We start from the raw sequence: 56,416 nt of genomic DNA, 5'->3' as shown, positions 1-56,416 counted from the left end.
AGCGTGTCGGCAAGCTCGTAGACTTCCGGCAGATAGGACGAGATCAGGATGATGCCGGCGCCCTTGGACAACAACGTCGAGAAAAGGCGGTAGATCTCGGCCTTGGTGCCGACATCGACGCCCACCGTGGGCTCGTCGAAGATGAACAGCTTGGCGCCATGCGCCAGCCATTTGCCGATGACTATCTTCTGCTGGTTGCCGCCCGACAGGCTGGAGGCGAGCGCATTGCGCGTCGGCGTCTTGATGCGCAGGTCGGCGATCTGCCGATCGGCTTCCACCTTCTCCTTGGCACCGGAGATCAGCAGGTTGCTCGAGATGCGCTTGTAGATCGGCAGGTTGAGGTTCATGCCGACCGGCAGGTTGAGGCACAGGCCCTGGTCGCGGCGGCTTTCCGGCGCCAGCGCCATGCCGAGCCTTATAGCATCGTGCTCGGAATTGACCTGGACCTCCTTGCCTTGCCAAAAAATCTGGCCGGCAGACTTTTTGTGGCGGCCGTAGAGCGTGGTGACGAACTCGCTGCGGCCGGCGCCGATCAGGCCGTAGAGGCCGATGATCTCGCCGGCGCGAACGGTCACCGAGACGTTCTCGAAGCCTTTGCCCGAGAGGTTCCTCGTCTCGACGATCGTGGCGCCGGGGGTGAAATGCTCCTTGTGGTAGATCTGCTCGATCGAGCGGTTGATCATCAGCTTGACCAGCTCGGGCTCATCGGTCTCGGCGATGTTGCGGGTGCCGACCAAAGTGCCGTCGCGCAGCACGGAGACACGGTCGGCGAGCTCGAACACTTCCTCCATGCGGTGGCTGATATAGATGATGGTGACGCCTTCGCCCTTCAGCCGGCGGATCAGCTTGAAGAGCTGGTCGGCTTCCTTGCGGGTGAGGTAGGCGGTCGGTTCGTCGAAGATCAGGAATTTCGTGCCGCGCACGGTGGCGCGGGCGGCGGCGATCAGCTGCTGCTGGCCGATGGTGAGGTCGCCGAGCACGACATGCGCCGGCAGGTCGAAGCCCAGCCCGTCGATGATCTTCTGCGCTTCCTTGACCATGGCGCGCTGCTGCAGCAGGCCGAAGCGGGACTCTTCCTCGCCGAGGAACATGTTGGCGGCCACGGTGAGGTGGCGGCACAGCACCACCTCCTGGTGGACGGCGTTGATGCCCAGCGCCATCGCCTCGTACGGGGTGGCCAAAGCCGCCGGCTTGCCTTCCCAGATGACCTCGCCCGAGGTGCGCGGCATGACGCCGGTCAGAAGCTTGATGAGGGTCGACTTGCCGGCGCCGTTCTCGCCGACGATGGCGTGGATCTCGCCCGCCTTGAAGGCAAGGTGCACGGGCTTCAGCGCATGCGTGCCGGGATAGCGCTTTTCCAGCCCGTTGAGCTCGAGGATCGTCCTGCCCGGCTGCAGCGTTGGGGCGGGGTGCAGGTCCTGCGCCGTCGACGTCATGACAATCCTCCCAGATTGGTCTCAACCATTGGGTACGCAGCGATGCGTCTGACGCGCATCTTGGAGTCGGAGCCTAAATCAGCCCGGCGAATTTCGAAATCGCCTGATGGATGTTTCCGAGGCGCGAGGCCCCGGAAACGATTGTCGCGACGCCGCTCAGTTGAGCTTCGGGTTGAGCAGCGCGTCGATCTTGGGATCCTTCATATTGTCCTTGGTGACGAGGTTGGCGCCGGTATCGACATTGGCCTCCACCTTTTCGCCCTTCGAGGCGGCCAAGGCGGTCTTGATGCCGTCATAGCCCATCCGGTACGGGTCCTGGACGACGAGGCCGGAGATGACGCCGTCATTCAGGAACTTGATCAGCTTCTCGTCGCTGTCGAAGCCGATCAGCGCCACCTTGCCGCCGAGATTGTTCTCGGCGATCGCCTGGCCGACGCCCTGCGCCATGATCAGGTTGGAGGCGAAGATGCCCTTGAGGTCCGGATTGGCGGTGATCAGGTCGGTCGCGATGTTGAGGCCGGTGGTGGCCTGGCCGTCGGCGTATTTGTCGGCGACGAGCTGGAGGCCCGGATACTTGGCCTTGATCTGTTCGATGAAGCCCTGCTTGCGCTGCTCGAGCGAACCGGCGCCGGGAAGAGCCGTGATCAGCGCGACCTTGCCTTCGACCTTGCCGCCATTGGCGGCGCCGATCGCGGCGGCCAGACCGTCAGCGGCGACGCGGCCGCCCTGGACGTTGTCTGTAGTGAGGAAGGAGGTGAAAGCCTTGGAGTCGGCGCCGGAGTCGATGCCGATGACCTTGACCTTGGAAGCCGCCTCGTCGATCGGCTTGCCGAGCGCCTTGAACTCGGTCGGCGAGATGACGATGGCCGCCGGATTGCTGGCGACGGCGTTTTCGAGGATCGAGATCTGGCCGTTGACGTCGGTTTCGGCCTGGGCGCCGAGCTCCGGCACGTTGATGCCGAGATCCTTGCCGGCCTTGCGGGCGCCGGCCAGAACGATCTGCCAGTAGAAGGAGGTCGTATCCTTGACGATGATCGGAATGGTCACATCCGCCGCCGAAGCGGGCGCGGAATGCATCACGCCGGCAAGCATCGATGCGGCGGCCAGGGCCACGAAAGCACGGCGGTTGAGAAGGCTGGTCACGAATTTCATTAGGTTCCTCCCTAAAGTCGCCTGGTGAAGGTTTCGGAAGCTCCATCTGGATAGGCGCGGCCCAAACAGAACTTTATCAATAAAAAACAGATGCCGCTTTTTGATAGAGCATCGCCATGGCCGATGCAAGCGGTGTCTGTTGCCGTTTGTGTGATGCGGGATGAGCTTTGGCCGGCTCCTCCCCGGCAGCACATGGGCGCTTCCGTTCCTCCTTGACGATATGGAACGATAATTTCACCAAACTGTCAATATGGAATATTCATTCCATCATGAGGTTGCGCGGTCGTGAAGGCCGGCGTCCTTGCAGTTGGCAGCGCTTCCGCGGCGATAAAGGTCGTCGGGCTAAAGCGTCGCGCCGAGATGCCAGGGCACGAATTCGTTGTCGCCGTAGCCGAACGCTTCGCTCTTGGTCTTGTGGCCGGACGCCGTATCGATGATCAGTTCGAAGATCTCGCGGCCCATGCCGGCAATGGTCTTCTCGCCCGAGGCGATGACGCCGCAATTGACGTCCATGTCCTCTTCCATCTGGTGGTACATGGTCGAGTTGGTGGCGACCTTGATCGATGGCGTCGGGCGGCAGCCAAAGCAGGAACCGCGGCCTGTGGTGAAGACGATGATATTGGCGCCGCCGGCGACCTGGCCGGTGGCCGAGACCGGGTCGTAGCCGGGCGTGTCCATGAACACCAGGCCGTGGCCCGAAACCTTCTCGGCATAGCCGAAGACGCCGTTGAGCGGCGTCTGGCCGCCCTTGGCGACCGCGCCCAGCGACTTCTCGAGGATCGTGGTCAGGCCGCCGCGCTTGTTGCCGGGCGAGGGGTTGTTGTCGATCGAGGCGCCGTGCTTGGCGGTGTGCTCCTCCCACCATTTCACGAAGCCGTCGAGCTTGGCGGCGATCTCGGGCGAGGCGGCGCGATAGGCAAGCAGATGCTCGGCGCCGTAGATCTCGGTCGTTTCCGACAGGATGCCGATGCCGCCGCAGCCGGCCAGGATGTCGACAGCGGCGCCCAACGCCGGGTTAGCGGTGATGCCCGACATGCCGTCCGAGCCGCCGCATTGCAGGCCGACGACGATCTCGCTGACCGGGATGGGCTCGCGCTTGAGGTGGCCGACTTCCTCGGCGATCTCGGTGAGCACGCCCATCGCCTTCTCGACCGATTTGCGCGAGCCACCGGCCTCCTGGATGTTGAAATGACGTTTTCCCGCCGCCACGCCCTTCTGGCCGTAAAGGGTGAGCTGGTTGACCTCGCAGCCGAGCCCCACCATCATCACGCCGCCGAAATTCGGATGGCGCGCATAGCCGGCGAGCGTGCGGTGCAGAACCATCATGCCGTCACCGGTGCCGCTCATGCCGCAGCCTTGGCCATGGACGATCGGCACGAAGCCGTCGATGCCGGGATATTTCGGCAGAATCGTGCGGTTGGCTTCGTCGGCAATGGCGTGGCAGACGGTGGCCGAACAATTGACGCTGGCGACGATGCCGATGAAGTTGCGCGTGCCTGCGCGGCCGTCGGCGCGGCGGTAGCCCATGAAGGTGCGCTTGCGGTCTGCCTCGGTGGCGTGCTCGGCCTCGCTTGGCGGCACCACCGGCAGGCGGCCGCTCTCAAAGACCAGATTGTGTGAATGGACGTGCTCGCCGGCCGCGATGGCTTGCGTGGCGCGGCCGATCGCCTGCGCGTATTTCACCACCGCTTCGCCCGCGGCGATCGGCCTGATCGCCACCTTGTGGCCGGGCTCGATCGCCGCGACCGCCTCGGCACCGCCTGGCAATGCGGTGCCGATCTCGATGCGGCCATTGGCAACGGCGACGTTGTCGGAGGGGGAGAGGAGGATGATGTTTGCACTGGTCACGGGCGGCTGTCCTGGGTGATTCCTGGGAGGCGGGCGGATTGACTTGCGCCCGTTTAAAGGTAATGTCTTTTATCGGGAAAAAACATTTTTGCGTCAATTGTTTTTTCGCTGCGGGTAGCGCGCGCCTTATAGACGCCCGCGCCTGCCCGTTTGGCAAGCCGGCGAAAAACGTTCCGCTTTTCGGAGGCTTGCGCTAGGAAGACCCATCATATCGCGTTTCCGGCCAGCCGCCGCAAGCGTTGGGGGATACGGGGCATGTCGAAGAGCAACAACGTCTACAAGGACGCTTTCAACCGCTGCCTGCGGCTGCTCGACGAAACCAAGAGCCTGCCTTCGGAACCGGAACTCGGCACGCTGCTCGGCGTCAGCCGCACCACCGTGCGCAGCATCCTTGCCCGCATGGAAGAAACCGGGCTGATCGCCTGGAACAAGCGTAACAAGACGGTGCTCAGGGCGCCGCGGCCGGAGGATTTCTTTCCCGAGGAGGAGACCGACTCGCTGGCCGAGATCATCGAGCGCTCCTTCATGCGGCGTCTGCTTGCCGAGGGCGCTGAGGCCGGCATGCAGATCAACGAGCTCGAGCTGGCGCGCGAGATCGGCGTCGGCACCACCAGCGTGCGGGAATTCCTGATCCGTTTCTCGCGCTTCGGGCTGATCGAGAAGCGGCGCAACAGCCACTGGGTGCTGAAGGGTTTCACGCGAGCCTTCGCGCTGGAGCTGACCGAGATCCGCGAGATGTTCGAATTGCGCTCGGCGGCGGCTTTCGCCGCGCTGCCGGAAGACAGCGCGGTCTGGGTCGACCTCGACATGCTGGAGGTCCAACACCGCCAGCTCGCCAGCGAAATCGCCACCCGTTTCAACGAATTCTCCGAGCTCGACGAGCGCTTCCACCGGCTCATCCACCGCGCCTCGCACAACCGCTTCATCGTCGACTTCTACGACGTCATCGCGATGATCTTCCACTACCACTATCAGTGGAACAAGGCCGAGGAACGCCAGCGCAACGAGGTCGCGGTGCAGGAGCATCTCGCCTATATCGCGGCGCTCAAATCGCGCGATCCCGGCAAGGTGGACGCCGCCTGCCGCAAGCACCTGAAGTCGGCGCGCCTGACGCTGCTGAGCTCGATTCCCGAAGGACGGCAGGCGCAACTTGCCTGACAGGCGGATTTGCGCGTTTGACCGATATCGCGCCGCGTTGCCGCAGCGCGGTTTTGCCGATTTTCCGGCCGCATCGTCCATGTTAGGGTCGATCAAGTTTCCGGGAGAGGCTTTGCGTTGGATATAAGGCTGAAACGATGGAGCATGCCCGCCGCGTTCGTCGCGGCGCTGCTTCTATTGCTTCAGTCCTCCCTCGGTGCGTTCGCCTTCGGCGCGCCTTCGCAGCTCGACGCCTTCGGCAACGTCATCTGCACGCATGAAGGCGCTGTAAAGCTCCCCGGCGGCGATCAACACCAGCAACACATGCCGGCCTGCTGCTCGCTCGGCTGCAACATGGTTTCGCCGGCGCATCTGCCGCCGCCGGAAGCAGGCGCGCTGGCCGGAACCCAGCTTTTCGAGGCGGTCGCCTTCCAGCTTCCGGCCTTCCAGCACCAGGATTTCGCCCGCGACCGCTCTCCGGCCAATCCGCGCGCGCCGCCGGCAACGGCCTGATCCGCGGAACTTTTCGCGGGCGCATTCATCCAAAGATCAGACTGCTCGCGGCCGCAAAGCGGCGCGATCCTCATATCCATGGAGCAACCATGTCCAATCTTCTTCCCAAGCCGCAAGCCTTCGCGCTTCGTGGCGCGCCGCTACCCAGCCTGCAACGTCTCAGCCTTGCATTGTGCGTTCTTCTTCTCCTGCTTGCCTGCATTCCAGCGGCCATCGCGCACGAATTCAAGGTCGGCGATCTCGAGATCGAGCACCCCTGGTCGCGGGCGACGCCGCCCGGCGCCAAGGTGGCCGGCGGCTACTTCACCGTGATCAACAAGGGCAGCGCGCCGGACCGGCTGCTGTCGATTTCCTCCGACATCTCCGCCAAGGCCGAGTTGCATGAGATGGGCGTCAAGGACGGCGTCATGACCATGCGGCCGGTCGAGGGCGGGCTGGAGATCCCGGCCGGCGGCAAGGTCGCTCTGAAGCCGGGCGCCTATCATTTGATGTTCACCGGCCTGAAGCGGCAGCCGAAGCAGGGCGAGAAATTTCCGGCGACGCTGACCTTCGAGAAGGCCGGCAGCGTCAAGGTCGAGTTCGCCGTCGAAGGCATGGGCGAGATGGGCAGCGACGATATGGACATGGATCACGCCGAGTAATCCGCCAATTCGAAACAAGAGGGACAATTCCATGATGAAATATCTTTTGGCGGCGGGCATGCTTTGCGCGCTCGGGACCAATGCCGCGCTCGCCCACATCACGCTCGAAACACAGGAAGCGACTGTCGGCTCCACCTACAAGGCCGTGTTGCGCGTGCCGCATGGCTGCGAGGGCAAGGCGACGACCGCCGTGCGCGTGCAGATCCCCGAAGGCGTCATCGCGGTGAAGCCGATGCCCAAGCCCGGCTGGACGCTGCAGACCAAGAAGGGCAAGTATGAGAAATCCTACCAGCTCTACGGCGAGACGCTGACCACCGGCGTCAAGGAAGTCGACTGGAGCGGCGGCAACCTGCCCGACGAGTTCTACGACGAGTTCGTCTTCCGCGCCTCGCTGGCGGCCGATCTGCCGGCCGGCCAAATGCTCTATTTCCCGGTGGTGCAGGAGTGCGGCGACGCCACCGATCGCTGGATCGAGATCCCGGCGGCAGGCCAGGATGAGGACGCCGTGGAAACTCCGGCGCCCGGCATCAAATTGCTGCCGAAGAAATGATCTTTGTTGGCGCGCTCCATCGGGGCGCGCCACCATCTCCTGTTACGACGGCATGAACGCAGCACAGTCTTCCTCGACGATCCGCCCGCATACCGGCCCGCTTGCCTGGCTGGCGGCAGTGCTCGTGGCGATGGCGGTCTTGGCCATGCCCGGCCGCGCTTTCGCGCATGCGGCGCTGGTCGCGACCGATCCGGCCGACGGCACGGTGCTCACGCAAAGTCCGGCGCAATTTTCGCTCACCTTCAGCGAGCCCGTCTCGCCGCTGGTTCTGACGCTTGTGCGGCCGGACGGCTCGCAACTTGCGCTGACATCCTTCCGTCTCAAGGACCAGACGGTCGAGATCGACAATCCCGAAACGCTCAAATCCGGCACGCATGTGCTGAGCTGGCGGGTGGTGTCGGTCGATGGCCATCCGGTCGCCGGTTCGGCGCTGTTTTCCATTGGCGCGCCAAGCGCCGCGCCGGTGGCGGGCGAAGCCGTCGACTGGACGCTGCGCGCGGCGATCTGGGCGGCCAGGCTGCTTCTTTATGCCGGCCTCTTTCTCGGCGTCGGCGGCGCATTCGCGCTCGCCTGGCTGGCCGAGGACCGGCGCTGCGGCCAGCGCTTTGTCGCCGCGGCACTGCTTCTCGGTCTCGTCGGCGCGCCGTTGTCGCTCGGCCTGCAGGGGCTGGATGGGCTTGGCGCGCCGCTTGCCCGGTTTGCGGCGCCGACGGTCTGGAAGACCGCGCTGGAGACGAGCTACGTCTGGACGGTGCTGATCGGCCTGATCGCGCTTGGTCTCGCGCTGCTGTCGCTTGCCGGGCCGTCAGGTCTTCGCAAGCTGTCGGCAAGCGCAGCACTGCTCGGTGTCGGCGGCGCGCTTGCCGCCAGCGGTCACGCCAGCGCCGCCGAACCGCAATGGCTGACGCGGCCGCTTGTGTTCCTGCACGGGGCCGCAATCGCCTTCTGGGCCGGTTCGCTGGCGCCGCTCGGTCTGGCATTGCGGCGGGAGCCGGCGGAAGCAAAAGTCTTTCTGCGCCGCTTCTCCCGCGCGATCCTGCCGGTCGTCATCGCGCTTGCCGCAAGCGGCACCGTGCTGGCGATCATCCAGGTTGAGCAGCCGGCAGCGTTGATCAACACATCCTATGGCCGGCTGCTGCTCTTGAAGCTGGCTCTGCTACTTTTCCTGTTCACGCTTGCCGCGGTCAATCGCTGGACGTTGACCGCGCCCGCCGAGGCAGGCGACACGGAAGTGCAGCGACGGCTGGTTCGCTCGATCGGTATCGAGGTGGCCATCGTGCTCGCCATCTTCGGCGTCGCTGCCGGCTGGCGCTTCACCCCGCCGCCGCGCGCGCTGGCGATCGCCGCCGCGCGGCCGGTGTCGATCCACATCCACACGCTGAAGGCGATGGCCGATTTGAGCATCACGCCCGGACATGCCGGCGAGGTCGCGGCTTCGATGGTGATCATGACCGGCGATTTCGGCCCGCTCGACGCCAAGGAGGTGACGCTGGTGCTGTCGAAGCCGGATTCCGGCATCGAGCCGATCAAGCGGCCGGCGACCAAGCCGGGCGACGGCACCTGGCGCGTCGACAATCTCCTCATTCCAATTCCCGGGCGCTGGAATGCCCGGCTCGACATCCTCGTTTCGGATTTTGATTTGGTGAAGGTCGAGGCTCCGATCGAAATCCGTGGCGAATGAGATTCCGGCGATGCCGGCCCCAATCCGATCTGCCGCCGCCTGACACAATTCGGCGAGACGGTTGACGCCGTCGCCTCGGCCCGTCATTCATCTGGGAAAGGCGTTCTCCAGAATGCCACCTTCAACAAAAGATCCGAAGCAGGGAAGAAACGATGGAAAAAGCCGAAATCGGCCTGATCGGCCTTGGCACGATGGGTTCCAACCTCGCGCTCAACATCGCCGAGCACGGCCACCGCATCGCCGTCTTCAACCGCACCAGGGCGCGCACCGACGCGTTCGTCGAGAGCGCCGGTTCGCTGAGGGACATGGTCGTTCCCTGCTACAGCCTGGAGGAGCTTGCCGCCGCCATCCGCCCGCCGCGTCCGATCATCATCATGGTGCTGGCCGGCAAGCCGGTCGACGAGCAGATCGCGGCGCTGCGCGGCGTGCTCTCCAACAACGACATCGTCATCGATGCCGGCAACGCCAATTTCCGCGACACGATGCGCCGCTTCTCGGAACTGTCCGGCTCGGGCCTGACCTTCATCGGCATGGGCGTTTCGGGCGGCGAGGAAGGCGCGCGCCATGGCCCGTCGATCATGGTCGGCGGCACCGAAGAGTCCTGGAAGCGGGTCGAGAAGGTGCTGACGGCCATCTCGGCCAAGTTCAAGGACGAGCCTTGCGCCGCCTGGCTCGGCACTGACGGCGCCGGCCATTTCGTCAAGACCATCCACAACGGCATCGAATATGCCGACATGCAGATGATCGCCGAGATCTACGGCATATTGCGCGACGGGCTCGGCATGGCGCCCCAGGAGATCGGCAAGGTCTTCGAGGAATGGAACAAGGGCCGGCTCAACTCCTACCTGATCGAGATCACCGCCAAAGTGCTGGCCGCCGACGACCCGAAGACCGGCAAGCCGGTGGTCGACATCATCCTCGACCGCGCCGGGCAGAAGGGCACCGGTAAATGGTCGGTGATCGAGGCGCAGCAGCTCGGCATTCCGGCGACGGCGATCGAGGCGGCGGTCGCGGCGCGCGTGCTTTCCTCGATCAAGGACGAGCGGCAGGCGGCGGAAAAGGCCTACGGCAATATCGGTGTCGAGAAGATCGCCGGCGACAAGGCCGCGCTGCTCAAGGACCTGGAGCTGGCCTTGTTCGCCGGCAAGATCGCGGCTTATGCGCAGGGTTTTGCCGTGATGAGCGGTGCCTCGAAGGAATTCAACTGGAACCTGCCGATGCCGACCATCGCCAAGATCTGGCGCGCCGGCTGCATCATCCGCTCGCAGATGCTGGACACGATGGCCGAAGCCTTCGGCTCGGGGAGCGCTTCCACCAACCTCCTGATGGCGCCGGCCTTCATCGCCATGATGAAGGAAGCGCATCCGTCGCTGAGGCGCATCGTGGCGCGCGCCTCCGAGGCCGGCTCGCCGGTGCCGGCGCTGTCCTCGGCGCTCGCCTATTTCGACAGCTACCGCCAGGGACGCGGCACCTCGAACCTCATCCAGGCGCAGCGCGATTTCTTCGGCGCGCATGGTTTTGAGCGCATCGGGGAAGAGGGGGCGTTTCACGGACCCTGGGGGAGTGGCGCCGCTTAGGTTCGGCTCAGACGGCTCTCCCGTCGTCATCCACGGGCGAAGCAAGGAGCGAAGCGACGCGGCGCAGACCTGAGGATCCATGCCGTGACGTCCGCCATGGAATGCAGCGGTCCAGAAAAGCGCTCCGATAGCGCCTTGTCTGCATCGCTGCAGCTCTCGGAATTCACGGAATGGATCCTCGGGTCTGCGCGTCCGCTTCGCTCCCGCTCCGCCCGTGGATGACGAAGCTGAGAACCAGAGCTAACCCCGATAGGGCAGAACCTCGCTCGGCGTGCTGAGCGACTGCAACGAACCTGGGTCGGCGCCGCCGATCCAGCCGAGCACGGCCCGGGCAAGCTCGGAGCCTGCCAGCCGGAAGTTCTCGTTGACGACGAGCAGCTCGCGCCGGAACAGATGCAGCAGTTCCGAGGACTGTTTCGACACAACGTCGACGTCGCGGCCGAGCTTCAGCCCGGCGTCCTCGATGCCGGCGACGATGGCGAGCGTCGCGGCGGCGGCGCTGCTGACGAAACCGTCCGGCCGGTCCTTGCGCCGCATCAACTGCGCGGTCCGCGTCCTGATCTGCTCGATCGACTGGTCGATGGAGACGGTGTTGAACGGCACTTCGCTGGCGCCCACTTCGCTCAGCGCATCGGCAAAGCCGTTCACCGTATGGCCGTAATAGGTGAGGCCGAGCGGCGGGGTGACAAGCGCCAGCCGGCTACGGCCCCTGCCGGCGAGATAGCGCACGGCTTCGCCGGCGAAGGCGTAATTGTCGAAGTCGTGATAGGGATGCACCAGGCCCATGTCGGTGCGGCCGTGCGTGGCGAAGGGAATGCCGCGCTCCAGCATGTAGCGCGCCCGCGGATCGTTGGGCTGGGTGCGCGAGATGATGACGCCGTCGGCTGAACCCGTCTCGACCAGATAGCGCACCGGGTCGAGCGGATCCTGCGAGCGCGAATAGGGCGTGACGATCAAGTGGTAAGGCGTGTCGGCGATCACCTCGGTGACGCCGTAGATGATGTCCGAGACGAAGCTCATCAGCTCGTGCTCGGTGTTCAGGACGAGCGAGATGACGTTGGTCTTGCCGGTCCTCAAGCGTACGCCGGCGCGGTTCGGACGATAGCCGATCTGCTTGGCGACGAGCTGGACGCGGCGCCTGGTCTCGGCGCCAATCTCGGGCGCATCCTTCAGCGCGCGCGAGACCGTCGTGACGCCAAGCCCGGTCATGAAGGCAAGCGTCTTCAGCGTCGGCCGCTCCTTGCCCGACGCATCATCGTCGCCCTTCTTCGGTACCCGTCTATCCATTCGTCCCGCCCGTCAGCCGCATAGCAGCCGCAGGGTCGGCCGGCAATCGTGCGGCGTTGACAATTGCGCGACCCTTGGCCTGCGGCCTGGTTCAATATACTGAAACGTTACAGATTGCCAATCTTCGTGATTAACCGGCACGGTCGCGAACTTTGCGGTCCGGGCGTGGAGGTGGACCGAAAACCCCTGGAATCACAAGGAAATATCGGTTTTGGGCCAGTTTCGGCGGAGATCAGCCGCTTTGACATTGACATTGCCCCCTTGAGAGAAAGATTTTGTTCATGTCTCGAAAAAATCTCGACCGGCTTCAAAGCGAGGGGTTGCCTATGCGGATCATTTGCCGTATCGAAAATCTGTAACGTTTCAGATTCTGGGAGGAAGCCGAAATGCGATACAAATTTCTGACCGCTGCGTTTGCCGCGACGGTTGCGCTCAACTTCGCCGGTCCGGCGGCCGCGACCGACCTGGAAGTCACCCATTGGTGGACTTCCGGCGGCGAGGCGGCGGCGGTGGCCGAGCTTGCCAAGGCATTCGACGCGACGGGCAATCACTGGGTCGACGGCGCCATCGCCGGCTCCGGCGGCACGGCGCGGCCGATCATGATCAGCCGCATCACCGGTGGCGATCCGATGGGCGCCACCCAGTTCAACCACGGCCGCCAGGCCGAGGAACTGGTGCAGGCCGGGCTGATGCGCGACCTCACCGACATCGCCACCAAGGGCAAGTGGACGGAAGTCGTGCGGCCGAAGAGCCTGCTCGATAGCTGCACCATCGACGGCAAGATCTACTGCGTGCCCGTCAATATCCACTCCTGGCAGTGGCTGTGGCTGTCGAACGAAGCCTTCCAGAAGGCCGGCGTGCCGCTGCCGAAGGACTGGAACGAATTCGTGGCCGCCGCTCCGGCGCTGGAGAAGGCCGGCATCATTCCGCTTGCCGTCGGCGGACAAGCCTGGCAGGCCTCGGGTGCCTTCGACGTGCTGATGGCCGCTGTCGGCGGCACGGACACGTTCCTCAAGGTCTACAAGGACAAGGACGCCACCTTCGCGGCCGGCCCTGAGATCGCCAAGGTGTTCAAGGCGGCGGACGATGCCCGCAAGATGGCCAAGAACACCAATGTGCAGGACTGGAACCAGGCGACCAATCTGGTCATCACCGGAAAGGCCGGCGGCCAGATCATGGGTGACTGGGCGCAGGGCGAATTCCAGGTCGCCGGCAAGACCGCCGGCAAGGACTATACCTGCCTGCCCGGCCTTGGCCTGAACGAAGTCATCGCCACCGGCGGCGACGCCTTCTACTTCCCGCTGCTCAAGGATGCCGACAAGGCCAAGGCGCAGGAAGTCCTGGCCGAGACACTGCTCGATCCGAAGACCCAGGTCGCCTTCAATCTCAAGAAGGGTTCTCTGCCGGTGCGTGGCGACGTCGACCTCGACACGGCCAATGACTGCATGAAGAAGGGTCTCGCCATCCTTGCCAAGGGCGCCGTCATTCCGTGGACGGACCAGCTGCTTTCGCAGGACACCCAGAAACAGAAGGAAGACCTGTTCTCCGAGTTCTTCGCCAAGCCCGACATGACCGTGGAAGAGGCGCAGAAGCGCTTCGCCGAGATCATCGGTTCGGCGGACTGACGACCGGCGCCCCCGCCGGCTCCCGGCCCCAGCCTATCGGGGGTCGGGAGCGTGACGCCCTCATTGTCCCAGCCCGGCTGCCGAGATGAGCAACAGCGAACGCCCGAGTAAGCTTTTCCGCAACCTGAACGCCAAGGTCGCATCGATTCCGATGGTTCTCACCGCGCTGGTGGTGTTCGTCGGCGGCACGGCGTGGACGGTGCTCTATTCCTTCACCAATTCGAAGCTGTTGCCGCGGCTCAACTTCGTCGGGCTCGACCAGTATCACCGGCTCTGGTCGACATCGCGCTGGCTGGTATCGATCGAGAACCTTTTGATCTACGGCGTCATCTCGCTGGTGTTCTCGCTGGTCATCGGCTTCCTGCTCGCAGCCCTTCTCGACCAGAAGATCCGCTTCGAAGACACGTTCCGCACCATCTTCCTCTATCCCTTCGCGCTGTCCTTCATCGTCACCGGGCTGGTGTGGCAATGGCTGCTCAACCCGGATTTCGGCGTGCAGCGCGTCGTGCGCGACCTCGGCTGGACGAGCTTCAGCTTCGACCCGCTCTACAATTCCAGCATCGTCATCTACGGCATCTCGATCGCCGCGCTCTGGCAGGGCACGGGGCTCATCATGTGCCTGATGCTCGCCGGCCTGCGCGGCATCGACGAGGACATCTGGAAGGCGGCGAGGGTGGACGGCATACCGACGTGGAAGACCTATCTCTTCGTCGTCATCCCGATGATGCGGCCGGTCTTCATCACCACGCTGGTGATCATCGCGGCCGGTATCGTCAAGGTCTATGACCTGGTCGTGGCGCAGACCAGCGGCGGCCCCGGCATCGCCTCCGAAGTGCCGGCCAAATATGTCTACGACTACATGTTCTTTGCCCAGAATCTCGGCCAGGGTTTCGCCGCCTCGACCATGATGCTGCTGTCGGTGATAATCGTCATCGTGCCATGGGCCTATCTCGAATTCGGAGGCCGCAAGCATGGTTGACGTCGCCTCCCTGTCCAGCGGCGCCGAGGCGCTCAGGCGCGATGCCTCCGGCCCGAGCGGGCCGAAGCCGCGGCACGTGCTGTCGCGCCGCAACATCTTCCTCTACGGCACGCTGATCGTCGTGGCGCTCTATTACCTGCTGCCGCTCTACGTCATGGTCGTCACGTCGCTGAAGGGCATGCCGGAAATCCGCCTCGGCAACATCTTCTCGCCGCCGATGGAGATCACCTTCGAACCCTGGGTCAAAGCCTGGGCCACCGCCTGCACCGGACTCAACTGCGACGGGCTCTCGCGCGGCTTCTGGAATTCGGTGCGCATCACAGTGCCGTCGGTGTTGCTCTCGATCGCGATCGCCTCGGTGAACGGCTATGCCCTGGCCAACTGGCGCTTCAAGGGCGCCGACACCTTCTTCATCATCCTGATCGTCGGCGCCTTCATCCCCTATCAGGTGATGATCTATCCGATCGTCATCATCCTGCGCGAGATCGGCATCTACGGCACGTTGACCGGGCTGGTGATCGTGCATTCGATCTTCGGCATGCCGATCCTGACGCTCTTGTTCCGCAACTACTTCACCTCGATGCCGGAGGAGCTGTTCCGCGCCGCGCGCGTCGACGGCGCCGGCTTCTGGGGCATCTATCTGCGCATCATGCTGCCGATGTCGCTGCCGATCTTCGTCGTCGCCATCATCCTGCAGGTGACCGGCATCTGGAACGACTTCCTGTTCGGCGTCGTCTACACGCGCCCCGACACCTACCCGATGACGGTGCAGCTCAACAACATCGTCAACTCGGTCCAGGGGGTGAAGGAATACAACGTCAACATGGCCGCAACCATCCTGACCGGGCTGGTTCCGCTCATCGTCTACTTCATTTCCGGCAAGCTCTTCGTGCGCGGCATTGCCGCCGGCGCGGTGAAAGGATGATGATGGAAGCTGAAATCGCCAGCCCCAGCGTTTCGATCCAGGACCTGTCGCTCAATTTCGGCGCCGTCTCGGTGCTGCAGACGCTCAACCTGGATGTCGCCGACGGCGAGTTCATCGTGCTGCTCGGTCCGTCCGGCTGCGGCAAGTCGACCTTGCTCAACTGCATCGCCGGGCTGCTCGACATTTCGGACGGGCGCATCTTCATCAAGGGCAAGAATGTCACCTGGGAGGAACCGAAGGACCGCGGCATCGGCATGGTGTTCCAGTCCTACGCGCTCTATCCGCAGATGACGGTGGAGAGGAACCTTTCCTTCGGCCTGCGCGTCGCCGGCGTGGCGAAGGACGAGATCGCCAAACGCATCGCCCGCGCCGCCGAGATCCTGCAGATCGAGCCGCTGCTGCAAAGGAAGCCCTCGGCGCTGTCCGGCGGCCAGCGCCAGCGCGTGGCGATCGGGCGCGCATTGGTGCGCGACGTCGATGTCTTCCTGTTCGACGAGCCGCTCTCCAACCTCGACGCCAAGCTGCGCTCGGAGCTGCGCGTCGAGATCAAGCTTCTGCATCGCAAGCTCGAGAACACCATGATCTACGTCACCCACGACCAGATCGAGGCGATGACGCTGGCCGACCGTATCGCGGTGATGAAGGGCGGGGTGATCCAGCAACTCGACGCGCCACAGACGATCTACAACCGCCCCGTCAACCGCTTTGTCGCCGGTTTCCTCGGCTCGCCGGCGATGAATTTCATCGACGGCAGGCTGGAGAAAGACAGCGGCGACTGGCACTTTGCCGTCGAGGATTTGCGCATCCCGCTGGCAACCTATGGCTTCGAGAAGGAGCCGACGCCGGGTCCAGCCGTGTTCGGCATCCGGCCCGAGCATGTCGCCTTCAATAGCGGCACGGGCTGGCCGTTCACCGCGACGGCCAATGTCGAGGTCGTCGAGCCGATGGGTTCCGACACGCTGGTGTGGCTGAAGCTCGGTCAACAGAACTTCACCGTGCGCGTCACCTCCGAACGCACGCCGAAAAACGGGGATACGGTCGGCATCGGCTTCGATCCGCTGCGCGCCTCGCTGTTCGACGCTCAAACCGGCAACCGAATTTAACCTCCCAGGACCAACAGAACGGACAGGACAGATGAACTGGTCATTCCAACTCTACAGCGCCCGCAATTTCCAGCCATGGAACGGCGTGGTGAAGATGCTCGGCGAGCTCGGCTACAGCCAAGTCGAGGGCTTTGGCGGCGTCTATGACGACCCGAAGGCCTTCCGCGCCGAGCTCGACAAGAACGGGCTTGCGATGCCGACCGGGCATTTCTCGATCGACGCGCTGGAAAACGATTTCGACGGCGTGCGCAAGATCGCCGACGCGCTCGGCATCACGCTGCTGGTCTGCCCCTATCTGATGCCCGACCAGCGCCCGTCCGACGCCGCCGGCTGGCGCGGCTTCGGCGAACGTCTCGCCAAGGTCGGCGAGACCGCGAAGAAGCTCGGCTACGGCTTTGCCTGGCACAACCACGATTTCGAGTTCAAGGCGCTCGCCGACGGCTCGCTGCCCCAGGATCATATCCTGTCCGCCGCGCCCGACATCGGCTGGGAAATGGATGTCGCCTGGGTGATCCGCGGCGGCGCCGATCCGCTGCCCTGGATCGAAAAGCACGGCAAGCGCATCAGCGCCGTGCATGTCAAGGATATGGCCAAGCCGGGCGAGGGGCTGGACGAGGACGGCTGGTCCGATGTCGGTCACGGCACGATCGACTGGGCGGGCCTGTTCAAGACATTGCGCGCCAAGAGCGCGGCGCAGTACTTCATCATGGAGCAGGACAACCCCAACGACATCGAGCGCTATGCCCGTCGCTCGATCGCGGCAGCCAAGAGCTGGCAGGAGTAATCGAAATGGCAGACAAACTTGGCGTCGGCGTCATCGGCTGCGGCAACATCTCGAAGGCGTATTTCTCGTTGGCGCCGCTGTTCCGCGGCATCAAGATGCGCGCCTGCGCGGATATCAACATGGACGCGGCGAAGGCGCGGGCAAAGGAGTTCAAGCTGCGCGCCGAGACGGTCGACGACCTCCTCAAGGACGACGAGATCGACATCATCGTCAACCTGACGATTCCGGCCGTGCACTATGAAGTGTCGAAAGCGGTGCTCGACGCCGGCAAGCACGTCTATTCGGAAAAACCCTTCGTGCTGTCGATTAAGGAAGGGCTCGATCTCAAAAACCGAGCCGAGAAGAAAGGCCTGCGCATCGGCTCGGCGCCGGACACGTTCCTCGGCGGCGCGCACCAGCTGGTGCGCGAGCTGATCGACAGCGGCAAGCTCGGCGCCATCACCAGCGGCACCTGCCATGTGATGGGCCACGGCATGGAGCACTGGCACCCCAATCCGGACTTCTTCTTCCAGCCGGGCGCCGGTCCGGTGCTGGACATCGGGCCGTATTATGTCACCAACCTGGTCCAGCTGATCGGGCCGGTGAAGCAGGTGGCGGCCTTCGCAACGACGCCGGCCAAGGAGCGTACGATCTCGTCGAAGCCGCGTGCGGGCGAAAAGATCCCGGTGAACACGCCGACCACCATCCATGCGCTGCTTGAATTCGCAAACGGCGCGGTGATCACGCTCAACACTTCCTGGGACGTCTGGAGCCATGGCCACGCGCCGATGGAGCTCTACGGCGAATTGGGCACCGTCTTCGTGCCGGACCCCAATTTCTTCGGCGGCGAGGTGCGCTTCACCGACTCGGCCAAGCCGGTGAAGAAACTGCCGAAATGGAACCATCCGTTCGGCATACCGAACGAGATGCATGGCCATGGCATGATGGCCAATTACCGCACCGCCGGCCTTGCCGACATGGCGGTGGCGATCGCCGAAGGGCGGCCGCATCGCTGCTCGATGGAACTGGCGCTGCATGCCGTCGACGTGATGACCGGCATCCTGCGTTCCGGCGAAAACGGCAAATATGTCGCCATGCAGACGAGCTGCGAGCGGCCGGCCGCACTCGGCGTCAAGGACGCGAAGGCGCTGCTGGCGAAGAAAAACTAGGTGGCAACCCCTCTCCCCGTTTCGGCGCGGAGAGGGTAATGATCAGGGGCAAGCATCGATTCAATTCACACCAGAGCATGATGTCGTCCGAAAACCGCTCCACGCTCTTCGGCATCATGCTCCAGCGGCGACCGCCGCGCCGTTCCGACCCCGAGGATTGCCATGCCCTATGTCGCCGCCGAGAACCGCTACGAGAAAATGATCTATAACCGCTGCGGGCGGTCCGGCCTGAAGCTGCCGGCGATCTCGCTCGGGCTGTGGCACAATTTCGGCAACGACACGCCGCACAAGACCAAGCAGGCGCTCGTGCGCAAGGCTTTCGATCTCGGCATCACGCATTTCGACCTCGCCAACAATTACGGCCCGCCGCCCGGCTCGGCGGAAACCGCGTTCGGCGAGATCCTGCGCACCGATTTTGCCCCTTACCGCGACGAGCTGATCATCTCGACCAAGGCCGGCTACGAGATGTGGGCCGGCCCCTACGGCGAATGGGGCAGCCGCAAATATGTGCTGGCCAGCCTCGACCAGAGCCTCAAGCGCATGGGGCTCGACTATGTCGACATCTTCTATTCGCACCGTTTCGATCCCGAGACGCCGATCGAAGAAACGATGGGCGCGCTCGACCATGCGGTGCGCTCGGGCAAGGCGCTCTATGCCGGCATCTCCTCCTACAATTCGCAGCGCACGCGGGAAGCGGCCGATATCCTTCGGCGGCTCGGCACGCCATGCCTCATCCACCAGCCGAGCTATTCCATGCTCAACCGCTGGGTCGAGGAGGACGGGCTGCTCGACACGCTGGAGGGGCTCGGCATCGGCTCGATCGTGTTCTCGCCGCTGGCGCAGGGCATGCTGACCGACAAATATCTCGGCGGCATTCCCGAAGGCAGCCGCGCCAGCCAGGGCAAGTCGCTCAAGCCAGCCTTCATTAACGACAAGTCGATCGCCAACATCAAGGCACTCAACGCTATTGCCGCCCGCCGCGGCCAGACGCTGGCGCAGATGGCGCTGGCCTGGGTGCTGCGCAAGGGTCGCGTGACCACGGCGCTGATCGGCGCCAGCCGGCCGGAACAGGTCGAGGATTGCGTCGGCGCGCTCAAGGCGCTCGAGTTCTCCGATGCCGAGCTCGCGGAGATCGACACTTACGCGCGCGAGTCCGACATCAATCTTTGGGCGGCTTCGGCCGAACGCAAGGGGCCGCCGCGCAAGTAGCGATTAGCCGCGCACCATCTCTGTCCCCGCGCCTTGGAAACGACACGCTGCGGAAACAGTGGCAAAATCACTCGTTCGTCGCTATCTCAGGGGAATTGAAGTCGTTCGCATGCGAGATTTCGCGCGAGCGTCGGTTGGGCGAACAAGATGACGGCAAGAGATGCGCTGACCAAGAACCAGCTCTGCGTGCTCGAGAAGCTCGAGGCGTCGAGCGGGCCGCTCAGCGCCTATACGCTGCTCGACCAGCTGCGCGAGCGCGGTTTCCGCGCCCCGTTGCAGGTCTATCGCGCGCTCGACACGCTGGTGAAGTCCGGTTTCGTGCACCGGCTGGAAAGCCTCAACTCCTTCGTCGCCTGCGCCGAGCCGCATGACCACAGCCATTCGATGACCGCCTTCGCCATCTGCGACAATTGCGGCCAGGTGACCGAGATGTCCGACCACGACGTCGACCATCGGCTGGACGAATGGGTGCGCTCGACAGGCTTTGCCGCCAAGAAGGCCGTGATCGAGTTTCGCGGTGTTTGCGCCAAGTGTAGGGCCGAGGCTGCCTGAAATATCTGGGCGGCTAAAGAATCGCTGCCCTGCTCCAGCTCTTTGTTCTTGCGCGATTCCGGACGGAAAACCGCTGCGCACTTTTCCTGGAATTGCTCTAGCGCGCCGTCGACCAGGCGAACCAGATCGCCACCAGCGCCAGCATGGCGGAGAGAACCTTGCGTGCGATGCTTTCGTGGCGCGGATCGTTGAGGAATGGTTCCAAGGTTCCCGCCAAAATCACGATGATCGCATGGATGGCGGTCGCAATGGCGACATAGATGGTCGTCAGCAATGCGGTCTGGGCCAGTGCCGGCCGGTCGGCCTCGACGAATGTCGGAAGCACCGCGATGTAGAAGATCGCTGCTTTCGGGTTAAGCAGGTTGGTGACAAGTCCGCGCCTGAAATACTTGCCGTCCGGCACGCTCTTGGCCGATACCACATCCGTGCCGGCCGTCCAGCCTTCCCAGGCCAGATAGAGAAGAAACAGCGTGCCCGCCCAGCGAAGACCTTCGTAGAGCAGCCTGGAAGCCTGGATCAGCTCGGCGACACCGAAGGCGGCGATGCCACCGATGACGGCGAGCCCCAGCGCAATGCCGGCGACCGTGGCGAAGCCGGCGCGACGGCCGTCATTGGCCGAAACCAGCGCCAGATAGGTCATGTTCGGCCCGGGCGTCAGCTCGATCAGCAGGGCTGCCAGCGCAAAGGAGAGCAATGTGGCCGTCGAGAGCGGCAGCATCTCGCTCACATCAGTGCGCCTCGTCCCAGTTGTTCGCCGCGCGCGCATCGACATGCAGCGGCACCGACATCGAGACCGCCGGCATCGGCGCGTTCTCCATAACCTTGCGCACCACGGGAATCGTCGCTTCGACCTCCGCTTCCACCGTCTCGAAGATCAGTTCGTCATGCACCTGCAACAGCATGCGGGCCGACAGCTTCGCCTTGTCCAGCGCTTCTTCCATATGCACCATGGCGCGGCGGATGATGTCGGCGGCGGTGCCCTGCAGCCTGGCGTTGATCGAGGCGCGCTCGTTGAAGGCGCGGATCGACGGGTTGGACGACCTTATCTCCGGATAGTGGATGCGGCGGCCGAAGATGGTTTCGACGAAGCCGTGCTCGCGCGCATAGGCCTTGGTTTCCTCGATATAGTCGCGGATGCCCGGGAAACGCTCGAAATAGCGCTTGATGTAGGCGCTCGCCTCGTCGCGCGGGATCGACAGCTGGTTGGCGAGGCCGAAGGCCGAGATGCCGTAGATGATGCCGAAATTGATCGCCTTGGCGCGGCGGCGCACTTCCGACGGCATGCCCTCGACCGGCACGTTGAACATCTCCGACGCGGTGATGGCATGGATGTCGGCGCCGTCGGCGAAAGCCTGCTTGAGCTGCGGGATCTCGGCGACATGGGCGAGCACGCGCAACTCGATCTGGCTGTAATCGGCCGAGACCAGCTTGTGGCCCTTTTCGGCGATGAAGGCGGTCCTGATCTTGCGGCCTTCGGCCGTGCGCACCGGAATGTTCTGCAGATTGGGATCGGAGGACGACAGCCGCCCGGTCGTGGTCGCGGCGAGCGCGTATGAGGTGTGGACGCGTTTGGTGCTTGGATTGATGAAGCCCGGCAGCGCGTCGGTATAGGTCGATTTCAGCTTGGTCAGCTGGCGCCAGTCGACGATCTTGCGCGGCAGCTCGTGGCCTTCGGCGGCGAGGTCTTCCAACAGCTGCGCCGAGGTCGACCATTGGCCGGTCTTGGTCTTCGAGCCGCCCGGCAGGCCCATCTTGCCGAACAATATGTCGCCGAGCTGCTTCGGCGAGCCGATGTTGATGCGCTCGCCGACGAGCCCGTAGATCTCTTCCTCGGCGCGGGCAGCGCCCTGCGCCAATTCGCCCGAAAGTCGCGACAGGATCTGGCGATCGACCGAAATGCCGCGCTGCTCCATGCGGGCCAGCACGGGCACCAGCGGCCGTTCCAGCCGTTCGTAGACGGAAACCAGCCCCTTGGCCGCGAGCCTCGGCTTCAGCACCTGCCACAGCTGCAGCGCCAGGTCGGCTTGCTCGGCAGCATATTTCGTCGCACGCTCGATATCGACCTGGTCGAAGCCGATGGCGTTCTTGCCCGAACCGGCGAGTTCCTTTTTCACCGCCGGCGCGTGGCCGAGCCACTTTTCCGAAAGCGAGGCGAGATCGTGGCCGCCGGAGGTGCCGGCGTCGAGCACGTAGGAGATCAGCATCGTGTCGTCGAACGGCCCGACCTCGATGCCGTGCCGGCTCATCACGACGATGTCGTATTTCATATCCTGCACGATTTTCAGGACCGAACGGTCCTCGAGCAGCGGCTTGAGCAGCGCCAGCGCCTCGCGGACCGGGATCTGGTTCTCCAGCATGCCGCCACCGAGCAGGTCGCCGTTGCCGCTCTTGTGGGCGAGCGGCACATAGGCTGCGCGGCCCGGCGCGATCGCGATCGAAAGGCCGATGAGGTCGGCCTGCATCGGGTCGGACGAGGAGGTCTCGGCGTCCAAAGCAACGACGCCGGCGTCGCGGGCTTCGGCAATCCAGGCCTTGAGCGCCGCCGCATCGCGGATGGCGCCATAGGCCGAGGGGTCGATCTTGCGCGAGGTCGCCTGTTCCAGCCGCAGCGCCGAGAGGAGCGATGGGGTATCGCCCTGCGGCGGCGCGTCCTCGCCCCTTATGGCAGGTTTCGCGGCGCCGTTCGATTCAGGTGCCGGCTGTCTCGGCGGTGCGCCGGCGCCGACATCGGGACCATGCGCGGTATCGGCGCGCTCGACGGTGACGGCGGAAGCCTGGACATCGCCGATCTCGGTCGCGGTCGCCTCGGCGACGCGTCGCGTCAGGGTGGTGAATTCCATCGTCTTCAGGAAGCCGATCAGCCTGGGCCCGTCCGGATCATGCAGGACCAGGTCGTCAAGCCCTTCCTTCATCGGCACGTCGTTCTTCAGCGTCACCAGCTCGCGCGAGATGCGCGCCTTGTCGGCATTGGCGATGATGGTCTCGCGCCGCTTGTCCTGCTTGATCTCGCCGGCACGCGCCAGGAGCCCGTCGAGGTCGCCGAACTGTTCCAGCAATTGCGCCGCGGTCTTCGGGCCGATGCCGGGCACGCCCGGTACATTATCGACCGAGTCGCCGGTCAGGGCCTGCAGGTCGATCATCTTCTCGGGCGGCACGCCCCATTTCTCGATCACCTCGGGAATGCCGATCTGGCGGTCCTTCATCGGGTCGTACATGCCGACCGTCGGACCAACCAGTTGCATCAAATCCTTGTCCGACGAGATGATGGTGGCGTCGGCGCCGGCTTCACGAGCGAGCCGGGAATAGGTGGCGATGATGTCGTCGGCCTCGAAGCCTTCCATCTCGATGCAGGGCAGGTTGAAGGCCACGGTCGCCTGGCGGATCAAGCCGAATTGCGGGATCAGGTCTTCCGGCGGCGCCGAACGGTTCGCCTTGTACTCGGGATAGAGCTCGCTGCGGAAGGTTTTCGAGGAATAGTCGAAGATGACGGCGAAATGCGTCGGCACCACACCCACATTGGTGTTGCGGGCGTCCTGCACCAGCTTCCAAACCATGTTGCAGAAGCCGAGCACGGCGTTGGTCGGCAGGCCGTCGGATTTGCGGTTGAGCGGCGGCAGCGCATGATAGGCGCGAAAAATGTAGCCGGAGCCGTCGACGAGGAAGAGGTGATCGCCTTTTTTCATGCCGGCAGGGATAGCGCGGCAGGGCCTCGCGGTCCATGCCAAAGGCGGAGGAACCCACCGGTTCGGGCAACACCCCTGACAGATCCTGTCCGGCAAGACGCGTCGCGCGGAAACGGATTCAGGAGACGCGCTTTGGGTCATTTTTCTTCGTGCATGTCGTTTTCCCAAAACCGCTTCACACTTTTGGGCGACATGCACGGAATCCGCCGCTCACGGGCATGTTACAAAAGTGTAATTTTCATGCCCTTGAATCGCCATGTTCAAAGACCCAAATACACGTCATCGGCAGTTTTCGCCGAAGTCCGGAGTAAGGCCCGTCCCCCGCCTATCCCGGGCAAACTGCGGCAGCCTATCCCCCCTCTCCGGGCTGCCGCATCGTTTCGAGTAGAGACCGCCGTGGTTCCCCCTCCACCACGGCGGTCTTCTTTTATGTTCCGGCAGGCATTCCCGCGCTTGGTCCAACGATCGCGGCTTTTCGTTTCCGGCGCGGACCTTTAGGGTCGGCCCGAAAAATCGAAAGGCCCGCCAATGTCCAGAATCGCCCCTGTCCTCGACCGTCTCGACCAGAATCTCGACCAGAGCCTGGAGCGGCTGTTCGGCCTGCTCGGCATCAAGTCGATTTCCACCGACCCGGCCTTTGCCGCCGACTGCCGCAAGGGCGCGGAATGGCTGGTCGCCGAGCTGAAGTTGATCGGCTTCGATGCCAGTATCCGCGACACGCCCGGACATCCGATGGTGGTGGCGCATCACGAGGGACCGGCAGGCTCCCCGCATGTGCTGTTCTACGGCCACTACGACGTCCAGCCGGTCGATCCGATCGAATTGTGGGAAACCGATCCGTTCGCGCCCTCGATCAAGGAGACCGAGCCTGGACGCAAGGTGATCACCGGCCGCGGCTCGGCCGACGACAAGGGACAGCTGATGACCTTCGTCGAGGCATGCCGCGCCTGGAAGCAGGTGCATGGCAACCTGCCGTGCCGCGTCACCATCCTGTTCGAGGGCGAGGAGGAATCCGGCTCGCCGTCGCTGAAGCCGTTCCTGGAAGCCAACGCCGCCGAGCTGAAGGCGGATTTCGCGCTGGTCTGCGACACCAGCATGTGGAACCGCGAGACGCCGTCGATCTGCGTGTCGCTGCGCGGCATGGTGGGCGAGGAGGTCACCGTCAAGGCGGCCAACCGCGACCTGCATTCGGGCCTGTATGGCGGTCCCGCCGCCAATCCGATCCGCGTCCTGGCCAAGGTGCTGGCCGATGTTCACGATAAGGACGGCCACGTCACGATTCCAGGCTTCTATGACGGGGTCGAGGAGACGCCTTCGCAGGTGCTGAAGTCCTGGGAAGGGCTCGGCGAGACGGCCGAGACCTTCCTCCGACCGGTCGGTCTCTCCATTCCGGCCGGCGAAAAGGGCCGCTCGGTGCTCGAGCTCACCTGGGCGCGGCCGACGGCGGAATTCAACGGTATCATCGGCGGCTACACCGGCAAGGGTTTCAAGACGGTGATCGCGGCGGAAGCGTCGGCCAAAGTATCGTTCCGGCTCGTCCACAAGCAGGATCCGAAGAAAATCCGCGCCGCCTTCCAGGCCTTCGTGCGCGAACGCATCCCCGGCGACTGCTCGGTCGAATTCCACCCGCATGGCGGCTCGCCGGCGATCCAGCTTTCCTACGACTCGCCGTTCCTGGCCAAGGCCAAGGACGCCCTGTCCGACGAATGGGAAAAGCAGGCGATCACCACCGGCGGCGGCGGCTCGATTCCCGTGGTCGGCGATTTCCAGACCTATCTCGGCATGGAATCGCTGCTGGTCGGCTTCGGCCTCGACGACGACCGCATCCACTCGCCGAACGAGAAATACGAGCTGACCTCCTTCCACAAGGGGCAGCGGTCCTGGGCGCGAATCCTCGATGCGCTGACACGCTAAACGACAAGTTTTGGTTGATTTTTCACCGGATCGCGGCAAGGACGGGCTTTCTAGTTTTTATACAGCGTCCTTTGCCGCATCCCAAGAGATGCGCGGCGCTGCAGATCGCGATCCGGAGAAGAGAATGACCGCAGACATCCGTTTCCATAAAAACGATTTGCCCGACCTCACCCGCTACAATGTCGGGGCGGTCGCCATCGACACGGAAACGCTGGGGCTCAACCCGCATCGCGACCGGCTCTGCGTGGTGCAGATCTCGCCGGGCGACGGCAGCGCCGACGTCATCCAGATCGCGCCTGGCCAGAAGAAGGCGCCGAACCTCGTCAGCCTGCTCAGGAACCGCGCGATCACCAAGCTGTTCCACTACGGCCGCTTCGACATCGCCGTGCTCTACAATGCCTTCGGCGTCATGGCGGAGCCGGTGTTCTGCACCAAGATCGCCTCGCGGCTGACCCGTACCTATACCGACCGCCACGGGCTGAAGGATCTGTGCAACGAGCTGCTCGGCATCGGCCTGTCCAAGGCGCAGCAATCCTCGGACTGGGCGACGGAAACGCTCTCGCCCGAACAGCTCGAATATGCCGCTTCCGACGTGCTCTACCTGCATCGCCTGCGCGAGGTGCTGGCGGCGCGCCTGGCGCGCGAAAACCGCACCAAGGAGGCGGACGCCTGCTTCCGTTTCCTGCCGACGCGCGCCAAGCTGGACCTGATGGGCTGGGCCGAGGAAGACATCTTCGCGCACAGCTGACGGAACCCGGCGCGTCCGGATACGTTCATGCCGGCCTATGGAGGGCCGGTTCGTGGAGGAAGTGAGATGGCAGAGCGCAAACCGATAGAAAGCGCGCCGAAGGACGGCTCGAAGGTCACCATCCTGTGGAAGGACGGCGACGGCGTCGTCAACGAATCCATCGGCCAGTATCGCGACGGCGGCTGGTGGGTCTACACCGACAGCGACACGCAAAAGAAGGTCGACCCGACGAGCTGGCGTCCGGCATCCGAGGACGACGACCAGTAGGCGACCGCCGCCTGCGAGCTTCAAGGCGGGTCTCGACCGAAACAAGGGGACGCAATGAGGCAGAACACGCTCTATCTCATCATCGGGGCGCTGATCGCGGTGATCATCGCGCTCGGCATCTATGTCTATCGCGAGCAGACCAAGCCGAAAGGCGTCGAGCTCAAGATCGACGACAAGGGTATTTCGATCCAGCAGAATTGACCACGGTGGCCGGCCGGGACGAGCCGGCGCCGTGAGGGGCTAGACTGACTTTGCGAGACGACATTGCGCCGGGGGGATTTCGGCCGGAAATACAGGGGCTGCGCGGGCTTGCCGTGGCCTTTGTGGTGATCTTCCACATCTGGCCGACAGCGCTTCCCGGCGGTTATGTCGGGGTCGACATCTTCTTCGTTATCTCCGGCTTCCTTATCACCGGGCTGCTCACGCGCATGGCGCTCAGCGACGGCGGCATCTCGCTTGTCGGCTTTTACACGCGCCGGGTCAGGCGGTTGCTGCCGGCGGCGATCGTCGCGCTCTTCGTCACGCTCGCGGGAACGCTGCTGTTCGTATCGGACGCCTGGTGGGAAGAAACCGCCAAGCAGGTGATCGCAAGCGCACTCTACGTGCAGAACTGGCGGCTTGCCGAGCAGGCCGTTGACTATCTCGGCGCCGAGGATGCGCTGAGCCCGGTGCAGCATTTCTGGTCGCTGTCGATCGAGGAGCAGTTCTACATCGTCTGGCCAGTGCTGATGATCGCCGCGCTGTGGTGGGCCAGGCGTCGCGGGTATTCACCGGTGCAAATGCTCACCTTCGTGCTCGGCGCGATCCTGGCGGGCTCGCTCGCGGCTTCCGTCGCTCTCACCCGATCCGATCCGGCATGGGCCTATTTCGTCACCCACACGCGGGTCTGGGAACTGGCCCTTGGCGGCCTGCTGGCGCTGACCCTCGACAGGTTCCAGCCGAGCGGGCGTGCCCGGACGGGGATGGCTGTCGCCGGCATGCTGGCGATGCTTGCGTCGGCGATCCTGTTTACGAGGTCGACCGATTTTCCAGGCTTCAAGGCACTGCTGCCGACGCTCGGCGCGGCCTTGGTCATTGCCGCCGGCAGCATACGCATCGGCCGCTTCCGTGGCCTCGACATCGCCGCGCTGCGCTATATCGGCGATCGCTCCTATTCGATTTATCTGTGGCATTGGCCGCTGATCATTTTCTATGCGGCGCAGCGCGGCGCGATCGGCCTTCTCGATGGCGTTGCGCTGATCATCGCCACCCTGGCCGTTTCCGGCATCTCCTATCGCTTGGTCGAACAGCCCTATCGCCATTCGCGCTCGTCCCTGGCGTGGCGACCGCTGATCGACGGCACGGTTGCGGTGGGGTTGTGCGTGGCGGTGGCGGGCGGACTTGTCTATGCGATCGACCGGCAGCCCATCGATATCAGCCTGATCGGAACGCCGAATTATCCAGGGCCCGCGGCCTTGCTGGCGAACGCCGTCGTCCCCGAGGGCGTCAAGCCGCTACCTCCCTTGAGCAAGATCGGCAGCGACTTGCCCGTCATTTACAGGTTGAAATGTCATCAGGAGCGGAAGGGCATCGACGCGACCGGTTGCAAGCTCGGGGACCCGACCGGGACGAGGACCATCGTCGTGATGGGCGATTCCCACGCGGCGCAATGGGTGCCGGCAGTCGACAAAATCGCCAAAGACAGAAGATGGAAGCTCGTCGCCTTCACCAAGGCGGCATGCCCGGTAACCCGGGTCACTATCCTTAACGACGGCAGGCCGTATGAAGAGTGCGCGCTATGGCGGGAGAAGGTTCTCGCCGAAATTGGAAAATTGAAGCCCGATTTCGTTATCACCAGCCAGAGCAATTATACCAGCGTTGCGCAGGACGCGATGATCGAGGGGTTGCGCAGCGTCTGGAGCGAGCTGACCGGGCAGGGCATGCGCGTCGTCGCGATCCGCAACACACCTTTCAGCCTGTTCGATCCGCGCAATTGCCTGGGGACAGATCCCGGCAAATGCGTCAACCCGCGCAGCGAGGTCGAACGGGAAAACATCTATGCGCTCGCCGCCCGGTCCGTGGCGGGGGTGAGCGTGGTCGACATGAACGATGCGCTATGCGGCAAGGAGAGCTGCCCGGCAGTGGTCGGCAACATCGTCGTCTTGCGCGACAACCATCATCTGACGGCAACCTACGCCCTGGCGCTGGCTCCCTATCTGGCCAAGGCAGCGGGACTTTGAGCAACCACTCGCAATGATACGGCACCCTGCAGGCGGTCGACCCGATTGCGAAAGCTAGCGCGAGACGTGATTCAGAAAATCGTAAGGGTTTTCAAAAGGCTGCATAAACCCTGCTTTAACCCGCCTTTAAACCGCCGCATCTAGTCTTCAACCCGAACGCCATCGGCACCGGGGCAGCAAGCAAGAGCGTATGGCGAACCGCAGAGACAGTCGCATCGAACCGAGCTTCGAGGGATCGCCGCGCGCGAAATCCTCCGAAGGCTTTTCGGTCAGCGAGGAGGATCGCGTCGTGCCGGGCAGCCGTAAATCCGCTTCCAAGGGCAAATCCGCCAAGGCGAAATCGCGCGGCCGCGGCCGTGGTCGAAGCGAAAGCCGGCGCGGGCTGCTCGGCATCGCTACCCGCCTGGTCTACTGGTGCTTCGTGCTGTGCATCTGGGGCGGCATCGCGGCGGCCGGCGTCGTCGTCTACTACGGCGCCAAGATGCCGGCGGCGACCACATGGTCGGTTCCCGACCGCGCGCCCAACATCAAGATCGTCTCGGTCGATGGCAACCTGATCGCCAATCGCGGCGCGTCGGGCGGCGAGGCCGTCGGCCTGCACGAGATGTCGCCCTATATCCCGGAGGCCGTCGTCGCCATCGAGGACCGCCGCTTCTATTCGCATTTCGGCATCGACCCGATCGGCCTGTCGCGCGCCATGGTCACCAACCTTCTAGGCGGGCATTTCTCGCAGGGCGGCTCGACGCTGACGCAGCAGCTGGCGAAGAACCTGTTCCTGACGCCGGACCGCACGCTTGAGCGCAAGGTGCAGGAAGTGCTGCTCGCGCTCTGGCTCGAACATAAGCACAGCAAGGACCAGATCCTCGAAATGTACCTCAACCGGGTCTATTTCGGCTCGGGCGCCTATGGCGTCGAGGCGGCCTCGCGGCGCTATTTCGGCAAGAGCGCGCGCGACGTGACGCTTTCGGAAGCCGCGTTGCTGGCGGGCCTGCTCAAGGCGCCGTCCAAGCTGTCGCCGGCGCGCGATCCGAAGGCGGCCGAGGAGCGGGCGCAGCTCGTGCTCGCGGCCATGCGCGAGACAGGCAAGATCAGCGACAAGGAATACAAGACCGCGCTGAGCGCGCCAGCGACGCGCGCGCCGTCCTACTGGACCGGCTCGGAAAACTACGTCGCCGACACGGTGATGGACGAACTTCCCGACCTGATCGGCGACGTGCGCGGCGACATCGTCATCAACACCACTGTCGACCTCAACCTGCAGAAGCTTGCCGAACAGTCGATCCGCCGGCTGATCGACGAGAGCGGCAAGAAGCTCAACGTCAGCCAAGGCGCGCTGGTGTCGATCGACGATTCCGGCGCGGTGCGCGCCATGGTCGGCGGCTATGATTATTCGACCAGCCAGTTCGACCGCGCCTCGGAAGCGCGCCGCCAACCCGGCTCGGCCTTCAAGCCCTTCGTCTACATGGCGGCGCTCGAGGCCGGCCGCACGCCGGACAGCATCCGCAACGACGCGCCGATCAAAATAGGCAAATGGACGCCGGACAATTATGGCGGCAAATATTACGGCAAGGTCACGCTGGCGACCGCGTTGGCCAAGTCGCTGAACTCGGTGGCCGCGCAGCTCACCATGGAAGTCGGCCCCGATGCGGTGGTCGAGGCGGCGCATCGCATGGGCATCCAGTCGGACCTGCAGGCCAACACCTCGATCGCGCTCGGCACCTCGGAAGTGACGCCGCTGGAACTGACCTCGGCCTATGTGCCCTTCGCCAATGGCGGCTACAAGCCTGACATCCACTTCATCCAGCGCATCACCACGGCCAGCGGCAAGGTGCTCTACGAGGGCAGCACCGGCAGCGCGCCGCGCGTCATCAAGGCCGATATCGTCGGCATGATGAACTCGATGATGACCGGCACGGTCGAGGTCGGCACCGCGAGGAAGGCAGCCTTCAACTGGCCTTCGGCCGGCAAGACCGGCACCAGCCAGAATTCGCGCGACGCCTGGTTCGTCGGCTACACCGCCAATCTCACCACGGGCGTGTGGTTCGGCAATGACGACGGCAGCCCGATGAAGAAGGTCACCGGCGGCGCCTTGCCGGCGCAGGCCTGGCACGAATTCATGGTGGCCGCGCATGAGGGCGTTCCAGTCAGGCCGCTGCCCGGCACCTGGAAGTCGACGCCGTCCGATACGATCGTGCCGGACGAGATCCCGTCGGCGGACGCCTCGCAGCCGCCGCCAGCACCGCCCGCGGCCGTCGGCCAGTCACAGCCGGTCGCTCCGGCGCCTGCGCCGGTACGTCAGGCGCGCCCGGCCCAGACCGTCGATGCGGACGGCTTCGACATGCCGAGCGACAAGGGGTCGACCGCCTCGATCAAGCATCCGGTGCCGCCCGGCAATGTCGGCGGCCCGACCAAGAAGCGGCAGACTTCCATCCTCGACATCCTCGGCGGTGGCTAGAGCGGCAACTTCGCCTCTCGTAATGGCAAGCGCCTTCGGCTACATGTCCGGCCGGAGACCAAGCCCATGGCCGAAATCGACAGCAGAAAAACCATCGTGCTCACCGGCGCCAGCCGGGGCATCGGCCATGCGACAGTCAAGCGCTTTTCGCGCGAGGGCTGGCGCGTCATCACCTGCTCGCGCCAGGCTTTCGCCGAGGATTGCCCGTGGCCGGCCGGCCCCGAGGACCACATCAAGGTCGATCTCGCCGACCAGGAAGATGTCGGCATCGCGGTTTCGGAAATCCGTCACCGGCTGGAGGCGCATGGCGGACAGCTCAACGCGCTGGTCAACAATGCCGGCATCTCGCCGAAGCTGAAGGACGGCAACAGCCGCATGAATTCGATCGAGACGCCGATGCATGTCTGGCGCGACGTCTTCCAGGTCAATTTCTTCGCGCCGATCATGCTGGCCAGGGGACTGTTCAAGGAACTCGCCACCGCCAAGGGCTCGATCGTCAACGTCACCTCGATCGCCGGCACCAGGGTGCATCCGTTCGCCGGCACGGCCTATGCGACATCCAAAGCGGCGCTCGGCTCGCTGACGCGCGAGATGGCGCATGATTTCGGCCCGCACGGCATCCGCGTCAACGCGATCGCGCCGGGCGAGATCGACACCGCGATCCTGTCGCCCGGCACCGACAGAATAGTCGAGGCGATCCCGCTGAGAAGGCTGGGCGCCACGTCGGAAGTGGCAGACATCATCTATTTCCTGTGCTCCGGCCAGTCGTCCTACGTGACCGGCTCGGAAATCCACATCAATGGCGGCCAGCACGTGTGACGTCAGGCCATTGTGAGGACCGCCTTGCCGCTGAAGCTGCGCTGTCTGAGCGCGTCCAGGGCTTGGCCGATGTCCGTCCACGGCATGGCTATGGCCACGCGGGTTTCGAGCCGGCCGGCCGCGACCAAACCAAGCAGCCAGGCGATGTCGGCGCCGATGGCTGAACCGGACGTGTAGTAGGCGAAAGTCTGAAGCCTCGCGCCTTCGTGCCCTGGAACGAACTGGCGGAACCCAACCGGCGTGAGCTCGCCGCTGCTCGAGCCGAACATGACGATGGTACCGCCGGGCGCCACGCGTCCGATCGCATCGGCGAGGCTTTTGCCGCCGACCGACTCGGTGATCAGCGAAAACGGCCCCTCGGCCAGTTCGATCGACTCGGCGACCTGTCCCGCACCCAGATGGCGAAGATCATCATGGTGCCGGGCCGAGGCGATCGCCGTCACCGAAGCGCCTTGCTCGCGGGCGATCTGGATCTGGAAGCGGCCGACCGCCCCGCTTGCCCCGGTGATCAGGACCCGCTGGCCGGCGAGATCGCCGCCATGACGCAAGGTCCTCAGCGCTGTCGTGCCCGCCACCGGGAGCGTGGCGGCGGAGGCGAAGCTGACGGCGTCCGGCAGCACGGCGAGACGGTCGGTCGGAACGGCGACGCGCTCGGCCCAGCCGGCCTGGTCGACCAAAGCCGCAACCCGCGCGCCCGCGGCCGGGCCTGAGCCATCGGCCGCCGCGCGTTCGACGATGCCGACAATGTCCTGGCCAGGTATCCAGCCGTCGGGGCGCATGCCGAGCAGGCGCAGCTCACCACGATTCAACGATGTTGCATGAACAGTCACCAATGCTTCATTCGCGTTGCAGTTTGGCTCGTCAGCCTCGGTGAGCTTCAGCCTGTTGGAGCTGTCTGAAGAGATAGCAAGAGCAAGCATGGACCACCTTTGAAATGACGCCTGGGAGTCGCGATCGATCGCGACGGAACGGCTCGAACCTATCGACTTTCGCGGTTGAAGAATTTAGAGATAAAGCCAGATGATCGCTAAAAGCAGTCAAGCATGAGGCAGCCGCTACGCTGGCCCTGGTCGAACTTCGACGTCGACGACGTGGCCGCGCCGGCGATCGTCGTCGGCGTCGACGTGACCGAGAGAAGGGCCGAGGTACCGGCACATTGGCATCGCAAAGGGCAGCTCGTCTTCGCGCTCGGCGGCGGCGTCACCTGCCGCGTTCCGAGCGGGCTTTGGATGGTGCCGCCGCACTGCGGGGTGTGGGTGCCGAGCCGCATGGAACACAGCAACGTCGCGACGGCGAACGCCCGGATTTTCTTCGTCTATATCGAGCCCGGCGCCACCGACCTGTCGGAACAGTGCTGCACGCTTTCGATCTCGCCGCTGCTGCGCGAGCTGATCATCGAGCTGTCGGAATGCGCGCCGGACGAGCCGAGATGCGATTTTCTGGGAAAAGTCCTTCTTGCCGAGTTGCCGCTCATGCCGGTTCAGCAATTGCATTTGCCGATCTCGGCCGAGCCGCGGCTGCGGCGGATCGCCGAAGCGCTGGCCGACGACCCCGCCGACCGGCGCACCTTGGCGCAATGGGCAGACCACGTGGCGCTCAGCGAGAGCAGCCTGGCGCGCCTGGTGGTGAAGGAGACGGGCTTGAGTTTCGGCCGCTGGCGCCAGCAGCTGCATCTAATCGTGGCGCTCAGGGAACTGTCCGCCGGCGCAAGCGTGCAGCAGGTGTCGGGCGATCTCGGATACGAGTCCGTCACCGCCTTCATCACCATGTTCAAGAAGGCACTGGGCAAGCCACCGGCAAAATATCTCAGCGATATCGCGCAGAACGGCGGTTCCGCGTTCGTGGCCTGATATCGATCAGGCAGGTTGCGGGTCGACCTCGATGGCGGGCTTGACCGGGATCGTGACCTTGCCGGTCACCACCTCGACAATCCCGCGGGCGATCTCGCGCTCGCCCATGATCACGGTGTCGGCGCCGAGGCCTTTCAGGTGCTCGACCTCGGCGTCGGAATGAGCGCGGGCAATGACGTTGATCGCCGGATTGGCCGCGCGGGCCCTGAGCACAACCTGCCCCGCCTCGAAGGCGTTGGGGATGGCGAGGATCAGCCGCCTGGCGCCTTCCGGATTGGCGGCTGAGAAGACGTCGGCGTTGGCAGCGTTGCCGGCGACGGTTTCGACGCCGTCCGCCTTCAGCTTGGCCAGCGTCTTGTCGGCATCCTCGATGACCAGGAAGGGCAGGGCGGCTTCCTTCAGCGCGACCCCCACCAGGCTGCCGACGCGGCCATAACCGATCAGGATGGAGTGACCGGCAAGCGCCGTTTTCGGCGGCGGGCCGTCGTCCTTTCCCGGAACTGCCTGGACCGAAGCGACCTGGCCGGGCTCGGTCGCCGGACCGATAGGCCTTACCTCCTCGGGCGCGGCAGGTTTGCCTGCGCGTTTTTCGAGCCACGGCTTCATCCAGTCGACGACCAGGAACATCAGCGGATTGAGCAGGATCGACAGGATGGCGCCGGCCAGGATCAGGTCGCGGCCCTGTTCGGGCAACAGTTTCAGGCCGACGCCAAGCTCGGCCAGGATGAAGGAAAACTCGCCGATCTGGGCAAGGCTCGCCGAAATCATCAGCGCGGTCGCGATCGGATAGCGAAACGCGATCACGATGACGAAGGCCGCGATCGACTTGCCGATGATGATGATGGCCAAGGTGGCGAGGATCGGCAGGCCGTTGCTGATCAGGCCGAACGGGTCGAACAGCATGCCGACCGAGACGAAGAACAGCACCGAGAAGGCGTCGCGCAGTGGCAGCGATTCCTCCGCCGCGCGGTGGCTGAGCTCGGACTCGCTCATGATCATGCCGGCGAAGAAGGCGCCGAGCGCCAGCGAGACGCCGAACAGCTTCGCCGCGCCGAAGGCGACGCCGAGCGCAATCGCCAGCACGGAGAGCCGGAACAGCTCGCGGGAGCCGGTATGGGCGACGTAATGCAGGATCCACGGAATGACCCTGCGGCCAACCACCAGCATGACGACGACGAAGGCGGCGACCTTGGCGAGCGTGATGCCGACCACGCCCCATATGCCGTAGCTGGCGGGCAGCGAAAGCAGGCTCGCATGGTCATCGACCTGCGGCTGGCCGCCGAGCACACCGGCGAGCGCCGGCAACAGCACCAGCGCCAGCACCATGGCAAGATCCTCGACGATCAGCCAGCCGACGGCGATGCGGCCGCGTTCGGTCTCGATCAGCCGCCGCTCCTGCAGGGCGCGCAAAAGCACCACGGTCGAAGCGACCGAAAGCGCTAGGCCGAAGACCAGGCCGGCGCCCAGCGACCAGCCGAGCAACCAGGCAAGCCCGACACCGAGCAGCGTGGCAAAGCCGATCTGCACGATGGCGCCCGGCACGGCGATGGCGCGGACGGATAGAAGGTCCTTCAGCGAAAAATGCAGGCCGACGCCGAACATCAAAAGGATGACGCCGATTTCCGCGAGCTCGTTGGCAAGGCTGGCGTCGGCGACGAAGCCGGGCGTGTTCGGACCGACAAGGACGCCGGCGACGAGATAGCCGACAAGTGGCGGGATGCGGAAACGGTTGGCTAAAGCCCCGAAGACGAAAGCAAGCCCCAGACCGGCGACGATGGTGGCGATAAGGGGAGTGTCATGCGGCATTGTCTATGGAGCGCCTTTCGAGATTCGCGATGTCGGATGGGCGCCCGCCGAGGCCGTCGCCTTCGGCAATATGGTGGAGGGAGCGGCGATGATGCAACCACCGCGGCGCAGAAATCGACGCGGAAGCAGGGTGTGCCGCGCAAAATCGACGCCACGCCGAAGAGACGGCTTCGAGACGTGATCCAGCCTCGAAGCCGCTTTCTTTTCGCCGCCCTATGCCGCCTGCAACAGGTTCTCGATATCCGAAACCGTGTGGTTGGTGAGCGTCTTGGGGATTTCGGCCTGCACCTTCCCGCTCACCTCCTTGTGCAGTTTCTGGCGCATCTCGCCAAGCACCTGCGGTGGCGCGATCAGCACGACCGCGTCGAACGCGCCGCGATGCGCAAGCTTGTACAGCCGGTCGGCAATCTCGACAGCGAAGCGCTCCTTGCCGAGGCGGTGCCAATCGGTTTCTTCGACGGCGCCGCGGGGGCCTTCGTTGCTCTGGCGGCCCGGCTTGTCGCTGCCTTGCTCGCGCGTGGCCGGATTCTTCTGCTCCATCTCTTGCACCACTTCCAGGTTCGGGAACTTGTTGTCGCCCTGGTTGCGAAGGAAGAGCGCCTTTTCGCCGTCGGCCACGACGACCCATAATCCGTGCTTCAGCCTGATGCTCATGGCGTTCCTCCTTGTGCGCGTGATTGCCGACCGATGGAGTTCGGGACCGGCAGGATGGATCGCTAGGCAAACGAGCCGCGGAGCATGATTGTTCCGATCTGGCGGTGGCGCTTCGATGATCTCAATCGACGAGGCCGGATGCCGATCCGGCAAGGTCGCCTTTAATCTACTAACTTAGTAGAATTTAGAAAAAACTGTTTTGCGGCTTCCCCGGTTCGGCGCTAAAAATTACGGCGGATCAAGGCGGTCTCTTATGCTGCCCTGACTGTTTTATTCTCAAAGTAGAATTTTTTTCTCTTGGCTTTCGCGGTTGCGAAAAAGCGATTGCCTGCCGTTCGGCGGCGCGCGAGTGCTTGCCTTCTGGTTTTTGGCGTGGCCGCGTAAAACTGCCAAACTGTTCCAGTATTGCTCATCGCCATGCCGCCAACCAACGCCAAGCTCAATACCTTTCCCGTCTTCATGCGGGTCGACGGCGAAGCCGTAGCCATCGTCGGCAATGGCGAGGAAGCGCTTGCCAAGGCGCGGCTGCTTTCGCAATCGAGCGCGGTGCTGCGCATCGTTGCCGACAATGCCGGCGGCAGCCTGCTGGATTTCATCGCGTCGACCGGCGCCGTTCACATCGATGCGGCCTACGAGGCCGCGCATCTCCAAGGCGCCGCCCTGGTATTCGCCGCGAGCGGCGACGAGGCGCTCGACCGCCGCGTCGTCGAGGACGCGCGCCGGCTGGGTATTGCGGTCAACGCCGTGGATCGCCCGGAGCTCTGCGATTTCTTCACCCCGGCGCTGGTCAACCGCGCGCCGGTCGCCATTGCCATCGGCACCGAAGGGGCGGGACCGGTGCTGGCGCAGATGCTGCGCGGGCGCATCGACCGCATGCTGTCGCCGTCGCTCGGCCGGCTGGCGGCTCTTGCCGCGTCCTTCCGCGCCTCAGCCGAGAGCCTGCCGAAGGGCAATCGCCGCCGTCGCTTCTGGAGCGATTTCTTCGCCGGCGCGCCGGCCAGGGCCGTCGAAGCCGGCGAGCTCGCCGAAGCGCATGGCGCGGCGCTCGAGCTCCTGGCTCAGGATGCTCCGGTCGAGGGACATATCGCGCTGGTCGGCGCCGGTCCCGGAGCGGAGGACCTTTTGACCTTGCGCGCGCATCGCCTGCTGATGGAGGCCGATGCCATCGTCTACGACGCGCTGGTGCCGGAAGCGATCGTCGGCATGGGCCGCCGCGACGCCGAGCGGCTGCCGGTCGGCAAGCGCAAGGGCTGCCATTCGAAGAGCCAGGAAGAGATCAACGCGCTGCTCGTCGAGCTGGGCCGCGCCGGCAAGCGCGTGGTGCGGCTGAAGTCCGGCGATCCGCTGGTGTTCGGACGCGCCGGCGAGGAAATGGCAGCGCTTCGCGAGGCCGGGATCGCCTACGAGGTGGTTCCGGGCGTCACCGCCGCCTTCGCCGCCGCCGCCGATTTCGAGCTGCCGCTGACGCTGCGCGGCGTTTCGTCCTCGATGGTGTTCACCACCGGCCACGATCTCAAGGGCAATTCGCTGCCCGACTGGGCAAAGCTTGCCATCTCGGGTGCGACCGTCGCCGTCTATATGGGCCGCTCGGTCGCGGCCGAAGTCGCCGGCCGGCTGATCGAAGCGGGACTGTCGCCGGACACCGCCGTCGCCGTCGTCGAGAACGCCAGCCTCGGCACCCGCCGCCGTTTCCACGGCACGCTGGCCGACCTGCCGTCGCTGGAAGAGCGCGCCGACCTCACCGGCCCGGTGATGACGATCATCGGCGACGCCGTTGCCGGCGCCAATTTTGAACAATCCGAGCCGCTTGCGGCACATAGACGTGAAGATACGGGGCATGAGGGCGCGGCGTCAGCCGTCGCCGAAGGAGTTGAGCAATGAAGGTACTGACCGCGAACAGGCTCTCCGACGGCATCGCCGTCTGGTACGCCGATGGCGGCTGGGCGGAGATGGTCGGTCATGCCGATATCGCCCATGACAAGGCGGCGGAAGACCGGCTGGAAGCGATCGGCGCCGCGGCCGCCGCCAACAATGAAGTCCTGGACGTCAACGTGATCGACGTCACGGTTGTCGATGGTTTGGTCGAGCCGGTGCGGCTGCGCGAGAAGATCCGCGCCGCGGGCCCGACCATCCACCCCGATCTCGGCAAGCAAGCCGAACGAGCCGCTTAAATCCAAGGAAGGCAACGGGCGGACGCGCCTGGAAAGACGAAGCATGTACCGTTACGACGAGTTCGACCACGATTTCGTTCAGGCCCGCGTCGCCGAGTTCAGCGACCAGGTAAAGCGCCGGCTCGCCGGCGAGATCAGCGAGGACCAGTTCCGGCCGCTCCGGCTGATGAACGGCGTCTATCTGCAGCTGCATGCCTATATGCTGCGCATCGCGGTGCCCTACGGCACGCTGAACAGTGGGCAATTGCGCATGCTCGGCCATATCGCGCGCAAATACGACAAGGGCTACGGCCATTTCACCACGCGCCAGAACCTGCAGTTCCACTGGCCGGCGCTCGCCGACGTTCCGGCGATCCTGGCCGATCTCGCCAGCGTCGAGATGCATTGCATCCAGACCAGCGGCAATTGCATCCGCAACGTCACCGCCGACCACTTCGCCGGGGCGGCCGCAGACGAGGTCGCCGATCCGCGTCCCTACGCCGAAATCCTGCGGCAATGGTCCTCGGTTCATCCGGAATTCTCGTTCCTGCCGCGCAAGTTCAAGATCGCGGTGACTGGGGCCGAGCGCGACCGGGCTGCCATCCAGGCGCATGACATCGGCCTGCACCTGAAGAAGAACGCGGCCGGCGAGCTGGGTTTTGCCGTCTATGTCGGCGGCGGCTTGGGCCGCACGCCGATGGTCGCCAAGAAGATCCGCGACTTCCTGCCGGAAGCCGAGTTGCTGTCCTACTGCACGGCGATCCTGCGCGTGTACAACCTCTACGGCCGCCGCGACAACAAGTACAAGGCGCGCATCAAGATCCTGGTGCACGAGACCGGCGTCGAGGAGATCGTACGGCAGATCGAGGCCGAATGGCAGGAGCTCAAGGACACCGAGCTGAAGTTGCCGGAGGCCGACATCGCGGCCATCAACGCCTATTTCGCGCCGCCGGCGCTGTCGGCACGGCCGGAAGGCGATGCTCTCGTCAAGCAGGCACGTCTCGACTCCAAAAGCTTTTCGGAATGGCTCGACCAGAATGTCGTGACGCATCGTCACCCCGACTACGCGGCGGTGACGATTTCGCTCAAGGGCATCGGCGAGGTGCCCGGCGACGTCACCGACAGCCAGATGGAAGCCGTCGCCGACATCGCCGAGAAGTACGCCTTCGACGAATTGCGGGTCAGCCACGAGCAGAACCTGATCCTGCCGCATGTGGCGCGCGCCGATCTCAAGGCGGTCTATGACGCGCTTGTCGAGATCGGCCTGTCGACGGCCAATTCCAACCTGATCAGCGACATCATTTCCTGCCCGGGCCTCGATTATTGCGCGCTCGCCACGGCACGCTCCATTCCGGTGGCGCAGGAAATCTCGCGCCGCTTCGCTTCGCTCGAGCGGCAGCGTGAGATCGGCGAATTGAAGCTGAAGATCTCCGGCTGCATCAACGCCTGCGGCCACCACCATGTCGGCCATATCGGCATCCTGGGTGTGGAGAAGAAGGGTTCCGAGCTCTACCAGGTGACGCTTGGCGGCTCGGCCGACGAGAACACCTCGGTCGGCGAGATCATCGGCCGCGGCTTCTCCTCGGAAGAGATCACCGATGCCATCGAGCAGATCGTCGATACCTATCTCGGCCTTCGGCTCAATCCCGACGAACGTTTTATCGACGCCTACCGCCGTGTCGGTCCCGCGCCGTTCAAGGAGGCGCTCTATGCTGGCGAAACCAAGGCCGCTTGACCGGGTGGGCGGTGTCGAGGCCGGCATTGCCGCGGAAGCGGCGGGGCTCGACGCGCTGCACGGCCATCTGAAGCCGATCGAGATCATCGGGCGCTCGGTGCGCGAAGCCTTCCGCGGCGAGGTCGCCGCCGTGTCGTCCTTCGGCGCCGACTCCGCCGTGCTGTTGCACATGATTTCGGAGATCGACCGTACCCTGCCCGTGATCTTCCTCGACACCGGCAAGCATTTCGACGAGACGCTCGGCTATCGCGACGCGCTGGTCGCCGATTTCGGCCTGACCGATATCAGGGTGATCAAGCCGGAGGAGGCGGCGTTAGAACGTGTCGACCCGACCGGCAGGCTACATGAGACCGACACCGATTCCTGCTGCAACGTGCGCAAGGTCGAGCCGCTTGCGCGCGGCGTCGAGCCGTTCCGCGCCTGGTTCACCGGGCGCAAGCGCTTCCAGGCTTCGACGCGGGCGGCACTTCCGGTCTTCGAGGCGGTCGGCTCGCGCATCCGCATCAACCCGCTGGCGCGTTGGACGACGTCGGACCAGGCCGACTATATGCGTGCGCACGCGCTGCGCGAAAATCCTCTGGTCGCCTATGGCTATCTTTCGATCGGCTGCTTTCCCTGCACGCAGCCGGTGCAGCCGGGCGAGGATGCGCGCAGCGGCCGCTGGGCTGGCCACGCCAAGACAGAGTGCGGCATCCATTTGTCGGGCCTGGAGAAGTCGCTGACCGACGCCTCACTTTAGGGTATATCGCTATCCACGTGATGCCGGTTCGCAAGCGCCGGCTTCCGGTTGCTGGCGGCCTGCCGGTTCGCTGGGACAATTTTGAACTTTAGGATTTTTGATGACTGGATCGACGACAGCGGGGACCCGCCTCTGGACCACGGACGGTTTTCGCGAGGACGAGTGGACCCACGCCGAAGGCGCCGAGGCGCTCGCCGGCAATGGCCGCTTCATCCTGCCGCTGCAGGCGTTTCTCGGGCTTGATGAGGAGGTCCGCAAGTCGGCGCGCGAGCGCCTCGGCGTCCTGCTGCAGCCGGGCGACGAGCTCGACAAGATAACCGGCCTGCTGGACCAGCTGTCGATGGTGGCGCTCGCCTTCCCGGCCTTCAATGACGGCCGCTCCTTTTCCAAGGGCGAATTGCTGCGGGCCCGGCATCATTTCAAGGGCGCGGTGCGCGCCACCGGCCAGGTGCTGGTCGACCAGCTGCCGCATATGCTGCGGCTCGGCTTCGACGAGTTCGAGGTCTCCAACCCGGTGCTGTTGAAGCGTCTTGAGGAAGGCCGGACCGGTGGTCTGCCGGTGTACTATCAGCCGGCCGTGGAGCAGGAGCCCAAGGGGCCGAAATATTCCTGGCGGCGCAAGCGACCCAGCTAACGCAGCGGCATCTTTACAAATCGCGCCGGCAGGCATTCTCTCGGGTAAACGGACGGAAACATCCGCCGGGGGGAGAAGATGCGCTACGACTATGTCATCGCCGGCGGCGGCTCCGCCGGCCCGGCGCTTGCCGCCAGGCTTTCCGAGGACCCATCGAAGACGGTCTGCCTGCTCGAGGCGGGCGGCGCCGGCAAGGATCTGCTGATCCGCGCGCCGGCCGGTGTTATTGCGCTGTTGCCCGGCCGTCCGAAGATCAACAACTGGGCCTTCCAGACGGTGCCGCAACAGGGGTTGGGTGGGCGGATCGGCTACCAGCCGCGCGGCAAGGCATTGGGCGGATCGAGCGCCATAAACGCCATGCTCTACACGCGCGGCAACCGCCGCGACTATGACGAATGGGCCGGTCTCGGCTGCAATGGCTGGTCGTGGGACGAGGTGCTACCCTATTTCCGGCGCGCCGAGGGAACCAGCGTGGCACCGACGCGCTGCATGGCGGCGACGGGCGGCTCAGGGTAGCCGAGCAGCAGGAACCGCGCGCGATCTCCAGCGCTTTCGTCGAGGCTTGCGGCGAAAACCAGATCAGGTGCAACGACGACTTCAACGGGCCGGAGCAGGAAGGGGCTGGCCGCTATCAGGTGACGCAGTTCTGGGGCGAGGGCCGAAACGGCGAGCGCTGCTCGGCGGCGGCCGCCTATCTGCATCCAGCGATCGGCCGGCCGAACCTCACCGTGGTCACCGGCGCGCATGCGACGCGCGTCGTCCTCGACGGCAAGCGCGCCACAGGCGTGCGCTATCGTATCGGCAAGAGCGAAGCGGTCGCGGAAGCCAGACGCGAGGTCATCCTGTGCGGCGGGGCGTTCGGTTCGCCGCAGATGCTTCTGCTCTCGGGCATCGGTCCGGCGGTCGAGCTCGCGGCGCATGGTATTCCGCTCGTCCACGAATTGCCCGGCGTCGGCCGGAATCTGCAGGACCATCTCGATTTCATCCTCGCCTGGAAGTCGCGGGAGACGGATCTGATGGGCATCGGCCTGCGCGGCATGCCGGGCCTGATCAGGCACATGCTACGCTGGCGCAAGGACGGCACCCGGCATGATCGCCACCCCTATGCCGAAGGCGGCGCTTTCCTCAAATCCGACCCGGCGATCGAGCGTCCCGACCTGCAATTGCATTTCTGCATCGCCATCGTCGACGACCATGGCCGCAAGCTGCATATGGGCTACGGCTTTTCCTGCCATGTCTGTGTGCTGAGGCCGCATTCGCGCGGCGAGGTGGGGCTGATGAGCGCGGATCCGCTAGCGCCGCCGCGCATCGACCCGCGCTTCCTAGAGGACGAGCGCGACGCCGACCTTCTACTCAGGGGCGTGCGGATGATGCGCGCCATATTGGAAGCGCCGGCGCTGGCGAAATATCGCGCCAGGGAAGTCTACACCGCCGGCACTTCAAGCGATGCCGACCTGATGGCGCATATCAGGGCGCGCGCCGACACGATCTACCACCCTGCCGGCACCTGCAAGACGGGCATCGACGACATGGCCGTGGTCGATCCGAAGCTCAAGGTTCGCGGGCTGGAAGGGCTGCGTGTGGTCGATGCCTCGGTGATGCCTACCTTGATCGGCGGCAACACCAATGCGCCCACGATCATGATCGCGGAGAAGGCCGCGGACATGATCCAGGCAGCGACCTGATCCTGCCGGTCTTGGTCGGACCAGTCTCTTCGGTTTTCCCTCCATAGCGTTCTCTTTACGCGCCAATCGATAGTGCGAAATCCATCTGGTCAGACCAGCCATGCGATTCGTGCTTCCCCTTTGATCTTCTTGCCCTTAGGATAGAGTTATTATTTCGCGATCCGAAATAAATAACCAGCTAAGGGAGGAAGCAGCATGGCAGGCAAGAAAATATTGATGCTCGTTGGCGAGTTCAGCGAGGAGTACGAGATTTTCGTCTTTGAACAGGCCATGCACGCGGTCGGCCACACCGTCCATGTGGTGTGTCCCGACAAGAAGGCCGGCGATGTGCTCAAGACCTCATTGCACGACTTCGAGGGCCACCAGACCTATACCGAAAAACTCGGCCATGACTACATCCTCAACAAGACCTTCGCCGAGGTGAACCCTGCCGACTACGACGCGGTCTACGCGGCGGGCGGGCGCGGGCCGGAATATATCCGCATCGACAAGCGCGTGCAGGCGCTGGTCAGGCATTTCCATGAAACAGGCAAGCCGATCTTCACCATCTGCCATGGCGCTCAGATCCTGATCGCGGTCGATGGCGTGGTGCGCGGCAAGGAAGTCGCGGCGCTGCATTACTGCGAGCCGGAAGTGACGCTTGCCGGCGGCATCTATATCGATGTCGCGCCGACCGGCGCGCATGTCGACGGCAATCTGGTTTCAGCCAAGGGCTGGCCGGGCCTTGCCGCCTTCATGCGGGAATGCCTGAAAGTGCTCGGCACCGAGATCCGCCACGGCGAAGCGCTGATGCGTGACGACCGCAAGGCGGCCTGAAACTTGTTTTTTGCGCAATTCCGGACGGAAGGCTACGGCGAAGTCGCCGAGCCCAACCGCTACACACGTTTCCTGGAATTGCTCTAATTGCGGCGTACGGCTATTGACGCCTTCCGCCGCCCGCAGTCTTCGCCTCGGCGTTGTCGAGGCGGTCAAGCAGGTCGCTCAGCCGCTGGGGCACCTTCTTTTCCAAGCGAAATGCCGGCAAGGTGCGCATGAAGCGCTTCGTCGCTTCGCTGCCCGCTTGCCGCCTGATATCGTTGGCCAATTCGGCGCGCCTGTTGCCGTTGTTGCCGTTCATCGTCCCAAAATCCTGTGTCGGCTTCGAAACTCCTCCAGCCCGCTTATGGTTCCCGCAACGGCATTTGAGGGCAAGCAAAGCTGTGTGATACGGTAAAATTTGAATTAATTTGAAACGATGGCCCGACATCCGCGGCCAGCGCTTACCCCTTGATTTTTGACGCCCAAACCTCGATATCGGGCGCAAATCCAGACCAATCCGAATGACGGGAAACGCGATGAGCGACCAGGCAAAAGACGAACGCACGCCCGAAGATATGGAAGCCACCCAGGCTTCCGGCGAGCGTGCGGAAGGTGGCGTCGACGGCGACTACGAAGCGCTGGTGCGGCTGCTGAAGGAAAACGAGGAACTGAAGGACCGCGCGCTGCGCACCGCGGCCGAGATGGAGAATTTGCGGCGGCGCACCGCGCGCGACGTTCAGGACGCCCGCGCCTACGCCGTCGCCAATTTCGCGCGCGACATGTTGTCGGTGTCCGACAATCTGCGCCGCGCGCTGGACGCGATCCCCGCCGAGGCGAAGGCTGGCGGCGACGCCGGCTTCAAGTCGCTGATCGAAGGCGTCGACCTCACCGAGCGCGCCATGCTTTCGGCGCTGGAGCGCCATGGCGTGAAGAAACTCGCGCCCGAAGGCGAGAAGTTCGATCCGAACTTCCACCAGGCGATGTTCGAGGTGCCGAATCCGGAAGTTCCGGCCGGTACCGTTGTCCAGGTGGTGCAGCCTGGCTATTCGATCGGCGAGCGCGTGCTGCGGCCGGCGATGGTCGGCGTCGCCAAGGGCGGCCCGAAGGCAACCGGCGAGGCGAAGGTCGAGCCGGGCCCGGTGAACGAGCAGGCCGAGAAGGATGCTTGATAATGAGTAGCGAATAGGGAGTAGTGAGTAGGGGACTGATATTTCTCTGCGGCTTCGTGCTATTCCTCTACTCACTTTTCGCTACTCACTACTCGCTCACCCAATGAACCCCATCGCGTTGCTCGACTATGCCGGCGTCGCCGTCTTCGCGGCGACGGGCGCGCTTGCCGCATCGCGCAAAGAGCTCGACATCATCGGCTTTCTGTTCCTGGCCAGCGTCACCGGCATCGGCGGCGGGACGTTGCGCGACGCCATCCTCAACCTGCCGGTGTTCTGGGTCGCCAACAGCGGCTATGTGCTGATCTGCGCCGTCGTCGCGGTGCTGGTCTTCTTCAGCGCGCACCGGTTCGAATCGCGCTACAAATTGCTTCTCTGGCTCGACGCCATCGGACTTGCCGCGTTCTCCGTGATGGGCGCGGCCAAGGGGCTGGCGATCACCGGCTCGCCGGTCGTGTCGGTCGTCATGGGCGTGCTGACGGCGACCTTCGGCGGCATCTTGCGCGACCTGCTTGCCGGCGAGCCTTCGGTGCTGCTCAGGCCAGAAATCTATGTCACGGCTGCCCTTGCCGGCGCCACCATCTTCACCCTTGGCGATCTCGCTGGCCTGCCGGCGCTGGCCTCCAGCCTGCTCGGCTTCGCTGGCGCGTTCATGGTGCGCGGCGGGGCGCTCAAATTCGGCTGGTCGTTTCCGGCCTATAAGAGCCGGCCGGGACGGAGGCCGGAAGACATCCCCTAAGCGAGTAGCGAATAGGGAGTAGCGAATAGGGAGTAGCGAGTAGAGATTACCCGAGATAGCGTTTCTATTCGCTATTCGCTATTCGCTATTCGCTATTCGCTATGCGGCGAAGCGCTGCCCTTCGCCGCCATAGTAATTGACGTAGCGGGCGCCGATCTCCTTGACCGGCATGACGACGAAGACGTCGACGGTCGAGAATTCGTGGTCGATGACGCAGCCGTCGCCGATGCGGGCGCCGACGCGTAGGTAGCCCTTGACCAGCGGCGGCATGGCGGCGATCGCCGCCTTGGTGTTCACCGCCTCGATCGGCATCAGGTCCATGGAGCAGTAGCGTCCCGGAACCGCGCGAACGTCCCAGGCGGAGTTGGTGCGGCAATGATGGGCGAGATAGGTCAGCGCCTCGGCATGCGCCGCCGGCACGATGCCATGGAAGGAGGCGCAGCCGGTCATCACGCCGATGTCGTAGTGGTTGATATAGGCCCAGATGCCCTGCCAGAGCGCCTCGATGGTGCGCTTGGAGCGGTATTCCGGCAGAACGCAGGAGCGGCCGAGCTCGAGGAAGCGCTGGCCGGGGTGTCTGGCGATCAGCTTGGTGAGCTCGAATTCGCCCTCGGAATAGAAGCCGCCGGCCGTCGCGGCGATCTCCTGCCGCAGCAAGCGATAGGTGCCGACGATGCGGCGATGCTCGGGACCGGGAAGGGAGGTGTCCAACACAAGAAGGTGATCGCAGAGCGGGTCGAAACGGTCGGCGTCGCGCCGGTCCTGCGCCTGGAAAAGGTCCTTCCTCGCGCCAAGCTCGTCGTAGAATACCCGATAGCGGACTTCCTGGGCGGCGGCGATCTCGGCCTCGTTGCGGGCGAGCCGCACTTCGAGATTGCCGATGCGGCCCAGCGGAGCACCGCTTGCGACGGCGTCGGCGCTACGGGCAGCGAGCAGGGCGCCGCCGGCATTCGGCCGAGTGTCACATTCAGGCACGACTGTATGCACGAGTGATTCTCCTTCGAGCCATCCCTCTTGGCACGGGGATACGGTGTAGGTGCAACAGGATTGTGACAGTACCGTGATACGACGTGGCGGGCAATACTTTGTCGGCTGGGCAATACCATCAACCGGCTATCTTGTGGCCGCGAAAGCCAAGCGTGCCAAGGCGTTTCAAGCGTTAAAAATTTCCTCAGGCGGCAACCTGGCCCTCGACCGCCTGGACGAGCGCGTCCGGGTCGAGCGGCTTGGTGACGAAACCGCTGGCGCCGTGGGCGAGCACGGCATGCCGGGTCTTTTCCTGGCTGTCGGCAGAGAGCACCATGATCGGGATCGGCGGCATGGCGAGCGACTCTTCGTGGCGACGGATGGCGGCGATCGCGTCCAGCCCATCCATGACGGGCATATGCAGGTCCATCAGCACCACGTCGAAGCGGAACTTCAGGCCGGCATCGGTAACGGCATCGACCGCCGCCTTGCCGTTGCCGACGATCTTGACGCGATGCCCGGCCTTGAGCAGCGTGGCGCGGGCGAGCATGGCGTTGATGTCGTTGTCTTCCGCGATCAGCACCGACAGGCCCTGGTCCCGCTTGCGCGCCGAGGAAGCCTCGCGCGGCTGTGGCTGCGGCTGGGCAAGCGCGGAGCCATGGCTGGTCAACAGCACCCGCAGCAGGGTTTCGCCGCGCACCGGCCTGGCGAGGAAAGTGGCGTAGCCGCTGGCGCGGAATTCGCCGAGCATGCCGCGATCCGTCGGCGCGATCAGGGTGATGGCCTCGCAGTCGGCGAAGCCTGAGTCGCGCAGCCGCTTGAGCAGCCTGCCGTCGCTGTTTTCGAGCGCGGCGTCGATCAGGAGCACGTTGCAGCCGGCAGCGAAGGGAGCGGCCTGGCTTGGTGTCGCCGCGATCTCGACGATGCCGCCATGGGCCCTGATCGCGCGGGCGATGGCATCGGCCTCGACGGCGTTTTTCGACACGATCACCGCCCGCCGGTCGGCAAGGATGTTGTGGCGATGCGGCGGCGGCTCGGTCGCCGCGACCGCCGGAAGCTCGAGGACGAATTCGGACCCTTCGCCGAGCCGGCTCGAAACCGAGATCGTGCCGCCCATCGCGGTGGCCAGCCGCTTCGAGATGGCAAGACCGAGACCCGCGCCGCCATGCACCCTGGTCGAGGTGCCGTCGGACTGCTCGAACTCCTCGAAGATGCGCTCCATGTCCTCTTCACGCAGGCCCGGACCGGTGTCGGCGACAGTGAAGCAGATGCGGTCGGTGGTCTCGGTGCGGGCGCGCGCCACGGTGAGCAGCACGCCGCCCGTGTCGGTGAACTTCACCGCATTGCCGATGAGGTTGATCAGCACCTGGCGCACGCGGCCGGGATCGGCGGTGATCATCTGCGGCACGTCGGGCTCGACATGGCAGCCAAGGCCGATGTTCTTGGCGAAAGCCTTTGCTGCCAGAAGCTCGATGATGTTGTCGGCGATTTCGCGCAGCGAGGTCGGCTGCGGCTCGGGCTCGAAGCGGCCGGCCTCGATCTTGGAATAGTCGAGCAGGTCCTCGATAAGCGCGAGCAGCGCGCTGGCCGAGGTGGAAACGGCGCCGACATAGGTGCGCTGTTCGGGCGAGAGGTCGGTGTCGGCAAGCAGCTTCGCCATGCCCATGATGCCGTTCATCGGCGTGCGGATCTCATGGCTGACGGTGGCGAGGAAGCGCGACTTGGCCTGGCTGGCGTATTCGGCGCGCTCGCGCGCGGTGATCAGCGAGGATTCGGCGCGCTTGCGGGCGGTGATATCGCGGGCAATCGCCCGGTGCGAGACCGCGCCCGTGTCCTTGTCGCGCACCGACAATTCGATCCAGGAGAACCAGCGCGGCCCGTTCGGGGTGCGGATCGCGACATCGGTGGAACTCAGACATTCATGATCGGAGAAGGCGGCGTCGGGAACGACGCCGACATCGATGCCGAGCTCGGACAAGGTCTTGCCGGCAAGATCGCGCGCGTCGACCTCGACAAGCGAGGCAAAGACGGTGTTGGCATAAACGATATGGCCGTCGCGATCGCGATGGACGACGAGGTCGCCAAGCGCGTCGATCAGGCCGCGGAAGCGCTCCTCGCTCTCCTGCATCTCCCACATGCGGTCGGCGAGAGTCTCGATCTCGGCGCGGCTGCGGGCGGCGGTCTCGTCGAGAAGCGCTGCGGTGCGCCGCTCGTCGCGACGGTTGCGCAGATGCATGGCCAGGCCGGCAAGCGCCGCGGCGGCGAGGCCGATGGTGACGATGATCGGCGCTCCGGTGAGATGCGCCAGGCCAGCCAGGACGGCGATGGCGACGATTGTCAGGAACGGCAGACCTTCGTGGCTGGCCGCGGGCAATTCGGGAGCCAGCGGCGGCGCGACGAGCACCTGCCGCTTCGGCGCATCGGGGATGAGCCTGTCAGCGCCCGCGGCTTTGCTGTCCTGTCTGATGTCGGAGTCCGCGACCATGCGCAGACCATGCCAGACAGAAATTATGGAACACTGGGAGGGATCGTTCGAATTTTAGCGATCGCGCGGATTCCGGCCGCCCGCATGCGCGGGCAAAACCGGGACTTTGCGGGGTCTGGCCGTTGTTTCCAAGCAATTGCGGACGGAAGGCTACGGGCCTAACCGCCGCGTACTTTTCCTGGAATTGCTCCAGCTACATATCGACGACGACGCGGCCCCTGACCTTGCCTTCGACGATGTCTCGCGCGGCGACGACGATGCCGTCGAAACCGACCGTGCGCGACAATGTCGACAGCTTCTTCAAGTCGAGATCGGTGCCGATGCGGCGCCATGCCTCCAGGCGGACCGCTTTCGGCGCCATCACCGAATCGATGCCGAGCAGCGAGACTCCGCGCAGGATGAAGGGCGCGACGCTTCCCGGCAGGTCCATGCCGCCGGCCAGGCCGCAAGCGGCGATCGCGCCGCCATAGGAGGTCATCGACAGCGCGTTGGCCAAGGTGTGGCTGCCGACCGAATCGACGCCGCCTGCCCAGCGCTCCTTGGCGAGCGGCTTCGCGGGCTGGCTGAGCTCTTCGCGCGAGATCACCTCGGCCGCGCCGAGGTCGATCAGATAGGGGCTTTCGGCGTTGCGGCCGGTGGAGGCGATGACATGGTAGCCGAGGCTCGACAGGATCGAGATGGCGACCGAGCCGACGCCGCCGGCGGCGCCCGTGACCACCACCGGGCCGCGGTCGGGCACGATGCCGTGCCGCTCCAGCGCCATGACGCAGAGCATGGCCGTGTAGCCTGCCGTGCCGACGGCCATCGCATCATGCGCGCTCATGCCCTCGGGCAGTGGCACCAGCCAGTCACCCTTGACGCGGGCGCGGCCGGCATAGGCGCCGTAATGCGTCTCGCCGACGCCCCAGCCGTTGAGGATCACCTTATCCCCCTTGCGCCAGTCGGCATGCGAGGAGGAGATCACGGTGCCGGCGAAATCGATGCCTGGAACCAGCGGCCATCGGCGCACGACTGGCGCCTTGCCGGTGATGGCGAGCCCGTCCTTGTAGTTCACCGTGGTGGCCTCGACGGCGACGGTGACATCGCCTTCCATCAGGTCGGCCTCGGTGAGGTCGACGATATCGACGGACTGCTTCTTGTCCGCATCGCGCGAAACGAGGATGGCTTTGAAGGTATCCGACACTTTTTTCTCCTCGTTTTAACTCTGAACCAACTGTGCGGCGACCGCCGCTCGAGGTCAATCTTGCGACGGCTTCGGCTGGCGACGCCAGCCGATCAGCTCGTCGAAGACGACCAGCGCCGCGCCGACCGAAATGAAAGCGTCGGCGAGGTTGAACACCGCGAAGGACCAGACCGGCGTGTGGAATAGGATGTAGTCGATGACGTGGCCGTAGGCGGCACGGTCGATGAGGTTGCCGAGCGCGCCGCCGATGATCAGCGCAAAGCCGATGCGGGCGACGACATGGCCTGCTGGCGTGCGCGTGGCGAGATAGAGCACGAAGACGACGACCAGCACGGCGATAACCACCAGGCCGGTATCGCCGAAGGACTGGAACATCGAGAAGGCAATGCCGGTGTTGTAGGTGCGAAACAGCGCCAGGAACGGCAGCAGATCGACCTTCTCCTGAAAGGCGAGGCCGTTCTCGACCAGCTGCTTGATCCACTGGTCGAACGCAATGGCGATGACGACCAGCACGACATAAGGGGACCAGGATTTCACTTAGCAGTCCTCATCGCCAGCCTTCATCGGATGTCGTTGGCGGGATCGAGCTTCAATGCGCCGCGCCGGATCTCGAACAGCATCACGCCAGTGGCGACCGCCAGATTGAGCGAATCGGCGCGGCCTGCCTGGGGGATTCTGAGCAGCCGGTCGCAGCTTTCGGCGAGGCTCTCGGGCAGCCCCTGCTGCTCGTTGCCCATCAATAGCAAGACCGGCCCCCTGGAGAAATCGACGGAGCGATAGTCGACCGCGCCCTTGAGGTGCGTTCCTGCGACCAGGCCGGAAAAATCGCGCCGCCAGGCGAGGAAGGCCTGCTCGGTCGCCCTGGCGATGGGCACGGCGAAGATCGAGCCCATGGTGGCGCGCACCGTCTCAAGCGAGAACGGATCGGTGGTGTCGCCGACCAGGATGACGCCCTTGGCGCCGACGGCGTCGACGGTGCGGATCACGGTGCCGAGATTGCCCGGGTCGCGCACCCGGTCGAGCGCCACCCAGACGTCGCCGTCCCTGGCGCGGATGTCTTTCAGCGGCACGGTCTGCTGCGCGAAGACGCCCACCACCATTTGCGGGTTTTCACGGCGGGTGATGGCCGCGAGCACTTTTTCCGAGACTTCGAGCACTGTGCCGCCGGCGGCGACGGTGCGGGCGGCGACCTTCTCGACGGCCGCATTGCCGCGTCCGGCCTTGGCGAAGACCAAGGTTCTGATCGACCAGCCGAGGTCGAGGGCGTCGATGACCAGCTTCAGGCCTTCGGCCATGAAGGCGTTCTGCTGGTCGCGGAATTTCTTCAGCGCCAGCGCCTTGATGTCCTTGACCAGCGGATTGGCGAGGCTGGTGACTTCCTTGACCTGCCCGACAGGGCGTGCGCCGTCATGTGCAGTCATTCAGGCCACCCAGCGCGAGAACAGCGAGGTCGACAGCGCGCGGCCGGCGGATTTCTCGCGAATGATCAGTTCGCCGGACTCGACCGTGCCGCCCATGCCGGCGAAAGTATCGCGCATCAGCGCATGGATGGCGAAGAAGGAGGCGCGGATCGAATAGGCGGTGAGGACGACGGCGAGCGGCTTCGGCGTCAGGATCGAGCGGCAAAGGTCGGTAAGACCCGGCAGATCCTCGAACAATTGCCAGACCTCGCCCTTGGGGCCGCGGCCATAGGCCGGCGGATCGAATAGCACGATGTCGTAGCGGCTGCCACGGCGCTCCTCGCGCTCGGCGAATTTCACCGCGTCCTCGACGATCCAGCGGATCGGCTTGTCGGCAAGGCCGGCCATCTCCTGGTTCTCGCGCGCCCAGCCGATCGCCTTCTTGGAGGCATCGACATGGGTGACCTCGGCGCCGGCACGGGCCGCAACCAGTGAGGCGAGGCCGGTATAGCCGAAGAGGTTGAGCACCTTGACCGGGCGCTTCGCCGCCGCGATCAGCCCCGCCATATGGTCCCAGTGCGAGGCCTGCTCCGGAAAGACGCCGACATGGCGGAACGAGGTGAAACGGCCGAGATAATCTATGCCGTCATGCTTCATCGGCCAGGTCTCGCCGAGCGGCGCCTTCGGAAAGCGCCAGCGGCCGATGCCTTCCTCGTCGGTGTCGCCGGTGAAGATGGCGTCGACGCGTTCCCATTCCTTGGCCGGGAGGGCCCGCTGCCAGATCGCCTGGCCTTCGGGGCGCACGATGCGGTAGGGGCCGTATTGCTCGAGCTTCTCGCCGGCGCCGCTGTCGAGCAGCGCATAATCGGCGTTGGGCGCGACTTCGAGGATCAATGGCAGGCGTTCGGCGGGCAACGCGCCCTCGCGGCGCGCAAGCACGCGCGGCGCCGGTTTGGTTTCCTGCCGGTGCTCCGGCCTCGCTTCACCTGGACGTGCTTGGACGCTGCTGGCTTTCGCAGGCTGGCGCGGGCGGTTGTCGCGGTTTCGATCGCGAAAGGATTTCAAGAACGGTCTCCGGAACGGCAGGCCGCTTTTGACATAGGGCTTCGGGCCGCGCAACAAAATGGTCCCGCATCTGCGATGCACCCAGTTTTTGAGACGCGAAACCGACTATGTCCCGTTCAGCCCGCCTGCTCGACCTCGTCCAGATTCTGCGCCGCCACCGCCGGCCGGTGAGCGGCCGCACGCTTGCGGACGAGATGGGCGTGTCGATCCGCACGCTCTATCGCGATATCGCGACGCTGCAGGGGCAGGGCGCGCCGATCGAGGGCGAGGCGGGGCTTGGCTATGTGCTGAAGCCCGGCTTCATGCTGCCGCCGCTGATGTTCAGCGACGAGGAGATCGAGGCGATCGTGCTCGGATCGCGCTGGGTGGCGAAGCAACCTGACAAAAGGCTGGCGGCGGCAGCGACGGATGCGTTGGCCAAGATCGCGGCGGTGCTGCCGGATGATTTGCGCGAAGACCTCGATGCAACGACGCTGCTCGTTGGGCCGGGCCCGGAGAATGCCGAAGCGATCGACCTCGGTGTCGTGCGGCAGGCGATCCGCGACGAGCGCAAGCTCGGCTTCCTCTATCGTGACGCCGGGGGAACGGCATCGAAGCGCCTGGTCTGGCCATTCGCGCTCGCCTTCTTCGACAAGGTGCGGGTGATGGTTGCGTGGTGCGAAACGCGCCAGGATTTCCGGCATTTCCGCGCCGACCGGATGTCCGGCCTGACAGCGACCGACATCCGCTATCCGCGCCGCCGCCAGGCCATGCTGAAGGAGTGGCGGGCGACGCTCGGTGCGCCGGGCGCGAATGGCGCGAAAGACGCTTCCCGCTGATCGCTGCTGCCAGAATCTGACAGTAGGTTTGCGTATGGTCTCCAAGGTTCAGACACTTTGGAGATCAGATATGACCACGCCGAATTTCGTCATCCTCTATGTCGACAGCCCGGAAAAGAGCGGCGCGTTCTACGCCTCGTTGCTTGGGCGCGAGCCGGTCGAAACCTCGCCGACCTTCGCGATGTTCGTGCTCGACAAGGGCTTCAAGCTCGGTCTCTGGTCGCGCCATACGGTCGAACCGGCCGCGGCGGCTGCAGGCGGTGGCGGCGAGCTCGTGCTTGCCGTCGAGAACGCGGCAGCGGTCGACGCCACCCACGCGGATTGGACTGGCAGGGGGATCAACGTACTGCAGGCTCCAACCGATCTCGATTTCGGCCGCACTTTCGTGGCGCTCGATCCGGACAATCATCGCCTGCGCGTCTACTGGCCGTTCGAGGGAGCGCAAGGGTGAGCGCCTACTGGGTTGCCGTCGCGTCGGCCGAGCATGTGCGGATCGGCCGCAAGGATGGCTTCATGCAGGTCAACCACGGCAAGGCGGCGCCGTTGCGCCGCATCAAGCCGGGCGACGGCATCGTCTATTACTCGCCGAGCACCGTGCTCGGCGAGAAGGACGGGTTGCAATCCTTCACGGCCCTCGGCACGGTGCGGCAAGGCGAGGTGTATGAGGGCGTCATGGGTGGCGGTTTCACGCCCGCCAGGCGCGACGTCGACTGGGTCGACGCCAAGGAGGCGCCGATCAAGTCCCTGCTCGACCGGCTCGACTTTACCGCAGGCAAGCCGAACTGGGGCTATCAGCTTCGTTTCGGCCTGTTCGAAATCAGCGAGCATGATTTCCGGCTGATCGGCGAGGCGATGGGGACCAAGCTGGCCTAGCGGCTATTTGAGCGCCTTGTAGACCGCGATGCCGGCGGCGAGGTCCTCGAGGGCGGCGCCGACCGACTTGAACAGCGTGATCTCGCTGTCGCTCTGCCGGCCCTGCTTTTCTCCGCGCGCCAATTCGTGCAGATCGGCGACGATCGCTTCCGGCTTCAGCACGCCCGAGGCCAGCGGCTGGACGATGTCGCCGGCTTCCTTGGTGGCGCCGGCGCGGGTGTCGACATAGACGCGGGCGCGGGAAATGGCGTCGTCATCGGCCTCGCGCATGTCGGGCGTGAAGCCGCCGACGAGGTCGACATGGGCGCCCGGTTTCAGCAGCGCGCCCTTGACCAGGGGCGTGTTCGAGATCGTCGCCGAGGCGACGATGTCGGCCTTGGCGAGCTCGGCGTCGAGATCGACGGCGGCGCTCGCCGGAAGGCCTTCGGCGCGCAAGGCGGCGGCGACCTTTTCGGCGTTGGCCGGCGTGCGGTTCCAGATGCGGATGGATGTGATCGGCCGGACCGCCGAATGCGCCTTGGCAAGGAAGGGCGACAGCGCGCCGGCGCCGATCACCAGAAGCCGCGAGGCGTCCTTGCGGGCGAGATAGGAGGCGGCGAGCGCCGAGGCGCAGGTCGTGCGCCACTGCGTCAGCCGCTGGCCGTCGATGAGCGCTTGCGGCTCGCCGGTGACGCCGTCGAGCAAGAGGTAGAGGCCCGTCACCGCCGGCTTGCCTTTTGTGTTGTTATCCGGCGACACGGTGACGATCTTGACGCCGATATGGCCTCCCGCCGAGGTGCCGGCGGCGTTGAAGTCGGTCCAGGCCGGCATCAAAAGCAGTGTCGAGGCGGCGCCGTCCGGCCGCTCGACGCCATGATGGTGGCGAACCGGCTGCACCGCGCCATCGCGGAAAGCGGTGCGCAACGTCTCGACAAGGCCGGGAAAGGTCAGCGCGCGATCGACCTCGGCGGCCGAAATGGTCAGCATCGAAGGCTCCGTGAGGCGTTAGCTAGTTCGGCTTGGGCAGCGCCGGTCCGTTGGATGCAGCGGGCGGGCGGCTCACCGCCTGGCGCAGGTTTTCGGCTTCCAGGCCGCGCTGGCGCGCGAGCTTGCGGTAGCGCCCCTGCTTCACCCAGGTTGCCACGCTGCCGACGACCATGCCGACGGCCAAGGCCAGGAACAGGAAGATGAAAAGCGGCAGGTTCAGCGTCAGCGCGGGATTGCCGGGATGGAATGGATCGAGCGTGAAGGCGACGGCGCCGCGGTTGGCGACGGCGAGCGCGATCAGGATGATGGCCAGAGGCACGAAGACCACGACGAGGATGACGCGATTGAACATCAGATCTCCATGGAGAGGCTTCTTAAAGCGCGTCGCGCTGAAAAGGATTCAGTCGACGCGCTTTAAGTCTTTGTTTTGATGCATGTCGTCCCCCCAAAAC

51 protein-coding genes and 1 pseudogene (1 of these 52 cut by a window edge) are annotated in these 56,416 nt (G+C 64.7%); 34 read left to right on the top strand and 18 right to left on the bottom strand.

Annotation, left to right across the window (positions count from 1 at the left end; genetic code table 11):
- From FJ471_RS11945 to FJ471_RS11935, 3 genes are all read right to left on the bottom strand, one after another.
- A protein-coding gene (locus FJ471_RS11945; RefSeq protein WP_140803355.1) for a sugar ABC transporter ATP-binding protein crosses the window boundary here: on the bottom strand, positions 1–1,436 show its 5' portion. Its footprint begins 118 nt before the window's first position; only the first 1,436 of its 1,554 coding nucleotides appear in the window; it begins with the start codon at positions 1,434–1,436; the stop codon falls past the left edge of the window.
- Positions 1,437–1,592: 156 nt separating this feature from the next.
- Positions 1,593–2,588 (bottom strand): ABC transporter substrate-binding protein, encoded by a 996-nt coding sequence (locus tag FJ471_RS11940; protein WP_140803354.1) that lies wholly within the window; start codon positions 2,586–2,588, stop codon positions 1,593–1,595.
- A gap of 342 nt (positions 2,589–2,930) precedes the next feature.
- Positions 2,931–4,436: an altronate dehydratase family protein gene (locus FJ471_RS11935; RefSeq protein WP_140803353.1), complete on the bottom strand. Its 1,506-nt coding sequence runs from the start codon at positions 4,434–4,436 to the stop codon at positions 2,931–2,933.
- Between the two features lie 255 nt (positions 4,437–4,691).
- On the opposite strand from FJ471_RS11935, the gene FJ471_RS11930 reads away from it, so the two are divergent.
- The 6 genes from FJ471_RS11930 to gndA all read left to right on the top strand — a co-directional run bounded on the left by FJ471_RS11930 (position 4,692) and on the right by gndA (position 10,535).
- On the top strand, positions 4,692–5,594 hold the full coding sequence (locus tag FJ471_RS11930) for a GntR family transcriptional regulator (RefSeq protein ID WP_140803352.1): 903 nt from the start codon (positions 4,692–4,694) through the stop codon (positions 5,592–5,594).
- 144 nt (positions 5,595–5,738) lie between these two features.
- The gene (locus tag FJ471_RS11925) at positions 5,739–6,086 is read left to right on the top strand and encodes a hypothetical protein (RefSeq protein ID WP_140803351.1); all 348 of its coding nucleotides are present in this window, start codon (positions 5,739–5,741) and stop codon (positions 6,084–6,086) included.
- 89 nt (positions 6,087–6,175) lie between these two features.
- On the top strand, positions 6,176–6,727 hold the full coding sequence (locus FJ471_RS11920) for a copper chaperone PCu(A)C (protein WP_140803350.1): 552 nt from the start codon (positions 6,176–6,178) through the stop codon (positions 6,725–6,727).
- A 31-nt stretch (positions 6,728–6,758) separates the two neighbouring features.
- Positions 6,759–7,277, top strand: coding sequence for a YcnI family protein (locus FJ471_RS11915; RefSeq protein WP_140803349.1), 519 nt, complete (start codon positions 6,759–6,761; stop codon positions 7,275–7,277).
- A 52-nt stretch (positions 7,278–7,329) separates the two neighbouring features.
- On the top strand, positions 7,330–8,958 hold the full coding sequence (locus FJ471_RS11910) for a copper resistance CopC/CopD family protein (protein ID WP_140803348.1): 1,629 nt from the start codon (positions 7,330–7,332) through the stop codon (positions 8,956–8,958).
- Between the two features lie 152 nt (positions 8,959–9,110).
- On the top strand, positions 9,111–10,535 hold the full coding sequence (gene gndA / locus FJ471_RS11905) for an NADP-dependent phosphogluconate dehydrogenase (RefSeq protein ID WP_140803347.1): 1,425 nt from the start codon (positions 9,111–9,113) through the stop codon (positions 10,533–10,535).
- Positions 10,536–10,775: 240 nt separating this feature from the next.
- Here gndA and FJ471_RS11900 read toward each other — a convergent pair whose 3' ends face one another.
- Complete coding sequence (locus FJ471_RS11900) at positions 10,776–11,822, bottom strand: LacI family transcriptional regulator (protein ID WP_140803346.1); 1,047 nt, start codon at positions 11,820–11,822, stop codon at positions 10,776–10,778.
- A 386-nt stretch (positions 11,823–12,208) separates the two neighbouring features.
- Here FJ471_RS11900 and FJ471_RS11895 point away from each other — a divergent pair, with 386 nt between their 5' ends.
- The 8 genes from FJ471_RS11895 to FJ471_RS11860 all read left to right on the top strand — a co-directional run bounded on the left by FJ471_RS11895 (position 12,209) and on the right by FJ471_RS11860 (position 20,147).
- The gene (locus FJ471_RS11895; protein ID WP_140803345.1) at positions 12,209–13,447 is read left to right on the top strand and encodes an ABC transporter substrate-binding protein; all 1,239 of its coding nucleotides are present in this window, start codon (positions 12,209–12,211) and stop codon (positions 13,445–13,447) included.
- Positions 13,448–13,532: 85 nt separating this feature from the next.
- Positions 13,533–14,426: a sugar ABC transporter permease gene (locus FJ471_RS11890; protein WP_140803344.1), complete on the top strand. Its 894-nt coding sequence runs from the start codon at positions 13,533–13,535 to the stop codon at positions 14,424–14,426.
- On the top strand, positions 14,419–15,351 hold the full coding sequence (locus FJ471_RS11885; protein ID WP_140803343.1) for a carbohydrate ABC transporter permease: 933 nt from the start codon (positions 14,419–14,421) through the stop codon (positions 15,349–15,351). Before FJ471_RS11890 ends, FJ471_RS11885 begins: the two co-directional genes overlap by 8 nt.
- 2 nt (positions 15,352–15,353) lie before the next feature.
- Positions 15,354–16,454, top strand: a complete 1,101-nt coding sequence (ugpC, locus tag FJ471_RS11880; RefSeq protein ID WP_140803373.1) for a sn-glycerol-3-phosphate ABC transporter ATP-binding protein UgpC — start codon at positions 15,354–15,356, stop codon at positions 16,452–16,454.
- A 31-nt stretch (positions 16,455–16,485) separates the two neighbouring features.
- Positions 16,486–17,238 (top strand): sugar phosphate isomerase/epimerase, encoded by a 753-nt coding sequence (locus FJ471_RS11875; protein ID WP_140803342.1) that lies wholly within the window; start codon positions 16,486–16,488, stop codon positions 17,236–17,238.
- A 5-nt stretch (positions 17,239–17,243) separates the two neighbouring features.
- Entirely contained in the window at positions 17,244–18,386 is a 1,143-nt protein-coding gene (locus FJ471_RS11870; protein ID WP_140803341.1) for a Gfo/Idh/MocA family oxidoreductase, read from the top strand.
- 162 nt (positions 18,387–18,548) lie between these two features.
- The gene (mgrA, locus tag FJ471_RS11865) at positions 18,549–19,595 is read left to right on the top strand and encodes an L-glyceraldehyde 3-phosphate reductase (RefSeq protein ID WP_140803340.1); all 1,047 of its coding nucleotides are present in this window, start codon (positions 18,549–18,551) and stop codon (positions 19,593–19,595) included.
- Between the two features lie 147 nt (positions 19,596–19,742).
- Positions 19,743–20,147: a Fur family transcriptional regulator gene (locus tag FJ471_RS11860; protein ID WP_041003614.1), complete on the top strand. Its 405-nt coding sequence runs from the start codon at positions 19,743–19,745 to the stop codon at positions 20,145–20,147.
- Positions 20,148–20,244: 97 nt separating this feature from the next.
- Here the strand turns inward: FJ471_RS11860 and FJ471_RS11855 are convergent, their stop codons facing one another.
- On the bottom strand, positions 20,245–20,865 hold the full coding sequence (locus FJ471_RS11855) for a LysE family translocator (protein ID WP_140803372.1): 621 nt from the start codon (positions 20,863–20,865) through the stop codon (positions 20,245–20,247).
- A 10-nt stretch (positions 20,866–20,875) separates the two neighbouring features.
- Complete coding sequence (polA, locus tag FJ471_RS11850; protein WP_181179342.1) at positions 20,876–23,830, bottom strand: DNA polymerase I; 2,955 nt, start codon at positions 23,828–23,830, stop codon at positions 20,876–20,878.
- A 528-nt stretch (positions 23,831–24,358) separates the two neighbouring features.
- Between polA and FJ471_RS11845 the strand changes: the two genes are divergently transcribed.
- The 7 genes from FJ471_RS11845 (at position 24,359) to FJ471_RS11815 (ending at position 32,252) form a co-directional block, all read left to right on the top strand.
- Complete coding sequence (locus FJ471_RS11845; protein WP_140803338.1) at positions 24,359–25,744, top strand: M20/M25/M40 family metallo-hydrolase; 1,386 nt, start codon at positions 24,359–24,361, stop codon at positions 25,742–25,744.
- Between the two features lie 124 nt (positions 25,745–25,868).
- Complete coding sequence (locus FJ471_RS11840) at positions 25,869–26,492, top strand: ribonuclease D (protein WP_140803337.1); 624 nt, start codon at positions 25,869–25,871, stop codon at positions 26,490–26,492.
- A 66-nt stretch (positions 26,493–26,558) separates the two neighbouring features.
- Positions 26,559–26,759: a hypothetical protein gene (locus FJ471_RS11835; protein WP_140803336.1), complete on the top strand. Its 201-nt coding sequence runs from the start codon at positions 26,559–26,561 to the stop codon at positions 26,757–26,759.
- A 54-nt stretch (positions 26,760–26,813) separates the two neighbouring features.
- Complete coding sequence (locus tag FJ471_RS11830) at positions 26,814–26,960, top strand: hypothetical protein (RefSeq protein ID WP_140803335.1); 147 nt, start codon at positions 26,814–26,816, stop codon at positions 26,958–26,960.
- 50 nt (positions 26,961–27,010) lie between these two features.
- Positions 27,011–28,978, top strand: coding sequence for an acyltransferase family protein (locus tag FJ471_RS11825; protein ID WP_181179340.1), 1,968 nt, complete (start codon positions 27,011–27,013; stop codon positions 28,976–28,978).
- 190 nt (positions 28,979–29,168) lie between these two features.
- Complete coding sequence (locus FJ471_RS11820; RefSeq protein WP_140803333.1) at positions 29,169–31,433, top strand: transglycosylase domain-containing protein; 2,265 nt, start codon at positions 29,169–29,171, stop codon at positions 31,431–31,433.
- Between the two features lie 66 nt (positions 31,434–31,499).
- The gene (locus FJ471_RS11815) at positions 31,500–32,252 is read left to right on the top strand and encodes an SDR family oxidoreductase (RefSeq protein WP_140803332.1); all 753 of its coding nucleotides are present in this window, start codon (positions 31,500–31,502) and stop codon (positions 32,250–32,252) included.
- Between the two features lie 2 nt (positions 32,253–32,254).
- Here the strand turns inward: FJ471_RS11815 and FJ471_RS11810 are convergent, their stop codons facing one another.
- Positions 32,255–33,172 carry a zinc-binding dehydrogenase gene (locus tag FJ471_RS11810; RefSeq protein ID WP_140803331.1) on the bottom strand — a complete coding sequence of 306 codons (918 nt, stop codon included), beginning with the start codon at positions 33,170–33,172 and terminating at the stop codon, positions 32,255–32,257.
- Between the two features lie 123 nt (positions 33,173–33,295).
- On the opposite strand from FJ471_RS11810, the gene FJ471_RS11805 reads away from it, so the two are divergent.
- On the top strand, positions 33,296–34,102 hold the full coding sequence (locus FJ471_RS11805) for a helix-turn-helix transcriptional regulator (RefSeq protein ID WP_140803330.1): 807 nt from the start codon (positions 33,296–33,298) through the stop codon (positions 34,100–34,102).
- Positions 34,103–34,108: 6 nt separating this feature from the next.
- Here the strand turns inward: FJ471_RS11805 and FJ471_RS11800 are convergent, their stop codons facing one another.
- Both FJ471_RS11800 and FJ471_RS11795 read right to left on the bottom strand, forming a co-directional pair.
- Positions 34,109–35,908, bottom strand: a complete 1,800-nt coding sequence (locus tag FJ471_RS11800) for a cation:proton antiporter (RefSeq protein WP_140803329.1) — start codon at positions 35,906–35,908, stop codon at positions 34,109–34,111.
- Positions 35,909–36,121: 213 nt separating this feature from the next.
- Positions 36,122–36,562, bottom strand: a complete 441-nt coding sequence (locus FJ471_RS11795) for a host attachment family protein (protein WP_140803328.1) — start codon at positions 36,560–36,562, stop codon at positions 36,122–36,124.
- A gap of 417 nt (positions 36,563–36,979) precedes the next feature.
- Here FJ471_RS11795 and cysG point away from each other — a divergent pair, with 417 nt between their 5' ends.
- The 7 genes and pseudogenes from cysG (at position 36,980) to FJ471_RS11760 (ending at position 44,321) form a co-directional block, all read left to right on the top strand.
- Positions 36,980–38,443, top strand: coding sequence for a siroheme synthase CysG (gene cysG, locus FJ471_RS11790; protein WP_140803327.1), 1,464 nt, complete (start codon positions 36,980–36,982; stop codon positions 38,441–38,443).
- A complete protein-coding gene (locus tag FJ471_RS11785) occupies positions 38,440–38,733 on the top strand; it encodes a DUF2849 domain-containing protein (RefSeq protein ID WP_140803326.1) in 294 nt (97 codons plus the stop codon). Before cysG ends, FJ471_RS11785 begins: the two co-directional genes overlap by 4 nt.
- Before the next feature lie 43 nt (positions 38,734–38,776).
- Positions 38,777–40,447 carry a nitrite/sulfite reductase gene (locus FJ471_RS11780; RefSeq protein WP_140803325.1) on the top strand — a complete coding sequence of 557 codons (1,671 nt, stop codon included), beginning with the start codon at positions 38,777–38,779 and terminating at the stop codon, positions 40,445–40,447.
- On the top strand, positions 40,422–41,186 hold the full coding sequence (locus FJ471_RS11775) for a phosphoadenylyl-sulfate reductase (protein ID WP_140803324.1): 765 nt from the start codon (positions 40,422–40,424) through the stop codon (positions 41,184–41,186). Before FJ471_RS11780 ends, FJ471_RS11775 begins: the two co-directional genes overlap by 26 nt.
- A gap of 100 nt (positions 41,187–41,286) precedes the next feature.
- On the top strand, positions 41,287–41,820 hold the full coding sequence (locus tag FJ471_RS11770) for a DUF934 domain-containing protein (protein ID WP_140803323.1): 534 nt from the start codon (positions 41,287–41,289) through the stop codon (positions 41,818–41,820).
- Between the two features lie 78 nt (positions 41,821–41,898).
- Positions 41,899–43,505: pseudogene (locus FJ471_RS11765) on the top strand (GMC family oxidoreductase N-terminal domain-containing protein).
- Between the two features lie 195 nt (positions 43,506–43,700).
- A complete protein-coding gene (locus tag FJ471_RS11760) occupies positions 43,701–44,321 on the top strand; it encodes a DJ-1/PfpI family protein (RefSeq protein WP_140644581.1) in 621 nt (206 codons plus the stop codon).
- Positions 44,322–44,421: 100 nt separating this feature from the next.
- Here the strand turns inward: FJ471_RS11760 and FJ471_RS11755 are convergent, their stop codons facing one another.
- Positions 44,422–44,622, bottom strand: coding sequence for a hypothetical protein (locus tag FJ471_RS11755; RefSeq protein ID WP_140803322.1), 201 nt, complete (start codon positions 44,620–44,622; stop codon positions 44,422–44,424).
- Positions 44,623–44,839: 217 nt separating this feature from the next.
- On the opposite strand from FJ471_RS11755, the gene grpE reads away from it, so the two are divergent.
- Positions 44,840–45,472, top strand: a complete 633-nt coding sequence (grpE, locus tag FJ471_RS11750; protein ID WP_140803321.1) for a nucleotide exchange factor GrpE — start codon at positions 44,840–44,842, stop codon at positions 45,470–45,472.
- A gap of 103 nt (positions 45,473–45,575) precedes the next feature.
- Positions 45,576–46,208 (top strand): trimeric intracellular cation channel family protein, encoded by a 633-nt coding sequence (locus FJ471_RS11745; protein WP_140803320.1) that lies wholly within the window; start codon positions 45,576–45,578, stop codon positions 46,206–46,208.
- Between the two features lie 99 nt (positions 46,209–46,307).
- Here FJ471_RS11745 and FJ471_RS11740 read toward each other — a convergent pair whose 3' ends face one another.
- The 6 genes from FJ471_RS11740 to FJ471_RS11715 all read right to left on the bottom strand — a co-directional run bounded on the left by FJ471_RS11740 (position 46,308) and on the right by FJ471_RS11715 (position 53,307).
- Complete coding sequence (locus tag FJ471_RS11740) at positions 46,308–47,195, bottom strand: GNAT family N-acetyltransferase (protein WP_140803319.1); 888 nt, start codon at positions 47,193–47,195, stop codon at positions 46,308–46,310.
- A gap of 184 nt (positions 47,196–47,379) precedes the next feature.
- Positions 47,380–49,659 carry a PAS domain-containing sensor histidine kinase gene (locus FJ471_RS11735; RefSeq protein ID WP_140803318.1) on the bottom strand — a complete coding sequence of 760 codons (2,280 nt, stop codon included), beginning with the start codon at positions 49,657–49,659 and terminating at the stop codon, positions 47,380–47,382.
- A gap of 193 nt (positions 49,660–49,852) precedes the next feature.
- The gene (locus FJ471_RS11730; RefSeq protein WP_140803317.1) at positions 49,853–50,842 is read right to left on the bottom strand and encodes an MDR family oxidoreductase; all 990 of its coding nucleotides are present in this window, start codon (positions 50,840–50,842) and stop codon (positions 49,853–49,855) included.
- 54 nt (positions 50,843–50,896) lie between these two features.
- Complete coding sequence (lspA, locus tag FJ471_RS11725) at positions 50,897–51,379, bottom strand: signal peptidase II (RefSeq protein ID WP_140803316.1); 483 nt, start codon at positions 51,377–51,379, stop codon at positions 50,897–50,899.
- Positions 51,380–51,402: 23 nt separating this feature from the next.
- Positions 51,403–52,263: an RNA methyltransferase gene (locus tag FJ471_RS11720; RefSeq protein WP_140803315.1), complete on the bottom strand. Its 861-nt coding sequence runs from the start codon at positions 52,261–52,263 to the stop codon at positions 51,403–51,405.
- Positions 52,264–53,307 carry a class I SAM-dependent rRNA methyltransferase gene (locus FJ471_RS11715; RefSeq protein WP_140803314.1) on the bottom strand — a complete coding sequence of 348 codons (1,044 nt, stop codon included), beginning with the start codon at positions 53,305–53,307 and terminating at the stop codon, positions 52,264–52,266.
- A 107-nt stretch (positions 53,308–53,414) separates the two neighbouring features.
- On the opposite strand from FJ471_RS11715, the gene FJ471_RS11710 reads away from it, so the two are divergent.
- From FJ471_RS11710 to FJ471_RS11700, 3 genes are all read left to right on the top strand, one after another.
- The gene (locus tag FJ471_RS11710) at positions 53,415–54,125 is read left to right on the top strand and encodes a YafY family protein (protein ID WP_140803313.1); all 711 of its coding nucleotides are present in this window, start codon (positions 53,415–53,417) and stop codon (positions 54,123–54,125) included.
- A gap of 70 nt (positions 54,126–54,195) precedes the next feature.
- Positions 54,196–54,576: a VOC family protein gene (locus FJ471_RS11705; protein ID WP_140803312.1), complete on the top strand. Its 381-nt coding sequence runs from the start codon at positions 54,196–54,198 to the stop codon at positions 54,574–54,576.
- Positions 54,573–54,998 (top strand): EVE domain-containing protein, encoded by a 426-nt coding sequence (locus tag FJ471_RS11700; protein WP_140803311.1) that lies wholly within the window; start codon positions 54,573–54,575, stop codon positions 54,996–54,998. The genes FJ471_RS11705 and FJ471_RS11700 overlap by 4 nt, the downstream gene beginning before the upstream one ends.
- Before the next feature lie 3 nt (positions 54,999–55,001).
- Here FJ471_RS11700 and FJ471_RS11695 read toward each other — a convergent pair whose 3' ends face one another.
- A complete protein-coding gene (locus tag FJ471_RS11695; protein WP_140803310.1) occupies positions 55,002–55,964 on the bottom strand; it encodes an ornithine cyclodeaminase family protein in 963 nt (320 codons plus the stop codon).
- 22 nt (positions 55,965–55,986) lie between these two features.
- Complete coding sequence (locus tag FJ471_RS11690; RefSeq protein WP_140803309.1) at positions 55,987–56,316, bottom strand: DUF1049 domain-containing protein; 330 nt, start codon at positions 56,314–56,316, stop codon at positions 55,987–55,989.
- Positions 56,317–56,416 lie beyond the last annotated feature (100 nt).

Source organism: Mesorhizobium sp. B2-7-1 (genome assembly GCF_006440735.1).
Classification (GTDB): Bacteria; Pseudomonadota; Alphaproteobacteria; order Rhizobiales; family Rhizobiaceae; genus Mesorhizobium.
This window is presented reverse-complemented; position numbering and strand designations above follow the sequence as displayed.

What these genes read in the sequence shown, in the direction of transcription:
- FJ471_RS11690 (WP_140803309.1), bottom strand. Translation starts at nt 56,316, where the DNA reads ATGTTCAATCGCGTCATCCTCGTCGTGGTCTTCGTGCCTCTGGCCATC.
- FJ471_RS11885 (WP_140803343.1), top strand. Translation starts at nt 14,419, where the DNA reads ATGGTTGACGTCGCCTCCCTGTCCAGCGGCGCCGAGGCGCTCAGGCGC.
- gndA (WP_140803347.1), top strand. Translation starts at nt 9,111, where the DNA reads ATGGAAAAAGCCGAAATCGGCCTGATCGGCCTTGGCACGATGGGTTCC.
- FJ471_RS11930 (WP_140803352.1), top strand. Translation starts at nt 4,692, where the DNA reads ATGTCGAAGAGCAACAACGTCTACAAGGACGCTTTCAACCGCTGCCTG.
- FJ471_RS11910 (WP_140803348.1), top strand. Translation starts at nt 7,330, where the DNA reads ATGAACGCAGCACAGTCTTCCTCGACGATCCGCCCGCATACCGGCCCG.
- FJ471_RS11870 (WP_140803341.1), top strand. Translation starts at nt 17,244, where the DNA reads ATGGCAGACAAACTTGGCGTCGGCGTCATCGGCTGCGGCAACATCTCG.
- FJ471_RS11695 (WP_140803310.1), bottom strand. Translation starts at nt 55,964, where the DNA reads ATGCTGACCATTTCGGCCGCCGAGGTCGATCGCGCGCTGACCTTTCCC.
- FJ471_RS11780 (WP_140803325.1), top strand. Translation starts at nt 38,777, where the DNA reads ATGTACCGTTACGACGAGTTCGACCACGATTTCGTTCAGGCCCGCGTC.
- FJ471_RS11920 (WP_140803350.1), top strand. Translation starts at nt 6,176, where the DNA reads ATGTCCAATCTTCTTCCCAAGCCGCAAGCCTTCGCGCTTCGTGGCGCG.
- FJ471_RS11755 (WP_140803322.1), bottom strand. Translation starts at nt 44,622, where the DNA reads ATGAACGGCAACAACGGCAACAGGCGCGCCGAATTGGCCAACGATATC.
- FJ471_RS11805 (WP_140803330.1), top strand. Translation starts at nt 33,296, where the DNA reads ATGAGGCAGCCGCTACGCTGGCCCTGGTCGAACTTCGACGTCGACGAC.
- FJ471_RS11875 (WP_140803342.1), top strand. Translation starts at nt 16,486, where the DNA reads ATGAACTGGTCATTCCAACTCTACAGCGCCCGCAATTTCCAGCCATGG.
- grpE (WP_140803321.1), top strand. Translation starts at nt 44,840, where the DNA reads ATGAGCGACCAGGCAAAAGACGAACGCACGCCCGAAGATATGGAAGCC.
- FJ471_RS11860 (WP_041003614.1), top strand. Translation starts at nt 19,743, where the DNA reads ATGACGGCAAGAGATGCGCTGACCAAGAACCAGCTCTGCGTGCTCGAG.
- FJ471_RS11785 (WP_140803326.1), top strand. Translation starts at nt 38,440, where the DNA reads ATGAAGGTACTGACCGCGAACAGGCTCTCCGACGGCATCGCCGTCTGG.
- FJ471_RS11915 (WP_140803349.1), top strand. Translation starts at nt 6,759, where the DNA reads ATGATGAAATATCTTTTGGCGGCGGGCATGCTTTGCGCGCTCGGGACC.
- FJ471_RS11745 (WP_140803320.1), top strand. Translation starts at nt 45,576, where the DNA reads ATGAACCCCATCGCGTTGCTCGACTATGCCGGCGTCGCCGTCTTCGCG.
- FJ471_RS11840 (WP_140803337.1), top strand. Translation starts at nt 25,869, where the DNA reads ATGACCGCAGACATCCGTTTCCATAAAAACGATTTGCCCGACCTCACC.
- cysG (WP_140803327.1), top strand. Translation starts at nt 36,980, where the DNA reads ATGCCGCCAACCAACGCCAAGCTCAATACCTTTCCCGTCTTCATGCGG.
- FJ471_RS11900 (WP_140803346.1), bottom strand. Translation starts at nt 11,822, where the DNA reads ATGGATAGACGGGTACCGAAGAAGGGCGACGATGATGCGTCGGGCAAG.
- FJ471_RS11795 (WP_140803328.1), bottom strand. Translation starts at nt 36,562, where the DNA reads ATGAGCATCAGGCTGAAGCACGGATTATGGGTCGTCGTGGCCGACGGC.
- FJ471_RS11815 (WP_140803332.1), top strand. Translation starts at nt 31,500, where the DNA reads ATGGCCGAAATCGACAGCAGAAAAACCATCGTGCTCACCGGCGCCAGC.
- FJ471_RS11720 (WP_140803315.1), bottom strand. Translation starts at nt 52,263, where the DNA reads ATGACTGCACATGACGGCGCACGCCCTGTCGGGCAGGTCAAGGAAGTC.
- FJ471_RS11775 (WP_140803324.1), top strand. Translation starts at nt 40,422, where the DNA reads ATGCTGGCGAAACCAAGGCCGCTTGACCGGGTGGGCGGTGTCGAGGCC.
- FJ471_RS11940 (WP_140803354.1), bottom strand. Translation starts at nt 2,588, where the DNA reads ATGAAATTCGTGACCAGCCTTCTCAACCGCCGTGCTTTCGTGGCCCTG.
- polA (WP_181179342.1), bottom strand. Translation starts at nt 23,830, where the DNA reads ATGAAAAAAGGCGATCACCTCTTCCTCGTCGACGGCTCCGGCTACATT.
- FJ471_RS11820 (WP_140803333.1), top strand. Translation starts at nt 29,169, where the DNA reads ATGGCGAACCGCAGAGACAGTCGCATCGAACCGAGCTTCGAGGGATCG.
- FJ471_RS11855 (WP_140803372.1), bottom strand. Translation starts at nt 20,865, where the DNA reads ATGCTGCCGCTCTCGACGGCCACATTGCTCTCCTTTGCGCTGGCAGCC.
- FJ471_RS11925 (WP_140803351.1), top strand. Translation starts at nt 5,739, where the DNA reads ATGCCCGCCGCGTTCGTCGCGGCGCTGCTTCTATTGCTTCAGTCCTCC.
- FJ471_RS11760 (WP_140644581.1), top strand. Translation starts at nt 43,701, where the DNA reads ATGGCAGGCAAGAAAATATTGATGCTCGTTGGCGAGTTCAGCGAGGAG.
- FJ471_RS11810 (WP_140803331.1), bottom strand. Translation starts at nt 33,172, where the DNA reads ATGCTTGCTCTTGCTATCTCTTCAGACAGCTCCAACAGGCTGAAGCTC.
- FJ471_RS11705 (WP_140803312.1), top strand. Translation starts at nt 54,196, where the DNA reads ATGACCACGCCGAATTTCGTCATCCTCTATGTCGACAGCCCGGAAAAG.
- FJ471_RS11770 (WP_140803323.1), top strand. Translation starts at nt 41,287, where the DNA reads ATGACTGGATCGACGACAGCGGGGACCCGCCTCTGGACCACGGACGGT.
- FJ471_RS11845 (WP_140803338.1), top strand. Translation starts at nt 24,359, where the DNA reads ATGTCCAGAATCGCCCCTGTCCTCGACCGTCTCGACCAGAATCTCGAC.
- FJ471_RS11895 (WP_140803345.1), top strand. Translation starts at nt 12,209, where the DNA reads ATGCGATACAAATTTCTGACCGCTGCGTTTGCCGCGACGGTTGCGCTC.
- FJ471_RS11890 (WP_140803344.1), top strand. Translation starts at nt 13,533, where the DNA reads ATGAGCAACAGCGAACGCCCGAGTAAGCTTTTCCGCAACCTGAACGCC.
- ugpC (WP_140803373.1), top strand. Translation starts at nt 15,354, where the DNA reads ATGGAAGCTGAAATCGCCAGCCCCAGCGTTTCGATCCAGGACCTGTCG.
- mgrA (WP_140803340.1), top strand. Translation starts at nt 18,549, where the DNA reads ATGCCCTATGTCGCCGCCGAGAACCGCTACGAGAAAATGATCTATAAC.
- FJ471_RS11830 (WP_140803335.1), top strand. Translation starts at nt 26,814, where the DNA reads ATGAGGCAGAACACGCTCTATCTCATCATCGGGGCGCTGATCGCGGTG.
- FJ471_RS11800 (WP_140803329.1), bottom strand. Translation starts at nt 35,908, where the DNA reads ATGCCGCATGACACTCCCCTTATCGCCACCATCGTCGCCGGTCTGGGG.
- FJ471_RS11735 (WP_140803318.1), bottom strand. Translation starts at nt 49,659, where the DNA reads ATGGTCGCGGACTCCGACATCAGACAGGACAGCAAAGCCGCGGGCGCT.
- FJ471_RS11710 (WP_140803313.1), top strand. Translation starts at nt 53,415, where the DNA reads ATGTCCCGTTCAGCCCGCCTGCTCGACCTCGTCCAGATTCTGCGCCGC.
- FJ471_RS11835 (WP_140803336.1), top strand. Translation starts at nt 26,559, where the DNA reads ATGGCAGAGCGCAAACCGATAGAAAGCGCGCCGAAGGACGGCTCGAAG.